Genomic DNA, 52,756 nt, shown 5'->3' on the forward strand with positions numbered 1-52,756 from the left:
CGCCGGACGACGCCGTCGCCACGCTCGCCGCCGATCCGGCCGCGGTCGTGCGCCTCTTCGTCCAGGACGGCCAGAGCTGGCGGGCGGTCGCGTTCGGCGATACGCAATTCGTCGCCGCCGACCTGCGCGCGGGCCTCATCCTGGCGTTGGAAGGCCTGGACATCGTGCGCGATCCGGACGTCTGGGACGGTTTCGTCGACCTGACCCTGCGCGTCCGGTCCGGCGGGAAGGAAGTCGGCGCCGATACGGTGCGCCTGCGGGTCGCGCCGATCATGACCTTCCATCACCTGTTGCCCGAGGAAAGCGTTTACGCGCTGCGGATCCCGAGCCAGCAGGCATCGCTGGACTTCTTCGCCGACCTGCAACCGGCGGTCGATGAGATCGGCGTGCCGCTGGACGACATGGCCGAACAACTCGACATCAACGCGATCGACCAGTGGACGCAGGACTTCATGGAATTCGGTTACATGAGCAGCCCGGCGGCCGGCGGCGCCCAGCACGTGATTCGCGTGGCCTACCGCGCGGCGAACCTCGAGGGGCTGCTGCCGAAGTATCCGTTGCGCAAGGCGGGCCGGGTGGTGTTCACCAAGTTTCGCGGCCCCGATTTCGCGGGCATCCAGGAATACGATCCGAATCACAACCTGTCCGCCGACAGCCTGAATTCCTTCGGCAACTGGGAAACGATCCCGCCGCACGAGTACGCCGGCGCGACCTATCCCCTCGGCCGCTTAATGGTCGGGGCCGTCGACGGTTTCGCGCCCGATCCGGCCTTCCTGGGCATGGTCGAGGCGCAGGGCTGGCAGCCCGCGGTGCATCTGGATACCTCGTGGCTGGCCGTGGGGCACGTCGACGAAACGCTCTCCTTCGCCAAGGCCGACAACGAGCGCGGTTGGATTCTGCTGATCAACGATGCGGCCATGGCCAGGCAGATGCTCGAGGACGAAAGCGCGGCCGGGCACGGCGATACGCCGCTCTTCGCCGGCATGAAGACGATGTACGGCCTGTCCGCCGAACGGACGATCGACGAGGTGTTGGCCGATACCGAGGTGATGAGCGAAAGCGCCGTATCCGCCGTCGAGGTGCAGGGCCAACTGCAAACCTTGCGCGACGAGATCGGCGTCGCCGACGAGCAACTCGTCTGGATTCCCTACCTGCACGAGCGCGTCCTGGGCAAGTCGCTGGCCTACAACCCGGGCACGGTCAACTCGCTTTACCTCGCCGACGATCTGTACGCCGCGCCCGAAACGCACGGCCCGGTGATCGACGGCGTCGATATCTTTAAAGAGCAATTCGAGGCCGCGCTGGCCGATTGGGGCATCGGCGTCGCCTGGATCGAGGATTGGGACCTGTATCACATCCTCTGGGGCGAGGTGCATTGCGGCACCAACTCGCAACGCGCCGTCCCCGACGTGAAATGGTGGGAGGTGGAACCATGAACCGCCGTCGCTGGTTGATCGGACTGCTGGTGTTGTGGCTCGTCGCCGCCGGAAGCGCGAGCGCCGACGCCGCCGCGGGCATGCTCGTCTCCGGTTCGCAATTGGCGGCCGCGACGGCGCAATCCCTGCAAGCGCGGATCGCCCAGGCCCGCGCGGCCGATCCGGATTCGTTCGTCGCGGTGCGGCGGGTGATCGAGGACGCGCCCCGCTTCGCCGAACAAGCGCGCCATCGGCGGGCGCTGATCACCCCGGCACTGCGGGCGATCGGCCCGCGGGCGCTCTGGCCGCTGGTGGAATACATCGCCTTCGCGTCGCCGGACCGCGCCGCTTTCACCGATCAGCAATGGCTGGACGTGCGCTGCGGCGTTTTGGAGGCGGCGGGGATGATCCGCGACGCGCAAGCCCTGCCGGCGTTTGACGCCGTGCTGGCTGACCCGGCGCAACCGCCGATCGTGACGCGGTTCGCGGCCGAGGCGGTGGGCCGGATCGGCGACGACGACGCGGTGCGCGCGTTGCAAACCCGCCTCGCCGCCGCGGGCGGCGAACGGCGCTCGGCGATCCTGGCCGGTATGGGCCAATGCCGGCGGGCGGCCGTCGCCCGGTTGCTGGCGGCGGAATTGCGGGCGAGCGCGCCTGGCGAGACGCGCTCGGCGTTGATCGAGGCGCTGCGCGATGTCGGCAACTCCTGGGCCTGGAATACGCCGGCGATCGCGGCGAGCGGTGAAGGCGAAACCGTCCGCCGAGTCGCGGCCGAGGCGCTGGTGGGACAATTCACCCGCCTGACCGCGCCGGAACAGGAAGCGGCGACCAAGGCGTTACTGGTGATCGATCACCCGGCGACGCCGGCCCTGGTCGCGGGCGTCCGGGCGGTCGGTCCGGAAGACCGGGCCGCCCTCGACCGGCTGCTCGCGCGCCTCCAGGACAACCCGCTCCATCACTGACCGGCCGACCGGCCCGCCGGCCCGGCTTCCGTCGCGCCGCGACCCGGGTTAAAAGGGTTGTCGCGAAACCGTCAACCAATCGGGAGATCCCATGCCCAATTCTCGCGCGGACGTGATCGTGGCGGGCGGCGGCCCGTTGGGCGCTTACGCGGCGTGGCAATTCGCCGCGCGCGGCCTGGAAGTGCTGGTGCTGGAAAACCGAAGCGAAAAGCAGGACCCCTCGGACGTGGGTGTGTTTCACTTCGAGCGCATCGCCTTCGATCGCACGGGCGTGCCGCTGCCGCCGCCGAAAAAGGTGGTCTGCACGTATCCCGGCGTGACGCTCCACGCGCCCGATCCACGCTTCAATCTCCAAGTCGACGACGTGGAGACCTGGGCGATGGACCTGTCGCCGTTCATCCGCGATCTGCGCGCCATGGCCGTCATCGCCGGCGCGGAGTTCCAATACGGCGCGCTGGTGACCGACGTCGTCCGCGAGGGCGGCCGGATCGCCGGCGTGCGGGCCCGCGTCGGCAAGACCGAACGCGAATTCCGCGCCCCCGTCGTCGTGGACGCCACCGGCCTGGCCCGCGCCGTGCGCCGCCACGCGCCGGACCTGAACGAACCGGGCGCCGACCGTTGCTTCAGCGTGTACATGGAATACTGGGAACAGGCCGATCCGCCGCTGCCCGACGGCATTCATTCGTACATGGGCGCCAACGCCTGGACCGCCCGCTATCCCGGTTACTGGGTCGTCGGCATGGGCAAGCCGGTGCCTATGGAAGCGCTCAAAATCCTGCACGCCGACTGGGTCCGCGCGCACCACCCCGGCGCCCGCCGGATTCGCCGCGTCGTCGCCGGCGCGATCCCTTACGCGTTTCCCCCCGCGACCCTGGTCGATGACGGCCTGCTGGTGCTCGGCGACGCCGCCGCGACCAACAAGCCGTTCAACGGCGAAGGCATCGCCTCGGGCATGGTGCTGGCCCGCCTCGCCGCCGAGGTGCTCCCCGCCGCGGTCAAGGCCGGCGGAACCCGGGCGGCCTTGTGGGAGATCAACCGCCGCTACTTCGGCGAACAAGGAGCCAAGTTCGCCTTCCTGCAGGCGATGGGCTTTTCGCTGCTCACGCTGAACGAGGCCGAACTGAACACCGCCGTCGAAATCGGGCTGGTCACCGCCCGCGACCTGCAACAGACTTTCTACCATTACGAGGTGAAGAAGCCGCTGGCGGAGTGGCTGCTGCCGGTGACCCGCCTGCTCCGGCGGACCGCGATGGCCCGCAAATATGGAGCGGCGATCTACCGGGCGGTGCGGGTCGGCAACCTCTTTCAGCACTACCCGTCGCCCGAACGCTTCGCCGCCTGGCGCGACGGTTACCGGCGGCTCGTCGTGCCGCTGCAAAACGAAAAATCCTAGAAACACGACCGCGAATCACTCGGCGGATACCCCGTTTCGCCGACGTGCCACACTTTCAGCCGAGGAACGAGACGGGAGGTGTGCCGATTTTTTCCGGGGGGCGGGTTCACGGCCGCGCTTGCTTCAGCCCGCGGGTCACGCCTGCGTCGCGTCGGGGTCTTCGAGCGCCAGCCCGCGCAGCAGCCAAACGGCGTCGGCCGCCGAGACGACGCCCTGCTCGAGCCGCTCGGCGACCAGCAGCAGATTCTGCCGCACGGATTGGCAAACGTTCTCGGCCCGCAACAAGCGCGAACTGGTCAGTTCGATGCGTTCGGAGATGTCGGTCAGAATCGCCTGCATCAGGTCGGGATTTTTCGTCAGGAAGATCGTCAACTCGTCGGCGCCGATCCGCAGAACCTCGCAAGCCGTGATCGCCCGCAGCGTAGCGGAACGCAGCGTGCCCTTGATGATGGCCATTTCGCCCAACACCTTGCGCGGCTCGGCGATCACCGCCAGCCGGCGGCCGCCGCGCAAAACCTCGACGCGGCCGTCGATCAGCCAGTAGACGGCGTCGGCCACGTCGTCCTCGTAAAACAGCACCCGCCCGGCCTTCAGGTGCAGAATCCGCCGGCGATCCTCGGGCAACTGCAAAGCGGGAAAACTTTTTTTCAGCGCGCGGCCGCGGCGAACCTTGTTGTTGGCGCGCGCCCGGAAAACAGCCGTTTGCAGCGGCGACGGTTTTTCGCCGCGCACCCAGTCCAGATCGGCCTGCGTTTCGGCCAGATCCTGGTAGCGCGCCGCCGGGTCCTTCGCCGCCATGCGCTCGATCAGCCGGGCCAGCCGCTTTTGCGTTTCGCCGGTCCAATGAGCGGGAAATTTCACCCGGTCGGTCAGTTGCCGGGTCAGCACGACGGGGATGCTGTTGCCCTTGAATGGCGGTTCGCCGACGAGCAGAAAATACAGCGTCAGGCCGAGGCTGTAGATGTCGGCCCGCCGGTCCACCTGGCCGCGACCGTCGATCTGTTCGGGCGCCAGATAGTGCGGGGTGCCCAGCACGCCGCCGGCCAGGGTGATCGTCGGATCGTGATGGGTCTTGGCCAGGCCGAAATCGCTCAGCTTGGCCCGGCCGTCGCTCGTCAGCAGAATGTTCGACGGCTTGATGTCGCGGTGGACGTAGCCTTGCTCGTGCATGTACCGCAACGCGTCGGCGATCTGGGAAAAAACGGCCAGCGCCTCGTCCACCGGCAGCGGGCCGTCGAGGTGCACCTTCTGGTCGGCGGAGAGGCCGTCGACGTATTCCATGATCAGGTAAGGTCGGCCATGGATCTGGCCCGTCTTGTAGGCTGCCACCAGGTTCGGATGTTGGAGCGACAGCGCGGTGCGGCATTCGCGCTCGAACCGCTCGGCGTAATCGCAGCCCGGGCCCTGGCAGGCCGCTTCGTTGAGCACCTTCACCGCCACGGGCCGCTTCGGCCGCGCCTGCCGCGCCCAGTACACCTCGGCCATCCCGCCGCTGCCGATGGGGCGGATGTCCGACAGGCCGGGAATCTCCCGCACCGACGGTTGAAACGGTCGCATGAGTCGGTCCCTTCCTGCTTTTTAGGGTGATTGTCCGAACGTCATTTTACGCGTTTTGTCGGAAAAACTCACGCCGTCGGTGGATCGGGAAGCGAGTCGCCGGCCGCCGGCGGTTTCGCCTTTTGCCGGTTCGCCAGGCGGTACCAGATCGCCTCGGCGAGCAGCACCAGGGCGCAGACGGCGAGCAGCGGCACGCCGTACTGGCGCACCAGGCGCACGGCGTCGTCGGGCAAAATCAGCAGCGGCAAGGCCTGGGTGCCGCCGAGAAGCACGGCCACGACGAGCAATCCGCGCCGCCAGGCGGCTTTGCGCCGCCCGAAGATCAGGTAGGAAAACGCACCAATGCCCATCAGCCCGAGCATCAACGCCAGCCATTTCTGCGCGATGTGGATCAATTGCAGTTCGGTGCGGATGGAAACCGCCTCGGGCAGGTCGCCGAATTCGGCCTGGAGCAAGCGCTCGCGGGTGGCGGGAAAGCCGGCGATCAGGCGCCGGCGCGCGTCGCGCTGGCCGATGTGCTCCAGATCGTTGGCCCGGATGCCGCGATAGCCGGCCAGTTCCAAATCGAGCAGCCGGTCGTAGCCATAGCCGGCCCCGGCGGCCAGCAGCAACACCGCCAGAATCCGCAACAACATTTTGGCGCCAGCCGGAACTTTCACGCGACTCCCCCGGTGATTCGCCGGAAATGGTAGCCGAATCCGGCGGGTCAGGCCAGCGCCTCGGCCAGGATTTCCACCGGATGGCGGGCCGCGACGCCGGTCAGGGCGGTGATTTGCATCCGGCAGCCCTCGCATTCGGAAAGCACGAGTTCGGGCTTCCACTCGGCGACCCGCTCGGCCACGCCGCGGCCGATTTCGCGGGCCAGACCGCCGGTCTTCTGCTTGAAACCGTACGTTCCCGCCAGGCCGCAACAGCCGGCGTCCAGCACCCGCACCGAAAACTCGGGAATCTTGCCCAGCACCCGCACGGCGTTGGCGCCGCCGCCCAGGGCGGTCAGGTGGCAGGCCTCGTGATAGGCGGTCCGGCGCGGCAGCGGCTTGAGCGGCAGCGACAACTCGCCGGCGTCGTCCAGCCGCCGCAGGTACGAGAACAGATCGACCACCTTCGCCGACACGTCGCGGCAATCCAGCCCCAGCATCTCGCTCATTTCGTGCGACAGGGCCAGGGCGCAGCTCGGCGAGCCCACCACGATCGCCTCGCAACCGGCGGCGAGCGCCGCCCGCAACGACTCGACGTTGGTCCGGGCCAGCTTTTGCGCGGCGGCCAGATCGCCCGCGCCCAGCAGCGCCGCGCCGCAGCAGTTCTGCCGCGGGATTTCGACGGCGACGCCGGCGGCGGCCAGCACCTTGAGCACCGCCAGTCCGACGTCGGGATCGTTGCTGTCGGTGAAACAGCCGTAAAAGTAGGCCACCCGATGCCGCCCGGTTTCCGGCTTACGCCCGCGCACCAGGCGGGTGAACCGCCGGCGGGCGAACGACGGCAGCGGCGCGCGGCGATCGATGCCCAGCAGCTTTTCCATGAACCAGCGGACGATCCGCAAGCGCAGCGCCCAATTGGCGAGCGGCCGAAAGGCCACGCCCAGCGGCAGGAACAGGTAGGAATGGGTCATCAAGGTCGTGGTCAGGTCGCGGCCCCGCGCCGCCGCGTAGCGCTGCTTGGCGTATTGGTTGATTTCGGCGATCGGCACGTCGGCCGGGCAGGCCACCTGACAGCGGTAACAGCCGGTGCACAGGTTGATCCACGACCCTTCGACGGGCTCGCCGCGGCCGCGGAAGCGCTGCGCGTCCGGCCCGGCCTGCTTGGGCCCCGGAAAGGCGTCGGTCACCTGGACGACCGGGCAGGCCGCCACGCAGATGGTGCACTTGATGCACGGTTCGTAGAGGCCGTCGGGCCGCAGGGGTTCGATCAACGGTTGCCGGCTCATGACACATCTCCCGCCGCGTAACGGCCGGCCAGGTCGCCGGTCGCCACCGCCACGCCGCCGCCGGACCGCTCGCGGTAGGGATCGAAGCCCGCCAGAATGTCGCCGCCGGCAAACAGGTTGTCGAAAAGGGGCCGCTCGCCGGATAGGGGCCGCAGCCGTTCGTCCGTGGCTACGCCGGTCGCCAGTGCCGGATGGCCGCCCGGCGAGAGGAACGCGGCGTCGAAGTAAGGCCGGCCGCTCGCGCCGACCACCGGCAGGGCGAATACCGGCTCGCGCAAACCTTCGCGATCGCCGACCAACCCGCCGGACACCAGGTGGCCGGTCGCCAGGACGAAGGCGTCGGCCGTTTCGATCTGCTCGAACGGGCCGGTTTTGACTCGCAGGCCCGTCAGGCGGCCATTTTCGACAACCGGGCCGACGACCCGCGCCGCCTGCGCGACCCGCACCCCGGCGTCCAGCACCCGCCGGCGCAGGGCGGTAAACAGCCGCAGGCCGGGCAGGCTGGGCGGCTGGCCGGGCGCTTCGCACAATTCGCCGCCGAACCGTTCCTCGATACCGCGCTTGACGGCCAGCGTGTTTTCCGGCCCGAGCACCGCGGGAATCAACACGGTTTGGCCGGGCGCCCGCTCGCGCAAAAAGTCGCCCAGCGCCACCGCGTAGTCCGGCCGCGCCAGGGCGTGGCTCAGGCCGATCGCGTCGCGCCGAGCCGCCGGGCCCGCGAAATCGAGCGCCGCCACCGCGCGGCCCAGGCGCCGCCCGAGCTCGCCCGCCGTCAGCGCCGCCGAAAAATTGCCGAAGCCGCTCAGATTGCACACCGCCGCGATGCGCTTCGGCGCGGCCGCCATCGTCGCCGGAACCAGCGCCGTCGGCCGCAGCGTGCCGAACGCGGTGACGACCCGGCGCTGCGTCTCGCCGTCCCCGAGCAGTTCCACGCCCGCCGCGGCCAGTTCCTGCCGGAAGAACGCCAGCGCGCGCCGGAGGCGATCCACACCGACCAGCGCGTACGGGTGCCGCGGATTTTCGGCCGCCAGTTTCGCCACCGCCGCCAACGGGTTTTCGACCGGTTCCGCCGCGCCGGCCGGATACGCCAGCACGTCCAGGCAGCCGCTGAACAGGTGATGCACCCCCTGGCCGCCGACGATCAGCGTCACGTTCGCGCCGGCCCGCGCCGCCGCCAACGCCGCCGTCAATCCGGCCAGGCCGCCGCCGATGACCGCCACGCGCCGGCTCATGACGACACCTCGCGATCCAAACCCATCAGCGTGGCGTAGAGGGCGTAGTTGAGCGCTTCCTCGCGCAATTGGTCGCCCCACAAAATGGGCGCGATCCCCGCGAAGCGCTGCTCGAGAAAACGCTTGAGCACCGGAACCGCCTGACCGGGAGCCACCAGTCCGGCTTCCTGCAAAACGGCCAGGCCGCGGAAGGCGCACATCCCGCCCTGACACGGGCCCATGCCCAACCGGGTGCGATGCTGGATGTCGGCCAGATCGGGCCGGCCGGCCAGTTCCGGCAGGATCGCTTCGATCGTCGAACGCTGGACCATCTCGCATTCGCAGATCATCTCGCCCGGCGGCAGGCCCTCGACGCGCGCCAGCCGCTCGTAACGGCGGTAAAAATCCGTCGCGCCGGGGCGCAGCGGCGTGGTCGCCGTGCGGCATTCGCGGTCGACGCCCAGGATCGCTGCGACGCGGTCGGCGGTCTTTTCGGCCATCAGGCGATAGGTCGTCAGTTTGCCGCCGACGATGCTCACCAGGCCGGGCCGGTCGTCGCGTTTGGCGTGGTCGAGCACGAAGAAGCCCCGGCTGATGGCGCGGCCGTCGCCGCCGGCGCTGGTTTCCTGATAGAGCGGCCGGACGCCCGCATAGACGCGCAGCGCCCGGGCGTCGGTAAAGCCGGGCACCATGTCCTCGCCTTCACGGAACATCAGGGCGAGCTCGCGCTCCTCGATGCGTAACCCGTCCGCCGACGGCACGCCGATGCTCGTGGTGCCGATGATGCTCGTCGGGCCGTTGGGAATCAGCAGATCGCCGTCGGCCGGCTTGCGGCAGCGGTTGATGACGCGGTCGCAGAACCGGCGGTTGGTGATGATCAGGCTGCCCTTGGACAGCGTCAGGCGCACCTCGACACCCGCCAGGGCCGCCAGCGCCATGGTCCAGCCGCCCGCCGCCAGCACCGTCACCGCCGCCCGCGCCTCGTGCTCGCCCGCGTCGTCGGCGTAGCGCACGCCGACGATCCGGCGGCCGTTTTCCAGAAAGCCGGTCACCCGGCAGTGGGTCCGCACCACCGCGCCGTCGCGCTGGGCCGCCCGCGCGTTTTCCTGCGAGAGGAAGAACGGGTCGACGCTGGCGTCGGGGACGCCGAGCACGCGGGTCAGGCGCGGATTCAGAAAAGGTTCGAGCGCCAGGGCATCGGCGACCGCCAGCGGCGCGCATTCGATGCCGGCCGCCTCGCAGCCGCGCCGCAGGTCGTCGTAATAGGCCGGGTCGTCGCCCGGTAATTCGATCGACAACCCGCCGGTCGGTTCGGTGCAATGGGGCGCGATGCGCTGGACGATGCGGTTTTCCTCGATGCACTCGCGGGCCGCGACCGGGTCGTTGACGGCGTAGCGGACGCCGCTGTGCAGCAGGCCGTGACAGCGGCCCGTCGCGCCGTGGGCCAGATCCTGTTGTTCGAGCAGCAAAACGCCGATGCCGCGCTGCGCCAAATCGCGCGCCAGGCCGCAGCCGGTGACGCCGCCGCCGATCACGATCGTCTCGTAGGAACGGGGAGAAGAAGTCGAGTTCAGCATGAGTGTACGATCCGTGTTTTTCTTCATCATCGCCGTTGTTTTATCGGCAATGGCTTGAACTGTCCAGCGCCGAAGGAATCGAAAAAATGCTTTTTTGTTTGAATGGGCGCTTTTCACGCGGATATTTCGTGTTTATACTCGATCTCGTGGGTGGAGGAGGCCGAAGGGGTTTTGATGCGCTTCGGCTCTTTAGTTCGCCTGATCTACGTCCGGCCGGCGCGTTATCGCGTCTGGATCTTGATTCTTACAATCTTTTTCGTCCTGGCGCTCATCCCGTTTCTCCGCAGCATTTATCATTCGCCCGGCTCCGCCTACAGCGATCTGGACGCGGCGGCGGTGACGCTGATCAAGAATCCGCCGGCCGTCGACCTGCTGACCGGCGAGCGGTTGACGAGCGCCAAAGGGGCGCGCGACGTCCGCAACGACCAGTACAAATTTCGGGTCGAGCACCCCGGCTACCAGACGCACTACGAATGGTCCGACCAACCACCCCTGCCGGCCGATGCGCTGCTCCTGGCGCCCGACAATCCTGAAGCCTATCGCCGGCTCGCCTGGAAAAACCCGGCGGGGCCGAAACTGATCGTCTTGCAATTCGACGGTATGACGCCGGCGCTGGTCGAACGTTACCGCGCCGAACATTCCATGCCGGCCCTGGAAACGATGCTCGAACGCGGTACGGGCGGCCGTCTGACCAGTTGCTGCGAATTGCGCTCGCCGCCCATCTGGACGACCATCAATTCCGGCCTGCCGCCGGCGGAACACGGCATCGAAGGATTTCTGAAGTCGGATCCGCGAACCGGCGATTTGCTCGATTATCAACCGGCCGATGTGCACGCCCCGCGCCTCTGGGACATCACGCGCCGGCACGGCTTGTGGACGGCGCTGCTGGGCGTTTTCCTGATCGATCCGCAGGAAAACCTGCTCGGCCCGCAAAAACTGGCGAGCGGCCGGCGCCTAGTCGCCCAATGGCGCGCCGAAAAGTCGCCGGCGGTCGTGGTCCTTTACCTCACCGACGCCGACTACACGGCCCACCGTCATTTTCTGGAAGCCGAGCCGGAACATTTTCGCCGGCAAGGCTGGCATTTCACCGACGAAGCGGTCGCTTTTTACCGCGAGGCTTTGCCGCAGGCCTACCGGACGCTGGACGCCTGGATCGGTCTGGCCCTGACGCTCGCCGGGCCGGATACGGCGATTCTCCTGCTTTCCGATCACGGGCTCCGCCCCGTCGCCGGCCCTCCCTTGCCGATCGCCAACGCCGAGAAACTGGCCGCCATTCTGAATAAAAACCTGCCGGGATTCACGGCCTGCGATACGCGCGTCGACGAGACGCTGCAGTTGTGCGCCCGGCCCGGAACGGACCTGCGATCGGCCAAGGAACTCCTGGAAAACGCCAAACTGGACAGCGGCGAACCGCTTTTCGCCGGCGTTTCGATTCACGACCTGACCGCGGCCGGCGCCGGCGAACCGCCGGCCCGCGTGCTCGAGGCGGTCGTCGCGCCCGCCCTGTTATCGCCCGATCGCCGCCCGACCGACCGCTGGAACATCGGCAACCGCCACCCGCATCTGTCCCGCCTGTTCGATTTCGACGCGACCAACTCCGGCGAGCACGATCCGGAAGGCGTGTACTATCTGGCCGGCGCCGGGATCCGCGTCGGTTCACCGGCGAAGGATCCTTCCGTTTTCGACGCGATGCCGACCATGCTGACCCTGCTGGGGCTGCCCGCCGCGCTGGATATGCCGGGTCGCGCCTGGACCGAGTGCCTCGACGGCCCAAAGCTGTTGCCGCGGATCGCCAGTTACGGCCGCTCCAACAGCACCGCCGCCGCGCAAATCCCCTCCGCGGCCACGATCAACCACTTGAAAAGCCTCAATTATATTCAATAGTCGTCGCTGAACCGGGATTATCTGTCCGGCTTCCGGAACGGCGCCGCCGACCAGACGGCCGAGGGCAACTTGCCTTGTTCGCGGGCGGCGAACGCCGCCAGGGCCAGCGAGCGCTGGTAGGGTTTGAGATCGGGCAGGTCGGCGGCGGTAAAGGCGGCCATTTCGTCGACCTCGGCGCTGGGCCGGAACGCGCCGCCGGCGAATCGCGCCAGGTAGACGACCTCGAAATTCGGCCAGACCGGCCCGGCCAGCGAGGCCAACGGGGCCAGAACTTCCAGATCCAGGGCGGCTTCCTCGCGAATCTCGCGCCGCAGGGCTTCTTCCGGTTCCTCGTAGCGGCGAATCCAGCCGCCGGGGAACGACCAGTGATAGCGCCGGCGGTAGGTGTGGTGGAAAAGCACCAGCCGGCCGCGGTCGTCGAAGATGACCGCCACGGCGCCGATCAAAAAACGCGGATTGAGCAGCGACAACAGAACGGTTTGCAATCGGGGCCAGCGCGCCAGGAATTTCCAGATGCGCAGCATCAGGCTCACGACAGTTTCTGCCTCTGGATTGGGGCGATCACCTGGTTGAGTTCTTCGACGAACGATTGGGCGTCCTCGACGTTCGACAGGATCACCTGCACCTGATCGGCGGCCTCGCTGGAATCCGACAGGCCGGCGCCGACCTCGGCCAGCAGTTCGATGGCGTTTTCGATGGCCCCGAGGCGGTGGTCGATGAGGCGGCGTTTTTCGACTAGTTCCAGGTAATTTTCCTGGCGCTTTTTCAACACTTCGATATTGCGGTCCAGAATGGCGCGTTCCGCTTCCTGGGCGGCCGCCTTCTGGGCGTTGGCTTTGAGGATCTCGGCGTTGAAGTCGATCCGCCGACCCAGGACGTTGCTGTCGATCCGCCGGCCGGCCAGGAGCAGTTCAAGAAAGGATTTCAAGAGGCTTTTGACTTGCGTGGCGCTGGCCGACATCGCGCCAATGCGGTGGCTGTTGGCTTGCAGATCCTCCTCGACGCGCCGCGCCGTTTCCCAAAGCCGCAGGTAGCGCTGCCGCTCCTTCGCGGGCAGCCGCCGCAACTGAAAAGCGGGCAGGCGGGAACGGTCGAGAATGCCGCGCACCGTCAGGTAGGCCGCTTCCCCGCCCAGCACGAACCAGCCCAGGTTGTAGTCGCCCGGCACCGTCGCGACCGCCGTCAATCCGGCGAACAGGTACAGCAGGTTGAAGCGATTCACCCAGGGATGCAGCAAAAAGCTTTTTATCCACTTCAAAGCGGTGGCTCCTTCCGACCGAGGATGGCTGATTCTAGCGGAATCGGCGGCGAATCGCTATCGGCCGGCGGGCGGCGGGCGGCGGAGGTTTCAAACGGCGCAATTGTTGGACTTTTCTCGTTTTTAATCCGCATTTTCGGTTGGTTGACAGGTTGATGAAGGATGCTAAGATCGGCGCAAATTCCACGTTCGGACGGTAAGGAACGCTCATGCCCACCGATTTTCTTCCCGTTTTTTTCTACCTGGTGATTGTCGTGCTCATCGGCGCCGGAGGCATCGTCGGCCTGTCGCGGCTGATCGGTCCGCGCAAGGATACGGCGGAAAAACTCAGCCCGTACGAATGCGGCGTGCCGCTGATCGGCGACACCCATGAAAAGTTCCCGATGAAGTACTACATCATCGGTATGTTGTTCATCCTGTTCGACGTGGAAGTCATTTTTCTTTACCCGTGGGCGGTGATTTACAAGGAAATGAGCGCCGGCTTCGGCTTGTTCGCCCTGGGCGAGATGGCGGCCTTCGTGCTGATTCTGCTCATCGGCTACCTCTACCTGTGGCGCAAGGGGGCGCTGGAATGGGAATAGAGCAACATATCCCGGACGGGTTTCTGACGACCACCGTCGATAAGCTGGTCAACTGGTCGCGGACGTACTCGACCTGGCCGGTGACGTTCGGCCTGGCCTGCTGCGCGCTGGAAATGATGGGCGCGGCGATGGCGCACTACGACATCAGCCGGTTCGGCATGGAAATCTTCCGGGCCAGCCCGCGCCAGGCGGATTTGATGATCGTCGCCGGGACGCTGACGAAAAAGATGGCGCCGGTCATGCGCAAGGTCTACGACCAGATGACCGAACCCAAATGGGTGCTGGCGATGGGCTCCTGCGCCTGTTCGGGCGGCATTTTCCGCAGTTACGCCGTGGTGCAGGGCGTCGATCAAATCGTCCCGGTCGACGTTTTCGTGCCCGGTTGTCCGCCGCGTCCCGAGGCGCTGCTCTACGGGATTCAGGAACTGCTGAAAAAGAAGGTTCAAACCGACTCATTTAAAAAACGGGCCTGACGGATGACGGATCAAAAGGCACTACTGGATCGATTGACGGCGATGTTTCCCGACCTGGCGTGGCAAACGGACCGGGGCGGGCTGCCGACCGTCGCCGTATCCCGCGAACAATACGTGGCGACGGTGCGCCGGCTGCGCGAGGATCCGGCGCTGCGCTTCACCATCCTCTCGCACCTGACCGGCGTGCATTACCCGGACGACGCCGAGCCGTTCGAGGTGGTCGTGCGCCTGACCAGCCTGACCCTGCCGGGCCAGGCGGCGATCAAGGTGCGCGCGGCGGGCGAGCCGCCGGCCCTGCCCAGCCTGGCCGCTTTCTGGCAGGCCGCGAACTGGCACGAACGCGAAACCCACGACATGTTCGGCATCCGGTTCGAAGGCCACCCGAACCTGGCCCCCCTGCTGCTGCCGGAGGACGCGGACTACCATCCGCTGCGCAAGGACTTTCCGGTCGAGGGCACGGAGGAACCGGCATGACCCCGGCCCAGTCGCGCTACATGACCCTGAACATGGGACCGCAACACCCCTCGACCCACGGGGTGCTGCGCATCATCCTGGAACTCGACGGCGAACGCGTGGTCTCGGCCACGCCGGTGATCGGCTACCTGCACCGCGGCATCGAAAAACTGGCCGAGGGCATGACCTATCACCAGATCATCCCGCTGACCGACCGCCTCGATTACACCGCCTGCATGAGCTGCAACCTCGGCTACGTCTGGGCCGTCGAGCGGCTGCTGGGCATCGAGCAGGACATTCCGGCGCGGGCGCGGGCGATCCGCATCGCGGTCGCCGAGTTGTCGCGCATCGGCGGCCACCTGATCTGGATCGGCAGCCACGCGGCCGACATCGGCGCGCTGACCGTGTTCCTCTATTCGTTCATCGACCGCGAATTCATATACGAGCTGTTCGAGGCGATCAGCGGCCAGCGGATGACCGTCAGCTACCCGCGGATCGGCGGCGTGAGCGCCGACCTGCCGGCCGGCTGGGTCGAAAAGTGCCGCGAGTTCTGCCGGATTTTCCCGCGCAAGGTCGACGAATACGAAACCCTGCTGACCAACAACCGGATCTGGAATTCCCGCACCCGCGGCATCGGGGTGTTGTCGGCCGCCGACATCCTGGAATGGGGCGTGACGGGCCCGATGGCCCGCGGCAGCGGCGTGGCCTACGACCTGCGCAAGGTGTTGCCGTACGGCGGTTACGAAGAATACGACTTTGAAGTGCCGCTGGGCCAGGCCGGCGACACCTACGACCGCTACCTGGTGCGCATCCGCGAGATGCGCCAGAGCGTCCGGCTGATCGAGCAGGCGCTCGACCGCCTGACCGACGGCCCGGTGATGGCCGACGTGCCGGCCGTGGCGCCGCCGCCCCGGGTGGACGTCAACACCCGCATCGAAGCCTTGATTCATCACTTCCATCTGGTGGTGGAAGGGTTCTCGCCGCCGCGCGGTGAAGTGTACTTCGCCTCCGAGGCGCCGAAGGGCGAACTTGGTTTTTACTTGGTATCCGACGGCGGCCCCAAGCCGTACCGGTGCGCGATCCGGGTGCCCAGTTTCAGCAACTTGCAGAGCATCGTGAAAATGGCCCCGGGCCGGTTCCTGGCCGACATGGTGGCGCTGATCGGGACGATCGACATTTGCCTGGCCGACATCGACAAATAAACCGTCGGCCCGGCATTCAAAACAGTGTGGGTTGCCCAAATGGACCAGATCAGTCACCACATTATGGACCTGGCGGAGAACAGCACGGCGGCGGGCGCGGGGTTGGTGGAAATCCGGATCGTCGAGGATCTGCCGGCGGACCGGTTGACGGTGGAAATCGCCGATGACGGCCGGTCGGCGGCGCGGCCGCAGCCGGCGCGCGGGAACGACGCGTTCCAGACGGACCAGGAAAGCGGCCTCGGGCTGACCCTGTTCGCGCGGGCCTGCGAGGAATCGGCGGGGCGCGTCGAGATCGAGGGCGCGGCCGAGCAAGGCTCGCGGTTGCGCGGCTGGATGCAATACAGCCATCCGAACCGCAAGCCGCTGGGCGACCTGGGCGAGACCCTGATCACGCTGTTGATGGGTTCGCCCGGGGTTTCCTGGGTGCTGTGCCATGAAAAGATCCGGTCCGACGGGCGGCGCGACGAACTGCGGCTCGATACCCGGGCGATCCAGGCGGAAGTCGGCAACATGCCGCTGGCCCACCCGGAGGTGATTCGGCGGATTCGGGTTTGCCTGCGGCAGCAGCAAACCAAGTTGAAGGATTAATGCGGCGGGGGCGCGCCCCGCGGATCGAGAAAGGAAGCGGCGACCCGTGTGGTGGATGGTCCTCATAGCGATGGTGAAGGTCCTGGTGTTCCTGGTGATTTTCCTGGCCTTCACCGCCTACAACACGTTGTACGAGCGGCGGTGGGCGGCGCGGCTCCAACGGCGCGTCGGCCCCAACCGCGCCGGTCCCCTGGGGCTTTTGCAGCCGATCGCCGACGCGGTCAAACTGTTCTTCAAGGAAGACATCGTCACCGACCAGGCCGAACGGTTCCTCTACATCCTGGCGCCGATCATCGCGGTCTCCACGGCGATGCTGTACGTGACGGCGATTCCCTTCGGGCCGGAAGTGCCGTTCCTCAAAAGCCTGCCGCCGGCCTGGAACAAATTTTCGATGGCCGACCTGAACGTCGGCGTGCTGTTCGTCTTCGCCGTCAGTTCGATCGCGGTCTACGGCGTGTTGCTCGGCGGCTGGGCGGGCAGCAGCAAGTACTCGCTGCTGGGCGGCATGCGGGCCAGCGCCCAGATGATTTCCTACGAAATCGCCATGGGCCTGTCGATCATGCCGGCGATCATGAGCGCCGGCAGCCTGAGCCTGAACGACATCGTGGCGTCCCAGGCCGACGCCTGGAACGTTTTCCGCCTGCCCTGGGGCCCCGTCGGCTTTTTCATCTTCATGATGGCGATGCTCGCCGAGGCCAACCGGGCGCCCTTCGACATGGTGGAAGCCGAGCAGGAACTGGTCGGCGGCTACCACACTGAATACAGTTCGATGAAGTTCGGCGCCTTTTTCGTCGGCGAATACGGCAACCTGATCACCATCTCGGCCTTGATCACCACCTTCTACCTGGGCGGTTGGCAAGGACTGCCGTTCGTCGACGTGGGCCTGCCCGAATGGCTGGCGCCCTACCTGAGCATCGTCTGGTTCGGCCTGAAAACCTTCCTGATGATCGCGGTGCTCGTCTGGATCCGCTGGACGTTCCCGCGGCCCCGTTACGACCAACTCATGGGCTACGGCTGGAAGGTGTTCTTTCCCCTGGCGCTGGCCAACCTGTTCGTCGCCGGCGTCCTGATGTACATCGGCCGGGCGATCGGTTGGGGCTATTTCGGTTGAGAGGGGGATGCGTTTGGGAAACCTGAGAAAATTCCTGTTGACCGACCTGCTCGCGGGCCTGCGGCTGACCCTCAAGTACGCGCTCCGGCGGCCGGTGACGATTCAATACCCTGAGGAGCATCGCCCGATCGCCCCGCGATACCGCGGCCGCCAGCGACTGGCCGTGCGCGAGGACGGGTCGCTCAAGTGCGTCGCCTGCGGCCTGTGCGCCGCCGTCTGCCCGTCGCGGTGCATCTACCTCGAGCCCGGCGAGCTGCCGAACGGCGACCGTTTCCCGAAAGTCTATGAACTCGAGGTCGCCCGTTGTGTGTTTTGCGGTTTCTGCGCCGAGGTCTGCCCCTTCGAGGCGATCGTGCTGACCGAGGAATTCGAGCTGGCGGTGACCGACAAGCGCCAATTGCTTTACGACAAAGCGTTCTTGAGCGCGGACCAGCCAAAGGAGTAGGCGCCCGATGCTGATGCTATCGCTGTACGTGCTGTTCGCCCTGGGCGCCGTGATCGGCGGAGCGAACGTCGTGGCGCGGCGGAACCCGGTGAACAGCGCGATCGCGCTGCTGTTCACCTTCCTCTGCCTGGCGTCGTTGTACATTCTGCACGGCGCGCCGTTTTTGGCGATGATCCAGATCATCGTCTACGCCGGCGCCATTCTGATCCTGGTGGTGTTCACCATCATGCTGCTGGCGCTGCGCGACCCGGGACGGGGCCTGACCGGCCTGTGGAGCACGCCGCAGAAGGTGACCTCGCTGGCGGTGTGCGCGCTGCTCGGCGGCCAACTGCTGTACCTGGCCTGGCGCGCCCTGGCGGAGACGCCGGTGGTCGACGCGGGCGCGGGCCTCGCCGAACGCGTCGCGCCGGCGACGCTGGGCCGCGTCCTGTTCGATAAGTATCTGCTGCCGTTCGAGGTGGCCAGCGTGCTGCTCCTGGTGGCCATCATCGGCGCGGTGGTGCTGACCCGGCGGCCGCGCGGCACGGCGGCGGCCATCGACAGCCCGCATGCCGACGAGGCCGCGGCAGACGAAGGGAGGCCGGCATGATTCCCGTGAGCTTCCCGCTGGCGACGGGCGCGGCGCTGTTCGCCCTGGGCGTGTTCGGCGTCCTGGTGCGGCGCAACGCCATCGTCATGTTCATGTGCATCGAGCTGATGCTCAACGGCGTCAACCTGACGCTCGTCGGCCTGTCGGCCGGCCTGGGCGTGGTCGACGGGCCGATTTTCGTGCTGTTCGTCATGGCCGTCGCCGCCGCCGAAGCCGCGGTGGGCCTGGCGATCATCGTTTCGCTGTACCGCCGGAAAGCGACGGTGGACATTTCGCGCTTCGATTCGATGCGGGGCTAGGAGCGGTCGATGGGTGACTGGCTGTTTTTGATTCCGCTGTTTCCGCTGTTGGGCACGATCGCCAACGGCGTGTTGTCGCACCGGTTGTGGCCGCGGCGCGACGGTTTCGCGGGGGCCCTGGCGTCGCTGCTGATCCTGGCTTCCTTCGTCGCCGGCCTGCTGGGCTTTTTCGAGCTGCGGGCGGCGTCCCGGCCGGAGGCGCTGCACCAGGTGCTGTTTTCGTGGATCGGCGTCGGCGCCCTGCAGGTGCCGTTCGGCCTCGTGGTGGACCAGCTGTCGGCGGTGATGGTCCTGGTGGTGACGGGCGTCGGCTTCCTGATTCACGTTTACGCCGTCGGTTACATGCACGGCGACCCCGGGTTCCGGCGGTTCTTCACCTACCTCAACCTGTTCGTGTTCGCGATGTTGCTGCTGGTGCTGGGCGACAGCCTGCTGGTGATGTTCGTCGGCTGGGAAGGCGTCGGCCTCTGCTCGTACCTGCTGATCGGCTACTACTACGAAAAGCCGAGCGCGGCGGACGCGGGCAAGAAGGCGTTCGTCGTCAACCGAATCGGCGACTTCGGCTTTCTGCTGGCGATTTTTCTCTGCTATTACCACTTCGGCACGCTGGAATTCGAGGGCCTGTCGCAGAAGCTGGCGGGCGTGAGCGGCGGCGTGATCGTGACCATTACCCTGCTGCTCTTCCTCGGCGCGACCGGCAAGAGCGCGCAGATCCCGCTGTACTTCTGGTTGCCCGACGCGATGGAGGGCCCGACCCCGGTCAGCGCCCTGATTCACGCCGCGACGATGGTCACCGCCGGCGTCTATATGATCGCGCGGACGCACTTCCTGTTCGACCTCGCGCCGTTCTCGCAGGCCGTCGTGGCGACCGTCGGCGGCCTGACCGCGTTTTACGCGGCGACCATCGCCTTCGCCCAGCGCGACCTCAAGCGCATCCTGGCCTACTCGACGATCAGCCAGCTCGGCTACATGTTCGTCGGCGTCGGCCTGGGCGCTTACGCGGCCGGCGTCTTTCACCTGATGACCCACGCCTTCTTCAAGGCGCTGCTCTTCCTCGGCGCCGGCAGCGTCATGCACGCGCTGTCCGGCGAACTGGACGTTTACAAGATGGGCGGCCTGCGCAAGCAACTGCCGGTGACCTTCGCCACCTTCCTGATCGCAACGCTGGCGATCGCCGGCGTGCCGCCGCTGGCCGGTTTCTTCTCCAAGGACGAGATTCTCTGGAACGCCTTTGCCAAGCACCTGGACGGCGTGCCGGCGGCCTGGAACTACGCGCTGTACGGCCTGGCCCTGCTGACGGCCGGGATGACGGCGTTTTACATGTTCCGCGCCCTGCTGCTGGCCTTCTTCGGCGAAAGCCGCCTCGAACCGCACACCGCCGCGCACGTGCACGAGAGCCCCAAGATGATGACCGTGCCGTTGCTGGTGCTGGCGCTGCTCAGCGTCGTCGGCGGGTTCGCCGGGGTGCCGGCGGCGATCGGCGGCGGCGCGCACTTCGCGTCCTGGCTCGCGCCCGTGGTGGGCGGGGAGGCCGCGGCCGAGGGCGGGCACGCGCCGGCGGCGCTGGAAATCGGCCTGATGGCGTTGTCGGTGCTGGTGGCGCTGACCGGCATCGCGCTGGCGTTCGTCTTCTACGGCCGCCGCCTCGGCCGGGCCGAACGGTTCACGACCGCCTGGCCGAAACTGCACCGGGCGGTCTGGAACAAGTACTACGTCGACGAATTCAACGACGCGGCGGTGATCAATCCGCTCAAGCGCGTCGCGACGAATTTCCTCTGGTTGTTCATCGACGCCGCGGTGATCGACGGCGCCGTCAACGGCGTCGCGGCGACGGCGAAACGAAGCGGCGCCCTGTTGGCCCGGCTGCAAACCGGCCGGGTCTACGCCTATGCGCTGACCATCAGCCTCGGCGCGGTGGTGCTCCTGGGCCTGGTACTGTGGCGCCTGTGAGCGCGTCGGAGTAGGTAAACGATGTCCGTTCGACTCTTGTCGCTGGTGATTTTCTCGCCGCTCGCGGCGGTCGCGGTCCTGCTGCTGCTGGATCGGCGCAAAGAGGAACTGCTGCGCTGCGTGGCGCTCGCCGGTTCGCTGCTGACCTTCGCCCTGAGCCTGCCGCTCTTCTGGCTGTACGACCCGGCGAAAAACCTGTGGCTGCGCGAGCCGTCGGTGCCGTGGATCGCCTCATGGGGGGCGAACTACGCGGTAGGCATCGACGGCATCAGCCTGCTGCTGGTGCTGTTGACGACCTTCCTGACGCCGCTGTGCCTGCTGGCGTCGTGGAAATACATCCAAGACCGCGTGAAGGCCTACCTGATCTCCTTCCTGCTGCTGGAAGCGGCGATGATCGGCACCTTCTGCGCCCTCGACGTCTTTTTGTTCTACGTTTTCTGGGAAGCGATGCTGGTGCCGATGTACCTGATCATCGGCGTCTGGGGCGGGCCGCGCCGCATTTACGCCGCGGTGAAATTCTTCCTCTACACGATGGTCGGCTCGGTCCTGATGATGATCGCCCTCCTGGTGACCTACTTCCACCTGCCCGAGCGGACCTTCGATCTGACCTTGTGGTACGAGGCGGATCTGCCGCTCCAGTTGCAAACCTGGTGCTTCCTGGCCTTCGCGCTGGCGTTCGCCATCAAGGTGCCGATGTTTCCCTTCCACACTTGGCTGCCCGACGCCCACGTCGAGGCGCCCACCGCCGGTTCGGTCATCCTGGCCGGTGTGCTGCTGAAGATGGGCACCTACGGCTTCGTGCGTTACGCCATCCCGCTCTACCCCGACGCGGCCGCGCGGCTCGCGCCGCTGTTCATCGGGCTGGCAGTGATCGGCATCGTCTACGGCGCGCTGGTGGCGATGGTGCAGAAGGACGCGAAAAAACTGGTCGCCTACAGCAGCGTCAGCCACCTGGGCTTCGTGATGCTCGGGCTGTTCGCGGGCAACGCGCTGGGCGCCGCCGGCGGCACCCTGCAGATGATCAATCACGGCCTTTCCACCGGCGCCCTCTTCCTCCTGGTCGGCGTGCTGTACGAGCGGCGCCACACGCGAATGATCGCCGACTTCGGCGGCATCGCGAAAGTGATGCCGGCCTTCACGGCGCTGTTCATGCTGGTCACGCTCTCGTCCATCGGCCTGCCGGGAACCAACGGGTTCATCGGCGAGTTTCTGATTCTGCTGGGGGCGTTCGAGCACTGGCGACCGTTGGCCGTGGTGGCGACGACGGGCGTCATCCTGGGCGCCGCCTACATGCTGTGGCTGGTGCAACGGGTCTTTTTCAGCCCGGTGAAACACGAGGCCAACCAGGGCCTGGCCGACCTGACCTTCCGCGAATGGGCTTACCTGCTGCCGATCCTGGTGTTCATTTTCTGGATCGGCGTTTATCCGAAGACGTTCCTGGAAAAGATGCAACCGAGCATCGACCAATGGCTGACGATGACCAAACCGGCCGCGCCGGCGCGGACCGCCCCGGCGGCGCCCGCGAGCGCGGCGGTGCCGGCGCCGGGGCCGGCCTTCGTCGTGGAGTAAGAGGCTGCACCGATGAGCAACATGTCTTTCAGCCTGTACGGACCGCCGCTGCTCGTGCTGTACGGCTTGTTGATGGTCCTACTGGCCGAAATCGTTTCGCCGCGCGACACGCGGCCCCGGGTGCGCGACCTGCCGCCGGTCTTGGCGCTGGCGACGCTGGCCGTCGCGCTGGTCGCGGTGGCGTTGCGGTGGTCGAACGCCTCCGAGGCACAGGGTTTCTCGGCGATGATCGTCGGCGACCGGCTGGCGCTGTTCGCCCAGGGCCTGTTGTGCCTGGCCGGCATGCTGGGCGTTTTGTCGGCCTGGAACTACTTGCGCACCGTCGGCGAGGACCAGAGCGAGTATTACGCGCTGCTGCTGGGCGCGGTGTTCGGCGGCATGACGATGGTCGGCGCGGTCGATTTGATCATGATCTTTCTCGGCCTCGAAATCCTGTCGATTTCCGTTTACGTGCTGGCCGGTTTTCTGCGGCGGCGCGCCGAATCGGGCGAAAGCGCGATCAAGTACTTTTTCCTCGGCGCGTTCTCGACCGGCTTTTTGCTGTACGGCATCGCCCTGCTGTTCGGCCACGCCGGCTCGACCAACCTGACGGTGATCGCCGAACATTGCACCTTTGAAAACGGCGACAGCCTGATGGTGCTGGGCGGCATGGCGCTGGTGCTGGTCGGCCTCGGCTTCAAGATCGCCGCCTTCCCCTTCCACGTCTGGACGCCCGACGTCTACCAGGGCGCGCCCAGCCCGGTCAGCGGTTTCATGGCCGCGGCGGTCAAGGCGGCGTCGTTCGCCACGCTGCTGCGCCTGTTGGTCACCGCGTTCCAGCCGTTGGCCCCGCAATGGATCGTCGTCATTTACTACCTCGCCATCGGCACGATGGTGTTCGGCAACGTGGCCGCCCTGGTGCAGAACAACCTCAAACGCCTGCTGGCCTATTCGTCGATCGCGCACGCCGGCTATATCCTGGTCGGTATCGCGGCGATGATCCGGCAGGATCAGGCCGGGGCCGGCGCGGTGCTGTTCTACCTGCTGGCCTACACGCTGATGACCGTCGGCGCCTTCGCGGTGGTCTCGCACCTTTCTTCCGGCAGCGCCGACGCCGATCGGCTCGACGCCTACCGCGGGCTGTCGCGCCGCCACCCGTGGCTCGCCCTGGCGTTGACGGTCTACCTGGTGAGCATGGCCGGCATTCCGCCGCTGGTGGGCTTCGTCGGCAAGTTCCTGCTGTTCGCGGCGGCGGTCGAGGCGGGCCTGACGCATCTGGCGATCATCGGCGTTTTGACCAGCGCGCTGTCGGTCTATTATTACATTCGGGTCATCTATTTCATGTACATGAGCGAACCGGTGGTCGAGACAACGCCGGCCGAGGCGATCCCGCACGATTGGCCCGGCCGCGTGGTGCTGGCGGCGACCGTGGCGCTGGTCATCGGCCTGGGCATACTGCCGCACTGGTTCATGACCTGGGCCGGCGAAAGCGCCGCCATGTTGTTGGGAAAATAGCCGCCGGTCAGCGTTCTTCCATTGCATTGACAAGACGACGGCGAGGGACGATGTTTCGGTACAATCAAATCCCTGGAAAACCGTCGTTCGGTCAGCGGTAGCAGGAGGTGTCGTATGGCGAGGATAAAGGTTCCGGAAGGAATCGTTTTTCCGGTCGTCTCTTCCGAATTGAGCCGTCGCAAGAAACAGGTCTTGGCCAAGAGCCTGCAGTCACTGGAGCCGAAACCCGGCTTGACCGTGGCCGAGCTCGTCGAATCCATGAAGAACATGAGCATCCAGGCCCGCGCCATCGGCCAATGCGCCGAGGTGCTCGACGGCCTGTACCGGGACCGCCGCCGCCCGACCGTTTTTCTGGGGCTCGCGGGGCCGCTGATCGCCGCCGGCCTGCGCGACGTCATTCGCGGCCTGATCGAGGGCGGCTACGTGGACGTCGTCGTGTCCACCGGCGCCATCCTGTACCAGGACATCTATCAGGCCCGCGGCTTCAAACACTACAAGGGCACGCCGCACGCCGACGACGCCGCCCTGCGCGACATGTACATCGACCGCATCTACGATACCTACGTCGATGAAATCGCCTTCTGGAACACCGACCTGTGGGTCGGCAAACAGGCCGACGCGCTACCCCCGGGCAATTACTCCAGCCGCCAGTTCATCGATTATCTCGGCGCGCAGCTCGAGGACGAAAAATCCATCGTCCGCACCTGCCACCGGCTGGGCGTGCCGATTTTCGCGCCGGCCCTCAACGACTCGTCGATCGGCATCGGCCTGACCGAACACCGGCACCGCGCCCGGCAGCAGGGCCGGCCGAGCCTCGGCATCGATTCGATCCAGGACAACTACGAGCTGACCCAGTACGTCGTCAAATCGGCGTGCACCGCCGCCATCTACGTGGCGGGCGGCGTGCCGAAGAACTACATCAACGACTCGGTGGTGATGAGCTACATCTTCGGCCTCGAGCGCGGCCACGATTACGCCCTGCAGGTCACCACGGCCGTCGTCGCCGACGGCGGCCTGTCCAGCAGCACGCTCAAGGAAGCCACCAGTTGGGGCAAGATCGACCGCCAGGCCCGCAGCGCCATGGCGTGGGTCGAACCCAGCGTCGCCCTGCCGCTGCTGGCGCAGTACGTCTTCGACCGGCATCCGCCGCGGCCGCGGCTCAAGGCGGTCTGGGACGGCGACATCCTGAAAAAACTCGTCAAGCCTTCTCCGGCCAAGAAACGCTGATCGGCGACGCCGAATCCGCACAACGGCGCACGGAGGTGCCGATGCGACGACTCTTCGTTTCCCTCGCGGTGTTTTCGTTCTGGTTCGCTCTGTTGTCGCCGGCCCGGGCGGCCGTCACCCAAATGCCCGGTTGGCCGCAGGAAGTGACGGGCAACGTCACCTTCGGCGAAACGTGCGGCCTGGTGCTGGCGAACGTCGACGCCGACCCTGATCTGGAAGTCATCGTCGCCACGGCCGGCCAGCAGCTCCACGTCTGGAAACTGGACGGCGCCAAGGTCTTCACCGCCGCCCTAACCGGCCTGGCGCAGACCGTCCCGGCGGTCGGCGACGTCAACGGCGACGGCGATCCCGAGATCGTCGTGGCAACGCGTGACGCCTCCGGCGGCTCGCCCACGCCCACGGTGTACGTCTTCGCCGGCGACGGCACGAAACTCGCCCAGAAAGCCCTGCCCCACGGCGGCGCGTCCAACAGCCCGCCGACCCTCGCCGATCTCGACGGCGACGGCGCGCTCGAAATCCTGGTCGACGAACGCGGCAGCTCCACCGGCTGGCTGCACGCCTGGGACGGCGACCTGAATTCGATCGGCGGCTCCTGGCCGGTTGTGTTGGACCACGTGCCGGCGACCAGCGCCGCGGTGGGCGACATCGACGGCGTCGCAGGCCTGGAAGTGGCGATCTGCTCGTACAGCAGCTTGTGGGTGGTCGACGCGGACGGCATCGCCCAGGCGAACTTCCCCCGGACCATCGCGGGCGAAGGCTACAGCTACGGTTCGCCGGCGCTGGCCGACCTGGACGGCGACGGTCGGCTGGAGATCGTCACCACGACGCACGGCGATTTCAACCGCGTGCACGTCACGACGGCCGACGGCGCGGAACTGGCCGGCTGGCCGTACGACCTGGGCGACGCCTGGACCTTCGCGCCGCCCGCGGTGGGCGACATCGACGGTGACGGCGGCCTCGAAGTGGTGGCCGGGCGCTCCGGCGGCACGATCGCCGACGACAACCTGTTCGTGATCCGCGCCGACGGCACCGATTTCGCGCCATTCCCGTACCGGATGACCGGCGGGGCGGAAGGCAGTTACGTGCTGGCCGACATCACCGGCGACGACCGGTTGGAAATCCTCTTCACCAACAACCTGCTGGACGACAACCAGGGCTACCTGTTCGCCGTCGACGCCGACGCGCAACCGCTCGCCGGCTGGCCGCTGCGCCCGGCGGGCTTCACCTACCTCAACGGCGCCACGCTGGCCGACGTCAACGGCGACGGCGTGCCGGAAATCGGGGCGGTGGGTTCCGCGAACGGCGTGGAGTCGGTCAATTTGTACCGCTCGCCCGATTACACGTTCGGCCCCGGCGGCGTTCATTGGCGCACCTACCAGGCCGACGACCGGCACAGCGGCCTCTATCACCCCGTTTACCCGGGCGACGACGATGACGACGACACGACCGGCGATGACGACGATGACGACAACGACGACAACGACGACGCGACCGACGACGACGCGACCGACGACGACGCGACCGACGACGACACCTCGGGCGACGACGATTCCACCGGGAACGGAACCGGCGACGACGACAACGATGACGACAGTTCCGGCGGTTGCGGATTCTAAGCCGGCCGGCGACTTGAATTACCCCGTAAAACGGGATACCGATTATCCGGGCGGGCGGGATTTCCTTTCGATTGCCGATGCCCAGGATTGCTGACCCGTTGCGGCGGATCCGCCAACTCCACCTCACCGCACCCGCGCCGGGCTCGCTTGCCTTCACCGGATGATAAAGCCGTGCGTTCGCCGCTTGCGGCGGCGCGGCTCGGATACCGACCCAAGGTTCCACCCGCTCCTCAAGGAGTCGGCCATGAATTTCCGGCGGCTCTGGGTACTGGCGGTCTTTTTGCCGTTGGCGCTGGCGTTTTTGCCGTCGTGCGCGAACCCGGGCGACGACGATTCCGGCCCGAGCCAAGGCGATGATGATGCTTCGCCGGTTGACGACGACGGCGGCGATGACGACGACGACAATGACAACGACTCTCCCAGCGACGATGACGATAACGATAATGACGACGACGACGATTCGGCCGACGATGACTATACGGGCCCGGACGACCCGCTCGAACCGTCCGCCGATTTTCTCGCCCGGCAGGCCGAGTTTCTCGCCTATTGCGACCAATACGGCGCGCCGCCCCTCGGTACGACCAACGGCCAGGTCTGCCGCGCCTTCACCGGAACCGGGCAATTCAACGAGGCCGCGATCCTCTTGTCGCTGAACACGATCGCCTCGCGCGAGGACACGGCGGATTTCGATCTGAACGCCGTGCTGCGATTGCTTTACCTCGACCGCGAGGAATCCATCCTGCCGGCGGACCTCAAGGCGCTGATGGAATCGACGGTGCTGACGTTCAAGTACTGGCTCGACGAATCCGGTCCGGATGATATGTGCTGGTGGTCGGAAAATCATCAGGTGCTGTTTCACGCGGCCGAACTGCTGGCGGGCCAGTTGTTTCCGGATCAGATCTTCTACAATTCGCTGGCCACCGGCGCGGAGCACGCCGCCCACGCGCGGGAATTGCTGGACCGCTGGCTCGCGATCCGCGGCCGCTTCGGTTTCGCCGAATGGCACTCCAACGTCTACCTCAACGAGACCATGGCGGCCTTGCTCAACCTGGTCGATTACTCAGACGACGAAGCGATCACCGTCAAAGCGGCGATGCTGCTGGACGAGTTGACCTTCGATCTGGCGAGCAACACCTACGACGGGCTTTATGCCACGGCGCACGGCCGCACCTACGAAAGCCATCTGCTCGACGGCTTGACCGATTCCACCCGCGAGGCCGCCTGGATTTTGCTCGGCTTGGGTGATTATCTCGATCCGAGCAACTTCACCGGCGCGTTTTTGGCGACCAGTGAAAAATATTGGCCGCCAGTGATTCTGGAAGATATTGCCGCCGCGGCCGCGCCGGCTCTGGAGCACCGCCAGCGCGACGGCCTCGACATCGCCGCCGGCCCGTCCTACGGCGTCGGCTACGAGGATTTCGCGGATATCCTGGTCTGGTGGGGAATGACCGGTTACGCGGCGCCGCCGATCATCGCCGGCACGTTCGAGATGGTCGAATACTACAACCTGTGGGAAGGCTATTTGTGGAGCGATCTGGCTTTCCTGCGCTTTTTGGTCGGCAGCCCGCTGCTGCCTTCGCTGGCCGAAACCTACGAACCGCTGGCGCGCGGCGTGGCGCTGGAGTCGGCGGGAACCTACACCTATCGCACCTCCGCCTATCAGCTTTCCGGCGTCCAGGATTACAAGCCGGCCCTGTGGTCGGCGCAGGTCCAGGCCTGGCAGGCGACGCTCGATCGGACGGCCTTCGTCTTCACGTCCTACCCGAGCATCGGGTGGCTGACCTCCTTGATGGACGGACCCTGGATCGGCGGCTGGCTGCCGCGCGCAACGTTTTACCGCAACGTCGGCGTCATCCAATATTGGCGGCCGGAACTGCCGCTGATCGACCACCTGCTCTTCGCCGATTACACGCACGCCTACTTCAAAAGAAGCGCCTTCGACCAGACCGCCGCGCGCGGCCATTGGGTCATCGGGCGGAAGGGCGAGGCCTACGTGGCGCTTTATTCGCAAAACCCGCCGTCCTGGTCGGCGCAAAACAATTACGAACTGATCGCTCCCGGCCGCGAAAACATCTGGATCGTTGAACTGGGCGACCGCGAACACAACGGCCCGTTCACGCAGTTCGTCAACGCCGTCGCCGGCGCGACGATCGAAATCGGCGATCGACTGACCTATGAATCGCCGAGCCTCGGCGAGGTCGTCGTCGGGCGGGAAGGCCCGCTGACGGTGGCGGGTGAGACGGTGGACCTGGGGCCGTTCGCGCGCTGGGACAATCCGTATTCCTTCCAGGAGTACGGCGCGCAAATCACCCGAATCCATTACGACGGCCAGCGCCTCGAACTGGATTTTCAAACGCCGCGGCGGCGCTATTGGTCGGGAGCCGCCGAATAGAAGGAGGATCGCGCCATGCGGTTTTTTCAATCCTGCGCCTGGGCCTTCCTGTTGCTTACGGCCATCGCGTTCCTGGCGTCGTGCGCCGCTGATGATGACGACGACGATTCCGGCCAAAACGGCCTTGATGATGATTCGTCACCGACCGACGACGACGATGACGATAACGATAACGACGATGATTCGTCACCCGGCGATGACGACAACGACGATAACGACGACACCACGCCGGCCGACGTTTTGGACGAGGTCGATCCGTACATCGGCACCGGCGGTCTCGGTTACGGCTACGCGGCGGCGTATCCGGGCGCGAAATATCCGCATGGCATGATCACCCTGAACCCCAACACCACCCGCAACGGCTTCAACCCGTATCAGCAGGAGTTTTCCGGCTACAACTATTCCGATCCGCAAATCCGCGGGTTCGTCCACACCCAGCTCTTCGGGGTCGGCGGACCCGCCGAGGGCAACCTGCTGGTCATGCCGATGAAGGAAAAGCCCGCCGGCGACATCCGGGAGGCGATGTTCCGCAGCGCCTTTGCCAAGGAAACCGAAATCGCGACGCCCGGCTACTACTCGGCCTACCTCGACGACGCGCAAACGCGGGTCGAACTGGCGGCGGCGGCCAATAGCGGCGTCGAGCGATTCACTTACGCGGCCGGCGTTTCCCCTTACTTCATCGTCTGGCCGTCGTATTACCAGATCGACGGCTGGACGTACGACTCCCTGATTGAAATTGATGCGGGCGAGCAGGCGATCTCGGGTTGGATCGATTACAGCGGCGCCCAAAACAAATCCGACGGCTACGTGGTCTACTATGCCCTGACCTTCTCGCGGCCGTTCACCGATTCGGCGGTCTGGCATTACGGCGGGCCGGCGGAAGCGGGAACTTCGTTGCAAGCGCCCGACGCGGGCGCCTACGTCGGTTTCGCCGCCACCGCGGAACCGTTGATCGTCAAGGTCGCCATCAGTTTCCAAAGCGTCGCGCAGGCGCGGGCCAACCTGGCCGCGCAGGTCGCCGACGCCGATTTCGATACCGTGTGGCTCGCCGCCCGCGCGGCCTGGGAAGAAGAACTGGGCAAAATCGAGGTCCGCGGCGGCACGCCGCGGCTGCGACGCATGTTTTACACCGCGCTGTATCACACCCACATGATGCCGTCCGATTTTACCGAGGCGAACAACCGCTACTTCGGTTACGACGGGCAGACGCACGATTCCGGGAGCCGCCGCTATTACACCGAAATGTCGTTGTGGGATACCTACCGCACCTATCATCCGTTCCTGGATCTGCTCGATCCGGTCCGCGCCGCCGATCTGCTGCAATCGCTGACCGACATGTACGTGCAGGGCGGCACCGTTCCCCGCTGGGCCGGCGCGGTCCGCGACACCGGCTCGATGATCGAAACGCCCGCCCATATCGTCTTCGGCGAGGCCTATCTGAAAGGCGTCCGCGATTTCGACTACCAGACCGCCTACGAAGGCTGCTACGCCCAGGCCACCGGGGGCAGCGCCCGCGACTGCCTCGATCAATACATCAACCTGCATTTTCTGCCCGAGGATCAGTGCTACCGGGGAGTCAGTCACATCACCGAAGCCTGCCGGGCCGACGCCGCCCTGTCGAAGTGGGCCGACGCCCTGGGCTTGCCGGCGGACGCGGCGCTGTTTTTGGAACGCAGCCGCTATTACCGCAACCATTTCGATCCCGCGACCGGCTTCCTGCGCCCGAAAAACGCCGACGGCTCGTGGGATACCCCGTTTTTTCCGGATAACCCGTTCAACGAACACTACGTCGAAGGCGACGCCTGGCAATATACCTTCTGCGCGGAGCACGATCTGGAAGGCCTGAGCGCCTTGTTCGGATCGACAGCGGCCATGACGGCCAAACTGGAGGAGGCGTTTCAACTGGCGGCCGACGGTCCACCGGGAATCGTTCTGCCGGGCAGCTACTATTGGGCGGGAAACGAGCCGGACATTTTCTATCCGTACATTTTCGCCCAGGCCGAGCGGCCCGATCTGACGCAGAAGTGGACGCGCTGGATCGTCGCGACCAAGTTCGGCGACGGGCCCGACGGCCTGCCGGGCAACGACGACGGCGGCACGATGTCGTCCTGGCTGCTGTTCACTATGCTGGGATTTTTCCCGCTCAACGGCACCGATATCTATTTGATCGGCAGCCCACTGTTCGACGAGGCGGTGCTGCATCTGCCGGACGGCGATTTGATCGTCACCGCGACCGACAACAGCCCGGAAAACCTGTACGTCCAGGCGGTCCGATTGAACGGTGAACTGCTGGCCGATCCCTGGTTCACCCACGACCGGATCGCCGCCGGCGGAACCCTCGAATTCGAAATGGGACCGCAACCGGCCGCAGCCGCCAAACCGCTCGGAAAATGACCCAACGGTTTTCATCGCCGATTGTCGCGCCCCAGGCAGCCGTTTGACCGGTTTTGCGGATTGCCGAAGACTCTTGTAATCGCAAGATTCAACTTGCACTGGTTTGTAATGTGTTACGCCATCATTGGCGTTCTTTCGCTGTTTCATTTAGAATTAACCGCGAATGAACACGAATAAACACGAATGAATTCCCAAATTGTCAGGCCGACGACGAGGAAGTGCTGGTGTACAAGCCGTATTGGGCGCATTTGAATCAGATCGGGGCGCCGGTGCGTTTGACCGACGCCGACGGCGCGGTGGTCTGGGCGGCGGAATACGAACCCTTCGGCAAAACCGTGTCGCTCGACGAGGATCCCGACGGCGACGGCGAGACTGTCACCATGAACTTCCGCTTCCCCGGTCAGTACTATGATTCGGAAACCGGCCTGAATTACAACTGGCACCGCTACTACGATCCGACCGCGGGGAGATATCTGCAGGCAGAATTTTCCCAAGTATTACAAGTTAATGATTTTAGAAAAGAACTAAATAAAAATTATGGCCAACATTTTGTATATGCAGAAAATAATCCACTTAGTTTTATCGATTTTACAGCAAATGATTCGATGACATTCAGTATTGGTGGTGGAGGAATAGTAGGAGTAAATCTTTCTATTACACTAGCTGACTGTGGGTTGTATATAAGTTATGGATTTGGAGTTGGTTCAATTTGGCTCGCCGATGTCGGAATTACTTGGTCTAAGCAAAATCCAAATATTGGGAAAAATTATACATTATATGATCAAGGTGTTTTTTGTCGTGCTGGAATAACAAATTTTAAGGAAAATGCTTCAGCTGAACTTGGTTTTGGAAGAAGGCCCCCAGGCCCCACTTTCAATTATTACCAAACTGGCAAACTAATAAAATTCAACCTGGGCCCTGGAAAATGCAATTAGAGAGAGTCAAATGGAAATCTCAGAACATTTTTTACTAATAGGCTATATTATATTTCTTAGCCTTATGTTGGCCTTTAGAAAAAGGCTATATAAGGGCCTTGTCTGGCAATTTAAAACATTTTATAATTACGAAATAAATATTACAACTGCAAGAACAATAGTGATTATTGTGCTTATTAGCATGATATCTATTGTTATTCTTTACACTATAGTTGACATATTAGGGTTATTACCTATCGGTAATTAACTATATATAATATATATTTAACGATTTTTCACGATTATTACCGATTATAACGGTTTGTTAGGGGCAACAAAAACCACTCGATTCAAGAACTACCTTTTTTTGGTTTCTTATAATCACGGAATCAAGAGTCCTAGGGCGCGAAAACCCCTGTGGGGCAAATCCGCAATCGTTGCCGCGCTGGCGGCGGGCGGACCGTTCGGGTAAGATTCGGTTGTCGCTGGCGGCGCTGCTGGCGGGCGGGATGATCGCGGGGAGCTTCTTGCTGCTGACGGCCCGGAGCGGCCGGGCGATGGGCGACGACGAGGAAGTGCTGGTGTACAAGCCGTATTGGGCGCATTTGAATCAGATCGGGGCGCCGGTGCGCCTGACCGACGCCGACGGCGCTGTGGTCTGGGCGGCGGAGTACGAACCCTTCGGCAAGACGGTGGCGCTCGACGAGGATCCCGACGGCGACGACGAAGCCGTCACCATGAACTTCCGCTTCCCCGGCCAGTATTACGACGCCGAAACCAGCCTGCACTACAATTGGCATCGCTATTACGATCCGACTGCGGGGAGGTATTTGCAGGCGGAGAGTGGGATGATTTTTAAAATTCCATTAAAAAGCACTTTGAGAAGAGAGTTATCTTATACATATACCGTCAATAATCCCTTGGTGTATTATGATCTAAATGGATTCTGGTATATTGATGTTAATGTTTCCGCTGGAGGCATCACAGGGGGCGTCATGTTTGATGGTAATGGAATGACACCATATGTAGGGGGCTATTTTCCTATTCCCTTTTCAATTTCTAATATTTTACCTTCAGCCTCCGTTTCTTTCTCACCTAACAATGTATCATCTGGGTGGGCAGTGGCAGTTGTTGGCTTTTTACCATTATTTTATGATGTTGGCCCCGGCGGATCGGTCGGTTACAGTGATAGTTTCTTTTTCGAATATGGCATCGGGACACCGGGTAGTTATTCACCGCAGGTATACTGGGCATATCCAACAACAAAGAGGTGTGATATTATATGATAAGGATTGAATAATGGATAAAGCAAACCTATTCTCCATAATATTTATGAGCATAATCATTATTTCCGGATGGTTATGGCGAAAAAGACTGGCGGCATCTTTACAATATAGGAGCAAATTATATGGATATGTGAAACCAATAGAATGGTTTCAATCACAGGCAGATCGAATGTGGATGGCATTTACAATATTATGGCTTATAATTGTAATATATCAATTTATATCTTTTATATTTAAATGATTTTAATCTGATTTCCAGTGACATCTGTGACCTAGAAAGTCAAAAAACCCCATATTTTCTTTTTTCATCTTTTTCATTGGCATTTACACCCAGTTACACTTTTTTTACGACTTGTTTTGGATAAACTCAAATGGACAACCGAATGGTATTGGCGACGACGAGGAAGTGCTGGTGTACAAGCCGTATTGGGCTCATTTGAATCAGATCGGGGCGCCGGTGCATCGCTTCTCCGGCCGGGGCCATGTCTAAGCTTCGCGCTTCTTCCTTGGTTTTTTCGGTTTCGGGGTCGGCAGCGCGGCGGCGGTGAGGCGCACGAGTTCGCACAGCCGGTCGCTGTCGTCGATCTCATCGGCGTCGATCAGCATCGACGGCTTGGCGCCCGGATAGGCCTCGCCTTCCTGGTAGCGCCCGCCGACGAACGCCTGGCCGGCCGGGGTGATCTTGACGAAGAGTTGATCGTCGCACACCAGCGCCACGACCTTCTCGCCCACGTACAGTGCATATTCGCCGAACATCTTGCGGGTGCGGATGCCGGGCAAGGCGCCGAGTTGGTCCAACAAGTAGTCGATCGTGCTTTGACTGGTCGCCATCATCATCTCCCCGAATCAGACCCGGCAGCCGACCGCCGCGGTCAGGTAGCCCTGATCCTCCTCGTCGAGCGCGCCGCTCTGATCGAAGTCCGCGCCGTCGCACCATTCGTTGTCCGGCGTGCAGGCGACCCCCGAGTATTCGTCCCAGGCGGCCGCGAACAAGTCCTGATCGGCGGTGTCGACCGTGCCGCTGCCGTCCAGATCGGCGGGCGCGCAACCCATGGCCGCCCACGTGCAGTCCAGCGTTTGCGGCGCCATTTCACACAACGGCGCCTCGAACCACAGCGAAAATCCGCCGAACCCGACGTGGCGCGGGTTTTCCGTCGGCTGCCATTGCTCGTCCGGACCGATGCATTCGTAGCCGTCGCCCGCGCGCCGTACCGGATAGGTCGTGCCGAACCGGTCCCGGTAGCGCTGCACGCGCCACGGCGCCCGCTCGGTGATCGCCGTCAGCTTGGCCTCCACCGCCGCCGCGATCTGCTCGTCGGTCAACAGAGCCCAGTCCGTGGTGTCGGCCATGTCCAGTTGCTGTTCGAGCACCGCCGTCGCCTCGTCGCCGCTCGCGAACCCGGCGAAATCCTCCAGCGGCCAATCGAGGTCGAACATCCGCGCGTAGGCGGCCGCCTTGTAAAGCATCTCCTCGGCGGAAGCGGTCAGCCCGGCGATCGTCCCCGCGCCCTTTTCCGCGTCGGCCGCGGCGGCGGCGAACGGGTCGCGCGCCAGTTCGTAGACCAGGTGCGCCAGGATTTTTTGCATTTCGATCATGTTGCGCAGGTTGCGGCGGGTTGCGGTAAACAACTGCTGGTCGCCGGTGAAGCGCGCGTAGTAGGACAGCACCACCGAACCCAGCTCCAGTTCCTGGAAATCGTCCATCATGCCGCCGAGCAAATCCGCCCACACCCCCGGCACGAGCAGGCCGACGACCTCGGCCAGGTCGTACCAGGGAACGCCGAACACCTCCAGCGACAGGATATCGCCCCAGCCCAGGCCGATGAACGCGTCGTCGACCGTCTTGCATTGAATGACCGGCGCGGTCAACGGCACGCCGATCAAGTCGAACACGTACTGCAGGGCGGTGGTTTCGATCGCGCCCGGCAGCGGCAGTTGCGGCACCGGCCAGCTCAGGCCGTCGGTCGAGATCGCCTGCGCCACGTAGGCCATCTGGCAGGCCGACAGGCTGCCCAGGTCCTGCCATTCCACCTCGCCGTCGGGGTTCATCGCGCCGGCGACGGTCAGCGTGTCGTAGTCGTGCCATTCGTCGACGGTCATCAGGCGGTTGTCGTTGGCGACGATGCTGTCGCCGGTGCGGTGCGCGGCCTCGACGGCGTCGTGCGCGGCCTGCGCCAAATCGGCGGGCAGATCCGCCGTCGCCTCGGCTTCCATCGCGGCCAGGAAGCCCAGCGCGTAATCGGTGAAATTATCGCGCGAATTGTGGTTGCCCCAGATCGCGCCTTCCCAGGTTCCCAGTTGCGAGATCATGAACGACGAACAGCAGTCCGATTGCCGCAGAAACGGCGGATCGTGATCCAGTTCGTCGAACACGTAGGTCACGGCGAAGCTGCCCACGTCGTAAATCGCCCGGAAATTAAACAGGTATTCCGCGGGATCCTCGCGGTAGGTGAATTTCACGCCGTCGAAAAAGGTGGCGAGGATTTCCTGCTCCAATTCGTCGGGATAGGTGACCGGCGGGGTGACCGGCGCGCCGTCCTTCAGGCGGGTGATCGTGCCGCCGGTTCCGTCCATGGTGCGCGTCCAGGCCGCGAATGCCTCGCGGGTGGTCAGGCCCGGGTGGCCGGACACGGCCTCGTTGAAGGCCATGCCCTCGAACTGGCGGATCAACGACAATTCGAGCTCGCGACCGCCGAGCACCTGGTACAACTTCCACGAGGAAAAAGCGGTTTTGCCGAACGGATTGTTGTCGTCCGGCCCCGGCACCACCTCGAACTCGTCGCCGTCGCGGGCGATCGCCACGCTGCCGAACGCATTGGCGAAAACCGCATCGCCCGAAAACGAGAAGCGGTTCATGCTGGTCAGGGCGCGCAGCGACCGTTCGCGGTAAAAGAGCCGAAAGGCGTCGGCCTTGGCGTTGGGGTTGGGTTCGGGCGTCGGCTCGTAGGTGTCGTTGTCGTCGTTATCATCGTTGTCGTTGTCGTCGTCGTTGTCGTCGTCATTATCGTCGTCATTATCGTCGTCGTTGTCGTCGTTGTCGTCGTCATCGTCGTCGCCGGTCTGATCGTCATCGGCGGGCAGGGAATCGTCGTCCGCCCGCGTCGCGTCATCCGCGTCGTCGCCTTCGTTGCCGCAGGCGACCGGCAGGAGCAACAGCAGCAACAGTAAACAACCAATGCTCGTTTTCGACAGCAACGACATTTCCCCTCCCTTGACCATCGAACGGACGGATCGCGTTTTTTATTGCCTCACGAACGGGTTCTATATTACCGGTTCATCCGGCGGATTGCGACCGCTTGCCCGAAATCTTTTCCGTGGACCGCGATCCAGTAACCGGCCACCGTCGTCCACAGCCAAAGCAGTTGCGGCAACAGGGTGAGCGGTTCGCCGGCGAGCCACAGCAGCGTCGGGTTCCACCAATAACCCGTGACGTAGATCCAGCCGGCGCAAAGAACACTGGATGATTCCACCAAAAAGGCCGTAAGTTGTCCCCAGACGATCAGCACCGCCGGCGCGGCCCACCGAAAACGCCGCGGCGCGAACGGCGGATAAAACCATCGCAGTAGCCGAAATCCGGTCAGTAAAATCCCGCCGTCCCAGAAGAGATGCGCCGTCAGGAACGCCAGATAGTGGACCGGCAATTCGAGCCGCCAAACGATGATCGGTAGGCCGGAGTGTTGGCTCAGCACAAAGACGGGGATTTCCCAGCAGGCGCCCAAAACGACCCCGAGCCAAAAAATCCGCCAATCGAACCGATCGATCCGGCCCCGACGCCGAAGCCACAGGAGAACCGGCGGGCCGCCGAAGCCGACCGCCAGATCGAGCCAATAGAAACCGCTCGCGAGCAGTTCCGGCATTCGGTTTGTCCTGGGCTGGGTTGCGCTAATAATCTAACGCCGAACGGCCGCGCCGGGAAACCCGGCCTGAATCGGCGATTGACGCCTCCGGCGGTTTCCGCTCCAATTCAAGGAACCCATTCTAACCGGAGAATTCCATGCGTTCGATCTTCCGTTTGGCGACGGTTTTCTTTTTGCTCTGTCTGGGCATGCTCGGCGCGGCCTGCGACCAAAGCGACGACCCCGGATCAGGTCCGGGGCAGGCTCAAGATGATGACGATTCCGCCGCCGGCGACGACGACGACGACAACGATGACGACAACGACGACGACAACGACAATGACGACGACAACGATACCTTCCCCGCCATCACCGCCGTCGAACCCCTGAAGTGGAAGCGCTACTCCTGCCCGGCCGAATCGCGGGAAGGGATCACGGTCGTCACCGGCAACTTCAACATCCACGGCGGCCAGGAAGGTTCGCCGGAGGAGATCGGTCAGGCGCTGGCGGCGCACGGGCCCTTCGACGTCTTTTCGCTGCAGGAATGCCCCGAGGAATACGCGGCGCCGATCGCGGCGGAATTGGGCATGTACTATTTCTACGGCGAAGACCAATCGCTGATGACGGCCACGCCGTTGATCGATCCCCAGCTCCATCACTACGAAGTCTCGGGCCTCGGGCGCTTTTTGCACGCCAACGTCGAAATCGACGGGCACGAAATCTCGGTGTACGGCGTGCACGTCGACTGGAACGAAACCGGCGATTCGCAAAACCGCGAACTGGTCGACAATTACCTGTCGGTCGATCCGGTCGAGCGAATCGTCCTGATGGGCGACTGGAACGAGGAGCTGGGCTCGACCCAGGCCCGGATTCTGGACGAGCAGGTCGCCGACGCCTGGGCATCGCTCGGCGTCTGCCCCTCGTGTCGCACCACCTGGCCGGCGATGATGTTCTACGGCGCGGAAGGCCAGCAACTGATCGACAACACCTATTTCAACAAGTCGTCCGGCGGCTGCACGGTGACCGGCGAAATCATGCACCTGACGCCGAACCGCTCCGACCACAAGCCGCAGACCACGACCGTCTTTTTCCCGGAAACGACCGGCTTCGTGCCGCCGATTCTGCTCGACGTGGTGTACGGCTTCGGTCCCGAATCGATCGGCCTGTTGTTCGACAAACCGCTCGCCGACCTCGACGCGGCGCTGCTCGACGGCGAGACGGAACTCGAACTGGCCGCTACCGAAATCATCGGCGACGGCACGCTGGCGCTGGTCAGCGCCGCCGCGGCCCTGCCGACCGGGGTCGAACTGACCGCCCGCGTCGCTTCCGCCACCGACGTCGACGGCGCCCAGACGGCTGCGACCCTGGAAATCACCTTTCCGTTTTACGAAAACCTGCTGGCCAACCCCGGCGCGGAACTGGGCGAGACCGGGTGGGAATTCGACGGCATGGAGCAAGCCGCCGAGTTCAATCACGTCCTGCCTTTGACGGGCGACAGCTATTTCTCCGGCTCGCCGGTCACCCTGCGCGGCTACGCGACGCAGCTCGTGCCGTTGGATGAATACGCCGCGCTGATCGACGCCGGTTACGGCCGGTTGGCTTTCGGCGGCGCCTCGGCCACCGGCTACCGCGTCGCGGAAGGCGGCACGTCGAACATCCTGTACCCTCACGACGAAAGCGAAGGGGTCGTGGAACTGCTGAGCGCCCAGGGCAAGCTGCTCAAACACGTGGCCGGCGGCCGCTACGACGAAATGTTCTGGCAACCCTGGCGGGTCGTCGACGACATCCCGCCCGGCACCCGCTACGCCCAGGTCAAATTGCGGGCCATCGCCGGCGAGGAACCGTGGGAATTCAATTCGGCCGCGTTCGATGCCCTGAACCTGTCGGTCGTCACGCTGGAGGAACCGCACGGGCTGCTCGGCGGCAACCTGGTGGCCAACCCGCTGTTCGAGTCCGGCCGGGAAAATTGGGACATCCCCGGCGGCTACCTCCTGGCGAAGGACCATTTCATTCCGATCCGCTCCAACATCAACGTGAACACGGCCACCGGCGACTGGTGGCTCGGCGCCTTGCTCGTCACGCCGGGAGCGACGAGCGTTTCGCAGGTGATTTCGCTGGCCGCTTACGCGGATTCGATCGCCGCCGGCGAGCTGGCCTTGCTGTGGGGCGCCTACCTGCGCACCTGGAACCCGCAATCGCACGCCGATCTGCAAATCACCTTCTTGGACGACGCCGGCAACGACCTGCAGAGCGACGCGCTGGGGCCGATCAACATCCCGGAATGGTTCCGCTACGAGAAGACCACCGTCGTGCCGGCCGGCGCGGTCGCCGTGCGCTACGAATGGATCGCGACGGCCGAACAACTGTTGATCGGAGTCGCGTCCTTCTTCGACGCGCCGTTCGTCTACCCGGTGCAAGCGAACTGAGGCCGCCGCCGTCCGGCGGCGGAACAGGAACAGCGATGGGCGAGTATTTGCTCGGTTTCGATATCGGCGGCACCAAGTGCGCGGTCGTGCTCGGCCGCCCGGACGGCGAAGCCGTGACGATCCTGGCGCGCGCGGCTTTCGCCAACGAGGGCCGGACCGCGCCCGGTGATATTCTGCCGCGGTTAATCGGCGAGGCGCGGGCGATCTGCGCCGCGCGGGGAATCGCGCCGGCCGACGTCCACTCGCTCGGTATCAGTTGCGGCGGGCCGCTCGACAGCCGGCGCGGCGTGATCCTGGGGCCGCCCAATCTGCCTGGCTGGGACCGCGTGCCGATCGTCGACGAATGCCGCGCGGCGCTGGGTATTCCGGTCCGGTTGCAGAACGACGCCAACGCCGGGGCGCTCGCCGAATGGCACTGGGGCGCCGGCCGCGGCTGCCGGCACCTGATTTTTCTGACCTTCGGCACGGGAATGGGCGCCGGTCTGATTCTCGACGGCCGGTTGTATGCCGGCGCGAGCGACCTCGCCGGCGAGGTGGGTCACATCCGGTTGGCGGAAGACGGACCGGTCGGTTACGGCAAGGCCGGTTCGTTCGAGGGCTTCTGCAGCGGCGGCGGCCTGGCCGCGGCCGGACGAGCGTTTTCTCGCCGCCTCGCTGTGGAGGCGACACCGCCGACCGCGCAATCGATCGCGGAAGCGGCGGCGGCGGGCGACGCCGCGGCGCGCGAGATCATCGCCGCCAGCGCGCGCTACCTGGGCCGCGGTCTGGCGATGCTCGTCGACCTCCTCAATCCCGAACGCATCGTCATCGGCGGCATCTTCGCCCGGCAACGCGACCTCTTCTGGCCGCTCGCCCAGGAAGTGCTCGCCGCCGAGGCGCTGCCGCTCGCCCGGCAATGCTGCGCGATCGTGCCGGCCCAGCTCGGCGAGGCGATCGGCGACTACGCCGCGCTCGCCGTCGCCCTGGTCGATCAATCCGTCCCCCTTCGCAGAACGAACGTGGCGATTTCCCAGGGCGCCAGCGCGGCTTCCAACCGGCCGCCGACCAGCGGCTCTTCCCGGTAGATCTCGTCCTCGCCCAGCGAAACGCGGTGCGCGCCCGTCAACGGGACGCCCGGATCGACGACCAGGCGCGCGCCGCGGCCCGACGCGTCGTAAGCGCGCAGCACGATCGCCGGCGAATCCTCGGCCGGTTTGAGCACGTCGCAGATCGCGTCTCCTTCGAGGCGCCACAACGAAAGCGGCGTTTGACGGTCGCCCGCGTGCGGCGGTTCCGCGCGCCACAACGGCGGCAGCGCGAACTCGCGCGCCCGGCGGGTCAGTTCGTCGAACGCGGGCCGGCCGCGCGTCGGCAGCAACGCGTAGTGAAATTCGTGTTCGCCCAGGTCCCAGGCATCGGCGGGCCGGCGATAGTCGCGATAGACCCGCAGCATGTCCCGCGGCCCGATCAGGCCGGGCCGATACGGCACGCCGCCGCTGGCGTATTCGCGCAGGATGAGCCAGTGCAGGTTGCCGAGCGCCAGTTCGAAGAGGTTGATGCCCAGTACGCCCAGCCGCACCGTCCGGCCCAGCGCCGCCAGGATTTGCCGCCAATGACGGCGCACGAATTTGCCGAACCCGCGCGGCCCGACCGACACCGAGCGCAGCAGCCCCAGCGCCAGCGACGCGCCGTCGAACACCGTCGAGGGAATCCCCCGATTGAGCACCGCCAACCCGGCGTCGGCCCCGAAAACGCCGGCCCAGCCCTGACTCGGCCAATGGCCGGGCGCGCGCGGCGTGGCGTGGTACGGCGTCTCGCAAACCAGCTCGCCGGAAAACGCCAGCGGCAGCCAGGCGAGGATGCGGCGATCGCGCCGGCGCAACGTCAGCCGCGTTTCCACTTCCAGCCGGCCGCGGCCGGGCAACAGCGCGTAACGCGTTTCGACCGTGGCGGCGGGATATTCGGCGCGCACCGCGACGACCGAGCGCAGCGGCCCCGACTCCAGTAAAACCGGTTGGCCCAACGGCGCGCCCAGTTCTTCCTCGCCGGTCAACGCCACCGTCCAGAGGTTGCCGAAATCCGCCAGCACCCGCACTCCGCCGGGACGCACATCGCCCGGGCGCAACAACTCGCGGCCCGTCGCGACGTCCGCCAGACCGCACAAGCCGCGCGCGTCGATGTCCGCCCGCAGCAGGCCGTCGGTCAACGTGAATCGGGGTTCTCGCCGGGACGGCGGCGGCGTTGGCGGCGCGGGCGTCGCCGACAGCTCGAGGCGCACGACGCCGAGCGCGGGCAGCTCGACCGCCGTCAGCAGGCCATCGGCGGTCGCTTGCGCCGGCAGCGGCCGTCCCGCCGAATCGACCGGCGTCGCGTCCCGCGCCACCTCCCATGGAATGGAAATCGTCGCCGACCGCGGCCAGGTCAGCGGATTGAAAACCAGCAGGCAATCCCGCGACGCGCCGGACGTATCCAGCCGCGCCGCGATCGTTTCCATGGCGCCAGCGAGACCGGCGGCGATCGTTTTTGCCGCCGCGGCGCCGCGCGCGAAGGCTTCGCGCATGGCCGGATCGATCGGCGTGCCGTTGATCGTATCGTGAAAATCGTTCTTGATCAGCTCGCGCCAGGCGTCGCCGATTTCCCGCGCCGGATACGCCGCGCCCGACAGCCAGGCCGCCGTCGCCAGCCGTTCCCACGCCAGGATGCGCTGTTCGAGGTCGCGCGCCAATTGTTTGATGCGGTGGCGCGATTCGTAGCCGCCGCTGTGCAGCGGATTCATTTCCGCGCGGCGCACCGGCAACTCGGCGCGGTGCGGTTCCAGCGCGGCGAAAAAGCGCGACGGCAGGGAAAATTCGAGCGGTGTCGTGCCGGGCGTCCGCCGCCAGCGACGCACGAAGTCAACCCACGATTCGGACGGCGCCAGGAAATCGAAGCCGAAGGGAATCAGATGAACCGGGGCGGCATTGTGCGGTTGCTCGTAGGCCAGCCGCGCCCGCACCTCGCGAAAGTGATAACGCACGTTCCAGAAACGGCTTTTGAAAAGCGGCGGCAGACCCGCGTACATCGCGACCAACCAGAACGACAGCACCGCCGAACCGTCGGGCGCTTCCCAAACGAAGGCGCACGGATTGCGCCGGTCGAACGGATCGAGCCCGCGGGTGAATAGGTAGTGCGGCATTCCGCTTTTCCGCAATAGCTGCGGCAGTTGCGGCGGATGACCGAAGGTGTCCAGGCCCCAACCGACCCGCGGGTACTGCCCGAGGTGATCGCGCCACCAGCGTTTGCCGTAAAGCAGGTTGCGCACCAGCGCCTCGCCGGTCGGCAGGTTGTGATCCGGCGCGGCCAGCCATGAGCCGACCGCTTCGACCCGCCCGGCGGCCGTGAATTCCCGCAAGCGCCGGAACGCCTCCGGATCCTCGCGCTGCAACGGCTGCACACTGAAGGCCTGATCGAGCACGTAGGTGAATTCCGGGTGACGCGCCAGCATGGCGACGACCTCGCGGTCGATCGCCAGCAGGTCCTTCGCGTAATCGCCCTCGGTTTTCCACCATTCGAGGTCGCTGTGATAATGGGGAATCGCGTGAACCGCCCGGAATTTCATTTTCGGCAACATCCGTCTGGTGGTCTTGAAACAGTGAAAATCACATCTCGCCCACGCGGCGATCAACAGCCGCAACCGCCGTCGTCGTCATCGTCGCCGGCCTTCCCGGCACTCGGGGAGTCGTTGTCGTCATTATCATCATTATCATCATTATCATCATTATCATCATTATCATCATTATCATCATTATTATCGTTATCATCATTGTCATCGTTATCATCGTCGTTGTCGTCATCGTCGTCGGGCGGCGTGACCGTTTCGTACTCCAGCGCCACCACGTCGTAAAATTCCAGGCTCGGCACGACCAGCGAGGTCTGTTCGTCGTTCGTTTCGAACGCCAGCGGAATTTCCCCGTCGAAATCCGGCGAAATCAGCGTCGCCGACAGCACGCCGCCGATCGGCACGGTCGCCGCGACGTCGGTCTGCGGCTCGATGTGCGTTCCGGGATAGTGGTGATTGATCAGGTGCAGCAAGGCGAATTGCGTTTCGGGGTCGTACCACAGCGTCGGCGCGATCTGGCGATCCGGCACGACCACCTCGCGCCGGCGCGGGTGCTCGGTCAGGCCGTGGTAGTAATCCGCGTGCACCTTGAACCAGTCGATCAGGTGAAAGACCGTGTCGTGCGTGCCGTTGGTGCGGATGTCCTGCAGGTAGTTCTTGAAATGGAACGCGTAAAACACGCCGCTGGCGTAAGCCTCGGCCGAATTGACGCGGATGTAGTCGATCTTCTGCTGTTCGGACAGGCCGCTGTACCATTCCATGCTGGTCGGCCAATCGAGAAAATAGATCAGCGGCGCGTCGCGGCCGAGCAGTTCGCGGCTCGCTTCGCGGCCCCGGCGGAACCAATCGACGAACGACCAGCGCAGCGGATACGGCGCCAGGATGAAGGTCATTTGGAAATCCACAAAGGGCGAAATGCCGTTGACGCACGAGTAGAGCGGCCGCCCGTACTCCGCGGCCAGATCTTGGATGCCGTCGGTGAGTTGTTCCAGGTAACGGCGCGTCGCGTGGCCGTGAAAATCGTTTTCGCTGTACATGGCGACCGGGTCGGCGGTGAACAGGCGCACCGGGTCGAACCACTGGAGCAGCGGTTCCCATTCGAAGAAGAGCGGATTGGTCAGGAACGAAAAGAACGGAACATCGGCCCAGCCGTGCGCGGCGAGATAGTCGCGGTACTGGAAGGTCGCGATGTCGTCGATGTCGAACTCGTTCTTCCAGTCCGCCGCCGTGTAATCGGGGTACTTTTCCCACAGGTAGTCGCGGAACGCGGCGACGGCGTAGTCGTCGTACCCTTCGTTGCCGAGGTTCCAACCCGGGCTTTGGATGTATTGCGGTTCGTCGATGTGAAAACCGTCGAGCCCGGCCTCGACCTGGCGCCGTGCGTGTTCGAGCAGGAAATCGACGACGGCGGGATTGCTGCTGGCATAGTGCGCGCCGTTGTCGTCCCACAGAATGACGACGTTGCCGCCGGCGTCGCGCGTCACGAAGTCGGCGAACTGCTCGTCGGTCGTGCCGTCCTCGTAGCGGAAGAAGGACGAGGCCGTGAAGCCGCCGATCACCGGCAACCCGGCTTCGTGCAGCCGGGCGACGCCGTCGGCGTAAGGTTCCCAATCGGCCGGATCGGAACCCCATTTGAAGTACCCGCGCAGCACCACCTCGACGCCCGAATCGATCAGTTCGTCGACGATGCCGGCGTCGTCCACGTATTCGCAGATCGCGAAGGTCGTCGCTTCGTCCAGCGGCGTGAGGCGCGACGCGGCCGCCGGCGCCAGGGCCGGCCCGAAGAGGAAAAACGCCAATATGGCCGCCAACCACCGGTATTGCATCGCTTCGGCTCCGCAGGTGAAGGCGCGGAAAAGACATCATTAATGATCGCCGCCGGAAGTTTAGCACCGGTGGGCCGTGGTCACAACAAAAGCCGGTCAGCCGGCGGCGACCGCCTGAAATCATTAAACGAAAACGGCCGGCAAGTTCGACTTGTCGGCCGTCGGATCATGCGGCGCGGAAAGGCGGCGACCGGAATTGAACCGGTGGTGGAGGTTTTGCAGACCTCTGCCTTACCACTTGGCTACGCCGCCAAAAAAGAAAAGCGGGAAACGGGATTTGAACCCGCGACCCTCGCCTTGGCAAGGCGATGCTCTACCACTGAGCTATTCCCGCTTGGCCCCAACTTTTGGGATGGGCAATATCTAAAACCTTGGGGCAAAAGTCAAGCACAAAATGTAGTTGCCCACTTGGGTGCCGGCCCCATAGCCACGGTATCCGACGGCCGTTTTAGCCGTCAAATCATTGACTCCCGCCGGTCGGCGATTCCCGGTTCAGGTACTCCCAAATCAGGCGGCCGGCAAGTTCCTGCCCGGCCGGCGTTAAATGGTCCATATCGTAAAAAAGGAAGTCATTCTCGGCCTTTAAAAACGGTTCGAACAGGGAAATGACCTCCACGCCCTTTTTTTCCAAGTGTTCCAGCAGGTTCCGGCGAAAAGCCGAATAGAGCTGAAAAGACGGATCCCAACGCGGGATGGCGTCATCGATCACGATCCAGCGGACGCCCAGGCGCCGCGTGCGATCCTGGATGATGTCGTATTCCGTAAATAATTTTTCCGCCCGCTTGGAATCGTACATCCAAGCCAAAGGAACCCATTGCGGGCTGCCGTAAAAAATGAACAAGAGGTAGAACGTCGTCGGCACACGGACCGCCGTGACGTTGAACCCGACCCAACCGCCGTAAAACATCACCGTATCGGCCTGCGAAATTCGCGTCAGTTCGGGCAAATATTCCGCCCACCGGGAAATCATCCAGCCATTCTGGGCGCCGTTGATCACGACCACCGGCCGACCCTGCTCGCGCGACAGGCGATTGACCACCGCCGCCATGCTTTGGTCCACCCCGGCAGGGTTGCCGCGCGGCACGCTGCCGCCGATCAACAAAACCCGTTGTTCGCCGGGTTGCCGCGCCGGTAATATCCGCTGGTAAGATGGTTCGCCGGACCGGCCGGCGCTTTGGTCGGTATAAACCAGATTGGAAAAATCGTAAGGTTTGATTGCATCGCGATGAACGAACGAATAGATAAAAAAACCTGGGGAAAAAGGCAACAGCAGGGCGAGACTCAATTCGATGACCTGCAACGCCTCCTTGGACAGCAGCAAGGAAAGCAACGCCAGGGGTAATACGAACAACAACAGGAAACCCAACAGGCAGATCGCCGCCATTATCGGCCAGTAAATCCACCATGAGAATTGCCGCACCACCGTTTTTCCCTGTTGGTCGGGAAAGTGATATTCGAATAGCAGATCGGTCGGCGGAAGAACGCTTTTATTGAGCAACCGAGGTCCGACGCGCACGTAGGCCGGCAAATCGCCGGTCACCCCCGCAAGCGCCGTCGCGATTTCTCCCTCCGGCCCGACCAACCGCGGCCGGCCTTCTTCAAAACGAATCCGGTACCGCCCGGCCGGAGCCCGATGGCGTGTGATCGTTTCCACCTGATCGACGGCGATCGACCGCGCCGTGACGGCGCCCTCGGCGGAAAAAAACAATTCAGCGTATCGCCCAGTGGGAAGCTTGAAAAAAAGATCGAGCGTCTCGCCGGACGAAAGCGGATAATGAAAATCGACCTGTTCCAGTCGGCCGCCGGACGGCGCGGCGACTTCGACCAACTGCAACCCCAACTCGTGGACCTCGGCGAAACGATAGGACGGTTTCAGTTTGAGATGGCCCAGTACCGGCGAGTAATGCAGGAACATTAGGCCGATGAAAAATGCGGCCAGATGCGCCGGCCAGAGCGCCACGAGAGTCTTCCGACTCTTTTGCAGCCGGGAGTGCAGGTTCATCGCGCTTCCCTCGCCGCCGAATCGGCCTGCAAAACGCCGGCCAGCGATTCGCCGAGCAAACGATGCCCCGCGGCGCTTGGATGGATGGGGTCGCCTTGCGCGGTCAGAAAAAGGTCTTCATCCCCCCGTTGCGAGAAAACGGCCGCCGCGTCGATCAACACAACGTTTTTTTCAGCCGCGACCTCGCGCATCAGCCGATTGTAGGCGCGGCCATCTCGCCCGCAACGGCGCGCTTCGCTTTTCATCAAGGCGGCGAACGCCTCGGCGGAGGCCGCCGGCCGGCCGAGTTGTTCCTGACAATAGCCGATCTCGTAATACGCCGCACTGAAATCCGGGTCCAGCGCAATCACCTGTTGCAGCATGGAAATCACGGTCGGGCAATGTTCCTTGGTCCGATCCCGCATCGCCCGATGAAACAATTCGCTCGCTTGTTGCCGCGTCTCCTCCGGCGCCGGTTCGCCGCTCGGCAAATGCACCGGCATGGCGATCAGAATCGGCGTCAGGTGGCGAGCCCGGGCAAAATCCACCATCTCCGTCAGATTCGCGCGATAATCGTCCGGCGGCACGCGCCGGCTGGCGGGGCGATAAACTTGCACCGGCTGGCCGGCGTGAATTTTTCTCCGGTCGGCTCCCGCCCGGAGAAAACCCGAAAACCAGCGATAAAAGCTGCTCCGATCCAGCCAATCGGCGACGGCGGTCAAGGCTTCGTTTTCCGGCGGCAGCATCGCATCCGGCCGGCCGTCGCTGCGAAAGAAGCGATAGGTATCGATGTCATTGATGACATAGGCGATTGTCACCACCCGTGGTTGCAGGTCGGCCAGTTCACGCCGCAACAGCCATTTGCCCTGAAAAGACGAAAAACCGATCTGCCCGCCGTTGATTACCTCGACCGACAATCCCGCCTGCCGCAGGCTCGTTTCCGCCACTGCTGCATAGGTTTCCTCGTAGTTCACTCCCCACCCGAAGGTCGGCGAGGCGCCGAGGCACAGCACGCGGTAGCGGGCCTTGGGCGCGACGCCCTCCACCGGCCGGACGCGCAGGCCGCGCCCATCGGTCCAAACCGGCACGCCGGCAAAACGCGTGCGCAAATTCGGGCGGACGCGCCAGAAGAGAACCGGATCGCGTTGCAACAGCTTAAGAATCTCGTCCAGGTGATTCGGGCCTGCCGCCAGACGGCAAACGGCTTCTGCGCCGAGAAAAAAAATCAAGGCCGCCGACAACGCGATGAATTTCGCCAGACGGGAAGGAGGGCGCGGCGATGATTTCACGATCATTCCTCGAAAATCGGCGCCGCTTCGATCCAACGCCCCAGGGGGCCGGCGGCGCGGTTTCGCCGGTAATCATCGATCCATTCATCGCAACGCGCGATTTTTTCGCGATAAAAATCGGCGACTCCGCGGCGATAACGCTCCATCCCGTGGCTCGGTATGTAGTAACCGAGCGCAAAAACATTGAGCAACATGAGTTGCAGGCAATGCGGTTGCAGGCGGCGGTCCAGCGCTTTGCCCTTGATGTTTTCCTCGGGCATGAGGCCGGCCTCGAACAACACTTGTCCCGTGGTGCGGCCGGTTACGGCGTTGGCGGCTTCCGCCGGCCTGGCCAACGCGGCCAGCCCCAATTTATGAAACCAGTCGATCTCGGCGGGAAAATCGAAATCGAATACCGGATTCGTGTAGGCGATCCCCGCGCGCGCGTACATTCCCCGCAACAATGCCAACACCTCCGGCATCTGGGCGGGAAAGTGACTCATGTTTTTGTTGGCGCCGTCGACGGCCTCGTCGATGCCGTGATCCAGGCAATAGAGCAAGGTCCGCACGTGCATCGCCAGCTTGCAAAAACCGCACGTGGTCAAATTGAAAAATCCAAACCGCCTGACGTTTTGCGAATAACGCTCGTAGGTCAGCGCGCGGAAGAGTCGGTCGGTATCAAACACGCGATGAACGAATTTCCCGGCGCCGAATTTTTTTTGCAGGGCCGGGAGATTGTAGGAACTGTTGCCCACTTTACGCAGGCCGGAATGTCGAAAAGTCAACAAGTGGATCCGCTCAAAATGTTCGGCGATCAATACCACCGCCGCGGTGGAATCCGTGCCGCCGGAAAAAAGAACCGCCGCCTGTTTCACTTTTTACCATCCGGATAGCGAAGTTGGCGGATCAGAAACCGGGTCAAGAGAAAAATGATTCCATAGAGGGCTTGCATGGTTGCACCGATCAGCCGGGCATAAAACACGCGCCATCGCCATGGCAACAACAACCCGATAGCGCAAATCAACCAGGAAATGATTCGTTTCATTAATCTGATTTCCGCGCTTTTTACGCTCAACCGTATCGATGCGCCGAATCTGTCCGGATGCGATCGATGCCCGAATCCGTTCAGAAAAATGCGTAAATCGCCGGTAGAATCGACGAATTACCGGTTAACGTGACGAATAATGTGAGAATGGCAATAACAATAAGTATCGGATATAACCACCATTTTCCCGTTTCGCGGATCCGAAGAAAAAGAAAAAGCAGCAATTCACGTCGGTTGTGGATGACCGGTGTTTTATCATCGGATGATGGAGGCGCCAATTTGCTTTGATCCATTGGTCTCTCTTTCCCGCTACTCAGTTTGAAACAGTAACAGGCGATGCGCTATTTTTCAACTCTTCGCCGGTCGGTGCATCCGATTCAAGAGCGGATCCGAAATCTCAAAAGCAAGAAAAAGTTTGATTGACACCAAGAACAACATGCGATACTTTTTTTGCGAGTAGTTACATAGGGTAACAAACCAAATCCAGGGAGTACCAATGAACTGGCGTCCGGCCCCCAAACCAAGACCCGAAACCCCTAAGAAGTAGGTTCTTCTCCGTAAGAACCCCCCTTCTTTGTTCACTCTCGACCTACCCTTTTACAAAGGGAAAGGAAGGGTGTGACCAAAACGGGCTTTTCCGTTAGTATGTTTTTACCATGACTTCCCGACTGTCAGATTTCATTCCTGAAGGCTTGGCCGGCAATCTCGCCGACTCGGAGCAATCGCGGGCGGCCGTGTTGGCGATCGAGCCGGGTTTCCACAATCTGATCGGCCAGGAGGAAGCATGGTCGAGCCGGCCGGAAGCGATGGACTTCCTGCGGCCGGCTTCGCCCTTTTTCCAACTCAAACGACTTTCCACGGCGATTTATCGGCTTCATTTCGCTGCCTGCCTGGACGGCTTGCCGCGCGAGACACGGGTGTTGGACGCCGGATGCGGCATTGGCCGGTTCACCGTCGAGTTGGCCGACCGCTTCGCCGACGTGATGGCGTTCGATCCCTGCCGCCGCTCGTTGGACGCCTGCCGGGCGCACCTGGCCGAGCGGAATCTGTCCGGAGTCGTTTTGCATTGGGCTGATCTTTCCTGGCTCGACACCTTGCCGGCCGCCTCGTTCGATCTGCTGTTCGCGGTGGAATTGATCTGTTATGTCGGCGATCCGGAACTGGCTCTGCGGCGCCTGGCACGGGTGTCCCGACCGGGGGCGCGGTTGCTGTTGTCGGTCGAGGCCAAACCCGGCGCGCTGACGGTCCGGGCGGCGGATCGGCCGGGCGAATGGCGACGCCTGCTGGCCGGCGAACCGCTGCTGCGGGAAGGCGATTGCTTCGTCCGCCTGTTCGACGAAACCTCGCTCGGCGAACTGCTGGAGCGGACCGGCTGGCGCGTCGACTCGCGGCGAATGTCGCACTTCTTCGGCGAGGGGCCCTTCTGGCAAAGCCTGGACGACGACCGCCTGGCCGACCCCGTTTACTTCGCGGAAATCCTCGCGGCCGAGGAAGCCTGCCGCACCGATCCGCGCCTCGCCCCCTGGGGCCGCGTCCTGAGCGTCGCGGCGCATCGCTGATTCCCTGTTTGTTGGATTGTCGATCACCCAATGATGCAGTCTGTCCAACAGCCGAGCATCGGGGATCAATCCTTTTCATCACCTGCGGAGGCCCTTGACCGTCTCACCTTAACCGCAGCCGGGGTGCCATGGTCTTCGATCCGTCCGGATCGATGGCCATGCCGAGCGGATACCAATCGTCACCCTGCACGACACCGATCCGTCACCCTGAACAACACCAATCGTCACTCTGAACTTGTTTCAGGGGGCCACTACGGCCGCTTCATCAGAGACTCAATATTCTGCCGAATGGTGTCTTCCATTTTCATGCTCTCCATTTCATCAATCGCTCGGTTCGATTTGGTAGATATGGCCTTTCTCCGGTTCTCCTTTGTCGCGACGAACTAGGGTCGGTTTGATCCAAATTAGTTTGCGGAGTGACAAGCCTTCACCGTGAGCCTGGTTTCTCCAATGTCCTCTACGCCAATGGGGAGAAAGCTCCCTGCCGGTTGGTAGACCTTCGTATTCAACTCTGATTGATTCCCCGCAGAAATGAATCTTTGAGTAGATTCCTAAAGAATTCAGTGCTTGTTTTGCTCGCTTGATGTCTGCCTTCCGTGTTGATTGCTCAAGAATTTCGATCCACGTTCTCGGAGTCTCATCGGGGTACTTGTATTCTATGTCCGGCTTTTCAGAACTCAGGTAGCAAATCCCATTGACGATCAATCGTAGAGCGGCGCGGAAGGTCGGAAAACCTTCTGAGTTCTCACGAGCCACCTCTACTTGAGTCAGCTTTCCACGATCAATGACTATCACGTTGCGGTCACCTACTGAATAGAGACCGGATGTATCAGGAACGTCATGTGGTCTAAAAGGTTGCTCCTTCTGGACCGCCACATCAATTGCCTGGCCGACCGTTGTTCCCGGTGTATCAAACATCAGCGGAAAGTAAAAATAGCGGTCCCGCTCTAAAATAAAATTCATTTTTTTGTAGTCTACGTCTTTGCGGCGAGTGCTCAATATGACGCTCAGTAGTCCACTCTCCCACAAAGAAGCATCCACGTAGGCTCCATCTACAAAAAAACCACCATTCCATAAATTCATTTCGTCCTGCATTCCAAACGACAAGTAGAAACATGGGAAAAGAAATCTGATACTGTCTAGTTGAACGTCGTCTACATCAGTCATGCGAAAGAGGTCAGTCATTACCGGTGGGAAGCTGAAAATATTTTGGCCGTGCAGCATAAAAGTTGCGAAATAACTAAAATAGGATAGTTCCTGTGTTGGACAAGCCCCACCATTCAGTGGGCAATTCCGGGGACATGGGCAATTCCGGGGACACATTACTTAGGGCAATTCCGGGGACACATTACTTATCTCCCACCGCTTTTCGCTTTTCGGATTTCCGATGGATTTAGAGGGACAGTATCTACAAATTGGAATTTCTGGAGCATTATTTCACTCCATCCATCGACCACCGTCGGAATTTCTCACA

The 52,756-nt window shown here is 63.6% G+C and carries 42 protein-coding genes and 2 tRNA genes (1 of these 44 running past the window's edge); 25 read left to right on the top strand and 19 right to left on the bottom strand.

The window, feature by feature from the left end; translation table 11 throughout:
- The 3 genes from GX444_15620 to GX444_15630 form a co-directional block, all read left to right on the top strand.
- Positions 1-1,436: the 3' portion of a protein-arginine deiminase gene (locus GX444_15620; GenBank protein ID NLH50008.1), read on the top strand. The gene continues 424 nt to the left of window position 1, outside the view; the window shows 1,436 of its 1,860 coding nt (coding positions 425-1,860); its start codon lies beyond the left edge, outside the window; its stop codon occupies positions 1,434-1,436.
- Positions 1,433-2,377, top strand: a complete 945-nt coding sequence (locus GX444_15625) for a hypothetical protein (protein NLH50009.1) — start codon at positions 1,433-1,435, stop codon at positions 2,375-2,377. Before GX444_15620 ends, GX444_15625 begins: the two co-directional genes overlap by 4 nt.
- Before the next feature lie 91 nt (positions 2,378-2,468).
- Positions 2,469-3,770, top strand: coding sequence for an NAD(P)/FAD-dependent oxidoreductase (locus tag GX444_15630; protein ID NLH50010.1), 1,302 nt, complete (start codon positions 2,469-2,471; stop codon positions 3,768-3,770).
- A 135-nt stretch (positions 3,771-3,905) separates the two neighbouring features.
- Here GX444_15630 and GX444_15635 read toward each other — a convergent pair whose 3' ends face one another.
- From GX444_15635 to GX444_15655, 5 genes are all read right to left on the bottom strand, one after another.
- On the bottom strand, positions 3,906-5,327 hold the full coding sequence (locus tag GX444_15635; protein NLH50011.1) for a protein kinase: 1,422 nt from the start codon (positions 5,325-5,327) through the stop codon (positions 3,906-3,908).
- Positions 5,328-5,395: 68 nt separating this feature from the next.
- Complete coding sequence (locus tag GX444_15640; GenBank protein ID NLH50012.1) at positions 5,396-5,986, bottom strand: hypothetical protein; 591 nt, start codon at positions 5,984-5,986, stop codon at positions 5,396-5,398.
- A 47-nt stretch (positions 5,987-6,033) separates the two neighbouring features.
- Positions 6,034-7,251, bottom strand: a complete 1,218-nt coding sequence (locus GX444_15645; protein NLH50013.1) for an anaerobic glycerol-3-phosphate dehydrogenase subunit C — start codon at positions 7,249-7,251, stop codon at positions 6,034-6,036.
- Positions 7,248-8,483: an anaerobic glycerol-3-phosphate dehydrogenase subunit B gene (glpB, locus tag GX444_15650; protein ID NLH50014.1), complete on the bottom strand. Its 1,236-nt coding sequence runs from the start codon at positions 8,481-8,483 to the stop codon at positions 7,248-7,250. The genes GX444_15645 and glpB overlap by 4 nt, the downstream gene beginning before the upstream one ends.
- Positions 8,480-10,039: an FAD-dependent oxidoreductase gene (locus GX444_15655; GenBank protein ID NLH50015.1), complete on the bottom strand. Its 1,560-nt coding sequence runs from the start codon at positions 10,037-10,039 to the stop codon at positions 8,480-8,482. Before GX444_15655 ends, glpB begins: the two co-directional genes overlap by 4 nt.
- 174 nt (positions 10,040-10,213) lie before the next feature.
- On the opposite strand from GX444_15655, the gene GX444_15660 reads away from it, so the two are divergent.
- Positions 10,214-11,923 carry an alkaline phosphatase family protein gene (locus tag GX444_15660; protein ID NLH50016.1) on the top strand — a complete coding sequence of 570 codons (1,710 nt, stop codon included), beginning with the start codon at positions 10,214-10,216 and terminating at the stop codon, positions 11,921-11,923.
- A gap of 17 nt (positions 11,924-11,940) precedes the next feature.
- Here GX444_15660 and GX444_15665 read toward each other — a convergent pair whose 3' ends face one another.
- A complete protein-coding gene (locus tag GX444_15665; protein ID NLH50017.1) occupies positions 11,941-12,456 on the bottom strand; it encodes an NUDIX hydrolase in 516 nt (171 codons plus the stop codon).
- Positions 12,453-13,181 carry a hypothetical protein gene (locus GX444_15670; protein ID NLH50018.1) on the bottom strand — a complete coding sequence of 243 codons (729 nt, stop codon included), beginning with the start codon at positions 13,179-13,181 and terminating at the stop codon, positions 12,453-12,455. Before GX444_15670 ends, GX444_15665 begins: the two co-directional genes overlap by 4 nt.
- 209 nt (positions 13,182-13,390) lie before the next feature.
- On the opposite strand from GX444_15670, the gene GX444_15675 reads away from it, so the two are divergent.
- The 18 genes from GX444_15675 to GX444_15760 all read left to right on the top strand — a co-directional run bounded on the left by GX444_15675 (position 13,391) and on the right by GX444_15760 (position 33,764).
- Complete coding sequence (locus tag GX444_15675) at positions 13,391-13,762, top strand: NADH-quinone oxidoreductase subunit A (GenBank protein ID NLH50019.1); 372 nt, start codon at positions 13,391-13,393, stop codon at positions 13,760-13,762.
- Positions 13,753-14,235, top strand: coding sequence for an NADH-quinone oxidoreductase subunit B (locus GX444_15680; GenBank protein NLH50020.1), 483 nt, complete (start codon positions 13,753-13,755; stop codon positions 14,233-14,235). The genes GX444_15675 and GX444_15680 overlap by 10 nt, the downstream gene beginning before the upstream one ends.
- Before the next feature lie 3 nt (positions 14,236-14,238).
- Positions 14,239-14,709 carry an NADH-quinone oxidoreductase subunit C gene (locus GX444_15685; protein NLH50021.1) on the top strand — a complete coding sequence of 157 codons (471 nt, stop codon included), beginning with the start codon at positions 14,239-14,241 and terminating at the stop codon, positions 14,707-14,709.
- Positions 14,710-14,729: 20 nt separating this feature from the next.
- Positions 14,730-15,890 (top strand): NADH dehydrogenase (quinone) subunit D, encoded by a 1,161-nt coding sequence (nuoD, locus tag GX444_15690; protein NLH50022.1) that lies wholly within the window; start codon positions 14,730-14,732, stop codon positions 15,888-15,890.
- A gap of 39 nt (positions 15,891-15,929) precedes the next feature.
- Positions 15,930-16,478, top strand: a complete 549-nt coding sequence (locus GX444_15695; GenBank protein ID NLH50023.1) for a hypothetical protein — start codon at positions 15,930-15,932, stop codon at positions 16,476-16,478.
- A 55-nt stretch (positions 16,479-16,533) separates the two neighbouring features.
- Positions 16,534-17,589, top strand: coding sequence for an NADH-quinone oxidoreductase subunit NuoH (gene nuoH, locus GX444_15700; protein ID NLH50024.1), 1,056 nt, complete (start codon positions 16,534-16,536; stop codon positions 17,587-17,589).
- 34 nt (positions 17,590-17,623) lie between these two features.
- On the top strand, positions 17,624-18,034 hold the full coding sequence (locus tag GX444_15705) for an NADH-quinone oxidoreductase subunit I (GenBank protein NLH50025.1): 411 nt from the start codon (positions 17,624-17,626) through the stop codon (positions 18,032-18,034).
- A 7-nt stretch (positions 18,035-18,041) separates the two neighbouring features.
- The gene (locus GX444_15710) at positions 18,042-18,623 is read left to right on the top strand and encodes an NADH-quinone oxidoreductase subunit J (GenBank protein ID NLH50026.1); all 582 of its coding nucleotides are present in this window, start codon (positions 18,042-18,044) and stop codon (positions 18,621-18,623) included.
- Positions 18,620-18,922, top strand: coding sequence for an NADH-quinone oxidoreductase subunit NuoK (nuoK, locus tag GX444_15715; protein ID NLH50027.1), 303 nt, complete (start codon positions 18,620-18,622; stop codon positions 18,920-18,922). The genes GX444_15710 and nuoK overlap by 4 nt, the downstream gene beginning before the upstream one ends.
- Before the next feature lie 9 nt (positions 18,923-18,931).
- Positions 18,932-20,872 carry an NADH-quinone oxidoreductase subunit L gene (gene nuoL, locus GX444_15720; GenBank protein NLH50028.1) on the top strand — a complete coding sequence of 647 codons (1,941 nt, stop codon included), beginning with the start codon at positions 18,932-18,934 and terminating at the stop codon, positions 20,870-20,872.
- A gap of 21 nt (positions 20,873-20,893) precedes the next feature.
- Positions 20,894-22,441 carry an NADH-quinone oxidoreductase subunit M gene (locus GX444_15725; protein ID NLH50029.1) on the top strand — a complete coding sequence of 516 codons (1,548 nt, stop codon included), beginning with the start codon at positions 20,894-20,896 and terminating at the stop codon, positions 22,439-22,441.
- Between the two features lie 12 nt (positions 22,442-22,453).
- Positions 22,454-23,935 (top strand): NADH-quinone oxidoreductase subunit N, encoded by a 1,482-nt coding sequence (locus GX444_15730; GenBank protein NLH50030.1) that lies wholly within the window; start codon positions 22,454-22,456, stop codon positions 23,933-23,935.
- Positions 23,936-24,049: 114 nt separating this feature from the next.
- The gene (locus tag GX444_15735) at positions 24,050-25,162 is read left to right on the top strand and encodes a deoxyhypusine synthase family protein (protein NLH50031.1); all 1,113 of its coding nucleotides are present in this window, start codon (positions 24,050-24,052) and stop codon (positions 25,160-25,162) included.
- Positions 25,163-25,203: 41 nt separating this feature from the next.
- On the top strand, positions 25,204-26,778 hold the full coding sequence (locus GX444_15740) for a VCBS repeat-containing protein (GenBank protein ID NLH50032.1): 1,575 nt from the start codon (positions 25,204-25,206) through the stop codon (positions 26,776-26,778).
- Between the two features lie 244 nt (positions 26,779-27,022).
- Entirely contained in the window at positions 27,023-29,170 is a 2,148-nt protein-coding gene (locus GX444_15745; protein NLH50033.1) for a hypothetical protein, read from the top strand.
- 15 nt (positions 29,171-29,185) lie between these two features.
- On the top strand, positions 29,186-31,564 hold the full coding sequence (locus GX444_15750; protein ID NLH50034.1) for a glycoside hydrolase family 92 protein: 2,379 nt from the start codon (positions 29,186-29,188) through the stop codon (positions 31,562-31,564).
- A gap of 224 nt (positions 31,565-31,788) precedes the next feature.
- The gene (locus GX444_15755) at positions 31,789-32,499 is read left to right on the top strand and encodes a hypothetical protein (GenBank protein ID NLH50035.1); all 711 of its coding nucleotides are present in this window, start codon (positions 31,789-31,791) and stop codon (positions 32,497-32,499) included.
- Positions 32,500-32,987: 488 nt separating this feature from the next.
- Positions 32,988-33,764 carry a hypothetical protein gene (locus GX444_15760; protein ID NLH50036.1) on the top strand — a complete coding sequence of 259 codons (777 nt, stop codon included), beginning with the start codon at positions 32,988-32,990 and terminating at the stop codon, positions 33,762-33,764.
- Between the two features lie 486 nt (positions 33,765-34,250).
- Here GX444_15760 and GX444_15765 read toward each other — a convergent pair whose 3' ends face one another.
- The 3 genes from GX444_15765 to GX444_15775 all read right to left on the bottom strand — a co-directional run bounded on the left by GX444_15765 (position 34,251) and on the right by GX444_15775 (position 37,621).
- Entirely contained in the window at positions 34,251-34,595 is a 345-nt protein-coding gene (locus GX444_15765; GenBank protein ID NLH50037.1) for a TfoX/Sxy family protein, read from the bottom strand.
- A 15-nt stretch (positions 34,596-34,610) separates the two neighbouring features.
- A complete protein-coding gene (locus GX444_15770) occupies positions 34,611-36,965 on the bottom strand; it encodes a hypothetical protein (protein NLH50038.1) in 2,355 nt (784 codons plus the stop codon).
- A 65-nt stretch (positions 36,966-37,030) separates the two neighbouring features.
- Positions 37,031-37,621 carry a hypothetical protein gene (locus GX444_15775; GenBank protein NLH50039.1) on the bottom strand — a complete coding sequence of 197 codons (591 nt, stop codon included), beginning with the start codon at positions 37,619-37,621 and terminating at the stop codon, positions 37,031-37,033.
- A 137-nt stretch (positions 37,622-37,758) separates the two neighbouring features.
- On the opposite strand from GX444_15775, the gene GX444_15780 reads away from it, so the two are divergent.
- Both GX444_15780 and GX444_15785 read left to right on the top strand, forming a co-directional pair.
- Positions 37,759-40,026 carry an endonuclease/exonuclease/phosphatase family protein gene (locus GX444_15780; GenBank protein NLH50040.1) on the top strand — a complete coding sequence of 756 codons (2,268 nt, stop codon included), beginning with the start codon at positions 37,759-37,761 and terminating at the stop codon, positions 40,024-40,026.
- 35 nt (positions 40,027-40,061) lie between these two features.
- Entirely contained in the window at positions 40,062-41,090 is a 1,029-nt protein-coding gene (locus GX444_15785; protein ID NLH50041.1) for an ROK family protein, read from the top strand.
- Here the strand turns inward: GX444_15785 and GX444_15790 are convergent.
- The 8 genes from GX444_15790 to GX444_15825 all read right to left on the bottom strand — a co-directional run bounded on the left by GX444_15790 (position 40,997) and on the right by GX444_15825 (position 49,723).
- Positions 40,997-43,603 (bottom strand): hypothetical protein, encoded by a 2,607-nt coding sequence (locus GX444_15790; protein NLH50042.1) that lies wholly within the window; start codon positions 43,601-43,603, stop codon positions 40,997-40,999. The genes GX444_15785 and GX444_15790 overlap by 94 nt on opposite strands.
- Positions 43,604-43,665: 62 nt before the next feature.
- A complete protein-coding gene (locus GX444_15795; GenBank protein NLH50043.1) occupies positions 43,666-45,429 on the bottom strand; it encodes a hypothetical protein in 1,764 nt (587 codons plus the stop codon).
- A 181-nt stretch (positions 45,430-45,610) separates the two neighbouring features.
- Positions 45,611-45,681: transfer RNA gene (locus tag GX444_15800), tRNA-Cys, on the bottom strand.
- 10 nt (positions 45,682-45,691) lie between these two features.
- A tRNA-Gly gene (locus tag GX444_15805) sits at positions 45,692-45,763 on the bottom strand.
- Between the two features lie 126 nt (positions 45,764-45,889).
- Positions 45,890-47,431, bottom strand: coding sequence for a hypothetical protein (locus GX444_15810; protein NLH50044.1), 1,542 nt, complete (start codon positions 47,429-47,431; stop codon positions 45,890-45,892).
- Entirely contained in the window at positions 47,428-48,699 is a 1,272-nt protein-coding gene (locus GX444_15815) for a hypothetical protein (GenBank protein ID NLH50045.1), read from the bottom strand. The genes GX444_15810 and GX444_15815 overlap by 4 nt, the downstream gene beginning before the upstream one ends.
- Before the next feature lie 2 nt (positions 48,700-48,701).
- Complete coding sequence (locus GX444_15820) at positions 48,702-49,553, bottom strand: hypothetical protein (protein NLH50046.1); 852 nt, start codon at positions 49,551-49,553, stop codon at positions 48,702-48,704.
- On the bottom strand, positions 49,550-49,723 hold the full coding sequence (locus GX444_15825) for a hypothetical protein (protein ID NLH50047.1): 174 nt from the start codon (positions 49,721-49,723) through the stop codon (positions 49,550-49,552). The genes GX444_15820 and GX444_15825 overlap by 4 nt, the downstream gene beginning before the upstream one ends.
- 656 nt (positions 49,724-50,379) lie before the next feature.
- On the opposite strand from GX444_15825, the gene GX444_15830 reads away from it, so the two are divergent.
- A complete protein-coding gene (locus GX444_15830; protein ID NLH50048.1) occupies positions 50,380-51,282 on the top strand; it encodes a class I SAM-dependent methyltransferase in 903 nt (300 codons plus the stop codon).
- A 321-nt stretch (positions 51,283-51,603) separates the two neighbouring features.
- Here the strand turns inward: GX444_15830 and GX444_15835 are convergent, their stop codons facing one another.
- Positions 51,604-52,506: a hypothetical protein gene (locus tag GX444_15835; GenBank protein NLH50049.1), complete on the bottom strand. Its 903-nt coding sequence runs from the start codon at positions 52,504-52,506 to the stop codon at positions 51,604-51,606.
- Positions 52,507-52,756: the final 250 nt, after the last annotated feature.

This window comes from Myxococcales bacterium, from assembly GCA_012517325.1.
Lineage (GTDB): Bacteria > Lernaellota > Lernaellaia > Lernaellales > Lernaellaceae > JAAYVF01.

What these genes read in the sequence shown, in the direction of transcription:
- GX444_15695 (NLH50023.1), top strand. Translation starts at nt 15,930, where the DNA reads ATGGACCAGATCAGTCACCACATTATGGACCTGGCGGAGAACAGCACG.
- GX444_15710 (NLH50026.1), top strand. Translation starts at nt 18,042, where the DNA reads ATGCTGATGCTATCGCTGTACGTGCTGTTCGCCCTGGGCGCCGTGATC.
- GX444_15655 (NLH50015.1), bottom strand. Translation starts at nt 10,039, where the DNA reads ATGCTGAACTCGACTTCTTCTCCCCGTTCCTACGAGACGATCGTGATC.
- GX444_15810 (NLH50044.1), bottom strand. Translation starts at nt 47,431, where the DNA reads ATGAACCTGCACTCCCGGCTGCAAAAGAGTCGGAAGACTCTCGTGGCG.
- GX444_15775 (NLH50039.1), bottom strand. Translation starts at nt 37,621, where the DNA reads ATGCCGGAACTGCTCGCGAGCGGTTTCTATTGGCTCGATCTGGCGGTC.
- glpB (NLH50014.1), bottom strand. Translation starts at nt 8,483, where the DNA reads ATGAGCCGGCGCGTGGCGGTCATCGGCGGCGGCCTGGCCGGATTGACG.
- GX444_15730 (NLH50030.1), top strand. Translation starts at nt 22,454, where the DNA reads ATGAGCAACATGTCTTTCAGCCTGTACGGACCGCCGCTGCTCGTGCTG.
- nuoL (NLH50028.1), top strand. Translation starts at nt 18,932, where the DNA reads ATGGGTGACTGGCTGTTTTTGATTCCGCTGTTTCCGCTGTTGGGCACG.
- GX444_15735 (NLH50031.1), top strand. Translation starts at nt 24,050, where the DNA reads ATGGCGAGGATAAAGGTTCCGGAAGGAATCGTTTTTCCGGTCGTCTCT.
- GX444_15785 (NLH50041.1), top strand. Translation starts at nt 40,062, where the DNA reads ATGGGCGAGTATTTGCTCGGTTTCGATATCGGCGGCACCAAGTGCGCG.
- GX444_15685 (NLH50021.1), top strand. Translation starts at nt 14,239, where the DNA reads ATGACGGATCAAAAGGCACTACTGGATCGATTGACGGCGATGTTTCCC.
- GX444_15630 (NLH50010.1), top strand. Translation starts at nt 2,469, where the DNA reads ATGCCCAATTCTCGCGCGGACGTGATCGTGGCGGGCGGCGGCCCGTTG.
- GX444_15780 (NLH50040.1), top strand. Translation starts at nt 37,759, where the DNA reads ATGCGTTCGATCTTCCGTTTGGCGACGGTTTTCTTTTTGCTCTGTCTG.
- GX444_15760 (NLH50036.1), top strand. Translation starts at nt 32,988, where the DNA reads ATGATCGCGGGGAGCTTCTTGCTGCTGACGGCCCGGAGCGGCCGGGCG.
- GX444_15740 (NLH50032.1), top strand. Translation starts at nt 25,204, where the DNA reads ATGCGACGACTCTTCGTTTCCCTCGCGGTGTTTTCGTTCTGGTTCGCT.
- GX444_15745 (NLH50033.1), top strand. Translation starts at nt 27,023, where the DNA reads ATGAATTTCCGGCGGCTCTGGGTACTGGCGGTCTTTTTGCCGTTGGCG.
- GX444_15835 (NLH50049.1), bottom strand. Translation starts at nt 52,506, where the DNA reads ATGCTGCACGGCCAAAATATTTTCAGCTTCCCACCGGTAATGACTGAC.
- GX444_15825 (NLH50047.1), bottom strand. Translation starts at nt 49,723, where the DNA reads ATGAAACGAATCATTTCCTGGTTGATTTGCGCTATCGGGTTGTTGTTG.
- GX444_15680 (NLH50020.1), top strand. Translation starts at nt 13,753, where the DNA reads ATGGGAATAGAGCAACATATCCCGGACGGGTTTCTGACGACCACCGTC.
- GX444_15625 (NLH50009.1), top strand. Translation starts at nt 1,433, where the DNA reads ATGAACCGCCGTCGCTGGTTGATCGGACTGCTGGTGTTGTGGCTCGTC.
- GX444_15725 (NLH50029.1), top strand. Translation starts at nt 20,894, where the DNA reads ATGTCCGTTCGACTCTTGTCGCTGGTGATTTTCTCGCCGCTCGCGGCG.
- GX444_15675 (NLH50019.1), top strand. Translation starts at nt 13,391, where the DNA reads ATGCCCACCGATTTTCTTCCCGTTTTTTTCTACCTGGTGATTGTCGTG.
- nuoH (NLH50024.1), top strand. Translation starts at nt 16,534, where the DNA reads ATGGTCCTCATAGCGATGGTGAAGGTCCTGGTGTTCCTGGTGATTTTC.
- GX444_15660 (NLH50016.1), top strand. Translation starts at nt 10,214, where the DNA reads ATGCGCTTCGGCTCTTTAGTTCGCCTGATCTACGTCCGGCCGGCGCGT.
- GX444_15795 (NLH50043.1), bottom strand. Translation starts at nt 45,429, where the DNA reads ATGCAATACCGGTGGTTGGCGGCCATATTGGCGTTTTTCCTCTTCGGG.
- GX444_15830 (NLH50048.1), top strand. Translation starts at nt 50,380, where the DNA reads ATGACTTCCCGACTGTCAGATTTCATTCCTGAAGGCTTGGCCGGCAAT.
- GX444_15765 (NLH50037.1), bottom strand. Translation starts at nt 34,595, where the DNA reads ATGGCGACCAGTCAAAGCACGATCGACTACTTGTTGGACCAACTCGGC.
- GX444_15790 (NLH50042.1), bottom strand. Translation starts at nt 43,603, where the DNA reads ATGAAATTCCGGGCGGTTCACGCGATTCCCCATTATCACAGCGACCTC.
- GX444_15770 (NLH50038.1), bottom strand. Translation starts at nt 36,965, where the DNA reads ATGTCGTTGCTGTCGAAAACGAGCATTGGTTGTTTACTGTTGCTGCTG.
- nuoD (NLH50022.1), top strand. Translation starts at nt 14,730, where the DNA reads ATGACCCTGAACATGGGACCGCAACACCCCTCGACCCACGGGGTGCTG.
- GX444_15635 (NLH50011.1), bottom strand. Translation starts at nt 5,327, where the DNA reads ATGCGACCGTTTCAACCGTCGGTGCGGGAGATTCCCGGCCTGTCGGAC.
- nuoK (NLH50027.1), top strand. Translation starts at nt 18,620, where the DNA reads ATGATTCCCGTGAGCTTCCCGCTGGCGACGGGCGCGGCGCTGTTCGCC.
- GX444_15645 (NLH50013.1), bottom strand. Translation starts at nt 7,251, where the DNA reads ATGAGCCGGCAACCGTTGATCGAACCCCTGCGGCCCGACGGCCTCTAC.
- GX444_15750 (NLH50034.1), top strand. Translation starts at nt 29,186, where the DNA reads ATGCGGTTTTTTCAATCCTGCGCCTGGGCCTTCCTGTTGCTTACGGCC.